Annotated in this window: 52 protein-coding genes (2 of these 52 cut by a window edge); 16 read left to right on the plus strand and 36 right to left on the minus strand. The window is 71.1% G+C overall.

Annotation, left to right across the window (positions count from 1 at the left end; translation table 11 throughout):
- Positions 1–1,103, minus strand: the 5' portion of a protein-coding gene (locus AB0B98_RS22470) for a helix-turn-helix domain-containing protein (RefSeq protein WP_357365023.1). Its footprint begins 88 nt before the window's first position; the window shows 1,103 of its 1,191 coding nt (coding positions 1–1,103); the start codon lies at positions 1,101–1,103; the stop codon falls past the left edge of the window.
- A 536-nt stretch (positions 1,104–1,639) separates the two neighbouring features.
- On the opposite strand from AB0B98_RS22470, the gene AB0B98_RS22475 reads away from it, so the two are divergent.
- The gene (locus AB0B98_RS22475; protein WP_357365025.1) at positions 1,640–3,109 is read left to right on the plus strand and encodes a protein kinase; all 1,470 of its coding nucleotides are present in this window, start codon (positions 1,640–1,642) and stop codon (positions 3,107–3,109) included.
- 284 nt (positions 3,110–3,393) lie between these two features.
- Here the strand turns inward: AB0B98_RS22475 and treZ are convergent, their stop codons facing one another.
- From treZ to glgX, 3 genes are read right to left on the minus strand one after another with little or no spacing between them, the layout of a single operon-like run.
- Positions 3,394–5,118, minus strand: coding sequence for a malto-oligosyltrehalose trehalohydrolase (gene treZ, locus AB0B98_RS22480; protein WP_357365027.1), 1,725 nt, complete (start codon positions 5,116–5,118; stop codon positions 3,394–3,396).
- Entirely contained in the window at positions 5,115–7,421 is a 2,307-nt protein-coding gene (gene treY, locus AB0B98_RS22485; protein ID WP_357365029.1) for a malto-oligosyltrehalose synthase, read from the minus strand. Before treY ends, treZ begins: the two co-directional genes overlap by 4 nt.
- Position 7,422: 1 nt before the next feature.
- Entirely contained in the window at positions 7,423–9,540 is a 2,118-nt protein-coding gene (glgX, locus tag AB0B98_RS22490; protein WP_357365031.1) for a glycogen debranching protein GlgX, read from the minus strand.
- 316 nt (positions 9,541–9,856) lie between these two features.
- Here glgX and AB0B98_RS22495 point away from each other — a divergent pair, with 316 nt between their 5' ends.
- Both AB0B98_RS22495 and AB0B98_RS22500 read left to right on the plus strand, forming a co-directional pair.
- Positions 9,857–11,296, plus strand: coding sequence for a glycosyltransferase family 4 protein (locus AB0B98_RS22495; protein ID WP_357365033.1), 1,440 nt, complete (start codon positions 9,857–9,859; stop codon positions 11,294–11,296).
- A 207-nt stretch (positions 11,297–11,503) separates the two neighbouring features.
- Complete coding sequence (locus tag AB0B98_RS22500) at positions 11,504–12,148, plus strand: maleylpyruvate isomerase N-terminal domain-containing protein (RefSeq protein WP_357365035.1); 645 nt, start codon at positions 11,504–11,506, stop codon at positions 12,146–12,148.
- Between the two features lie 288 nt (positions 12,149–12,436).
- Here the strand turns inward: AB0B98_RS22500 and AB0B98_RS22505 are convergent, their stop codons facing one another.
- The 4 genes from AB0B98_RS22505 to AB0B98_RS22520 form a co-directional block, all read right to left on the minus strand.
- Positions 12,437–13,720, minus strand: a complete 1,284-nt coding sequence (locus AB0B98_RS22505) for a citrate synthase (RefSeq protein ID WP_238672068.1) — start codon at positions 13,718–13,720, stop codon at positions 12,437–12,439.
- A gap of 232 nt (positions 13,721–13,952) precedes the next feature.
- Complete coding sequence (locus AB0B98_RS22510; RefSeq protein ID WP_357365037.1) at positions 13,953–16,007, minus strand: sulfatase-like hydrolase/transferase; 2,055 nt, start codon at positions 16,005–16,007, stop codon at positions 13,953–13,955.
- Positions 16,000–17,430, minus strand: coding sequence for a methyltransferase domain-containing protein (locus AB0B98_RS22515; protein ID WP_357365039.1), 1,431 nt, complete (start codon positions 17,428–17,430; stop codon positions 16,000–16,002). The genes AB0B98_RS22510 and AB0B98_RS22515 overlap by 8 nt, the downstream gene beginning before the upstream one ends.
- Before the next feature lie 17 nt (positions 17,431–17,447).
- Positions 17,448–17,597: a hypothetical protein gene (locus tag AB0B98_RS22520; protein ID WP_165947858.1), complete on the minus strand. Its 150-nt coding sequence runs from the start codon at positions 17,595–17,597 to the stop codon at positions 17,448–17,450.
- Between the two features lie 201 nt (positions 17,598–17,798).
- Between AB0B98_RS22520 and AB0B98_RS22525 the strand changes: the two genes are divergently transcribed.
- Positions 17,799–18,647 (plus strand): arginase family protein, encoded by an 849-nt coding sequence (locus AB0B98_RS22525; RefSeq protein ID WP_357365198.1) that lies wholly within the window; start codon positions 17,799–17,801, stop codon positions 18,645–18,647.
- A gap of 102 nt (positions 18,648–18,749) precedes the next feature.
- On the opposite strand, the gene AB0B98_RS22530 is transcribed toward AB0B98_RS22525, so the two are convergent.
- The 5 genes from AB0B98_RS22530 to AB0B98_RS22550 all read right to left on the minus strand — a co-directional run bounded on the left by AB0B98_RS22530 (position 18,750) and on the right by AB0B98_RS22550 (position 24,909).
- A complete protein-coding gene (locus AB0B98_RS22530; protein WP_357365041.1) occupies positions 18,750–20,027 on the minus strand; it encodes a glycosyltransferase in 1,278 nt (425 codons plus the stop codon).
- A complete protein-coding gene (locus tag AB0B98_RS22535; protein WP_357365043.1) occupies positions 20,024–22,291 on the minus strand; it encodes a glycosyltransferase family 39 protein in 2,268 nt (755 codons plus the stop codon). The genes AB0B98_RS22530 and AB0B98_RS22535 overlap by 4 nt, the downstream gene beginning before the upstream one ends.
- Before the next feature lie 44 nt (positions 22,292–22,335).
- Complete coding sequence (locus AB0B98_RS22540; RefSeq protein ID WP_357365045.1) at positions 22,336–23,841, minus strand: ATP-binding protein; 1,506 nt, start codon at positions 23,839–23,841, stop codon at positions 22,336–22,338.
- Entirely contained in the window at positions 23,819–24,559 is a 741-nt protein-coding gene (locus tag AB0B98_RS22545; protein WP_357365200.1) for a response regulator transcription factor, read from the minus strand. Before AB0B98_RS22545 ends, AB0B98_RS22540 begins: the two co-directional genes overlap by 23 nt.
- 119 nt (positions 24,560–24,678) lie before the next feature.
- Positions 24,679–24,909, minus strand: coding sequence for a hypothetical protein (locus tag AB0B98_RS22550; RefSeq protein WP_091408172.1), 231 nt, complete (start codon positions 24,907–24,909; stop codon positions 24,679–24,681).
- A gap of 190 nt (positions 24,910–25,099) precedes the next feature.
- Between AB0B98_RS22550 and AB0B98_RS22555 the strand changes: the two genes are divergently transcribed.
- The 3 genes from AB0B98_RS22555 to AB0B98_RS22565 all read left to right on the plus strand — a co-directional run bounded on the left by AB0B98_RS22555 (position 25,100) and on the right by AB0B98_RS22565 (position 27,823).
- Positions 25,100–26,047, plus strand: coding sequence for a serine/threonine-protein kinase (locus AB0B98_RS22555; RefSeq protein WP_357365047.1), 948 nt, complete (start codon positions 25,100–25,102; stop codon positions 26,045–26,047).
- 70 nt (positions 26,048–26,117) lie between these two features.
- Entirely contained in the window at positions 26,118–26,543 is a 426-nt protein-coding gene (locus AB0B98_RS22560; RefSeq protein WP_196922768.1) for an OsmC family protein, read from the plus strand.
- Between the two features lie 428 nt (positions 26,544–26,971).
- Complete coding sequence (locus AB0B98_RS22565) at positions 26,972–27,823, plus strand: hypothetical protein (RefSeq protein WP_357365049.1); 852 nt, start codon at positions 26,972–26,974, stop codon at positions 27,821–27,823.
- A gap of 19 nt (positions 27,824–27,842) precedes the next feature.
- On the opposite strand, the gene AB0B98_RS22570 is transcribed toward AB0B98_RS22565, so the two are convergent.
- From AB0B98_RS22570 to AB0B98_RS22590, 5 genes are all read right to left on the minus strand, one after another.
- Positions 27,843–28,364, minus strand: a complete 522-nt coding sequence (locus AB0B98_RS22570) for an ATPase (protein WP_357365051.1) — start codon at positions 28,362–28,364, stop codon at positions 27,843–27,845.
- 114 nt (positions 28,365–28,478) lie between these two features.
- On the minus strand, positions 28,479–28,925 hold the full coding sequence (locus AB0B98_RS22575) for a response regulator (RefSeq protein WP_184186482.1): 447 nt from the start codon (positions 28,923–28,925) through the stop codon (positions 28,479–28,481).
- 84 nt (positions 28,926–29,009) lie between these two features.
- On the minus strand, positions 29,010–29,357 hold the full coding sequence (locus AB0B98_RS22580) for an STAS domain-containing protein (protein WP_357271371.1): 348 nt from the start codon (positions 29,355–29,357) through the stop codon (positions 29,010–29,012).
- 116 nt (positions 29,358–29,473) lie between these two features.
- Entirely contained in the window at positions 29,474–30,511 is a 1,038-nt protein-coding gene (locus AB0B98_RS22585) for a cobalamin-dependent protein (protein ID WP_357365053.1), read from the minus strand.
- A complete protein-coding gene (locus AB0B98_RS22590; protein WP_357365055.1) occupies positions 30,508–32,265 on the minus strand; it encodes a PP2C family protein-serine/threonine phosphatase in 1,758 nt (585 codons plus the stop codon). The genes AB0B98_RS22585 and AB0B98_RS22590 overlap by 4 nt, the downstream gene beginning before the upstream one ends.
- Before the next feature lie 211 nt (positions 32,266–32,476).
- Between AB0B98_RS22590 and AB0B98_RS22595 the strand changes: the two genes are divergently transcribed.
- Positions 32,477–32,815 (plus strand): STAS domain-containing protein, encoded by a 339-nt coding sequence (locus AB0B98_RS22595; protein ID WP_357365057.1) that lies wholly within the window; start codon positions 32,477–32,479, stop codon positions 32,813–32,815.
- A 75-nt stretch (positions 32,816–32,890) separates the two neighbouring features.
- Here the strand turns inward: AB0B98_RS22595 and AB0B98_RS22600 are convergent, their stop codons facing one another.
- Positions 32,891–33,205, minus strand: a complete 315-nt coding sequence (locus tag AB0B98_RS22600; RefSeq protein WP_357365058.1) for a hypothetical protein — start codon at positions 33,203–33,205, stop codon at positions 32,891–32,893.
- Between the two features lie 200 nt (positions 33,206–33,405).
- Here AB0B98_RS22600 and AB0B98_RS22605 point away from each other — a divergent pair, with 200 nt between their 5' ends.
- The 3 genes from AB0B98_RS22605 (at position 33,406) to AB0B98_RS22615 (ending at position 36,425) form a co-directional block, all read left to right on the plus strand.
- Positions 33,406–34,383, plus strand: coding sequence for a DUF2267 domain-containing protein (locus AB0B98_RS22605; protein ID WP_357365060.1), 978 nt, complete (start codon positions 33,406–33,408; stop codon positions 34,381–34,383).
- 103 nt (positions 34,384–34,486) lie between these two features.
- Entirely contained in the window at positions 34,487–35,281 is a 795-nt protein-coding gene (locus AB0B98_RS22610) for a fused MFS/spermidine synthase (RefSeq protein WP_357365062.1), read from the plus strand.
- Between the two features lie 58 nt (positions 35,282–35,339).
- Positions 35,340–36,425, plus strand: coding sequence for an AI-2E family transporter (locus AB0B98_RS22615; protein ID WP_357365064.1), 1,086 nt, complete (start codon positions 35,340–35,342; stop codon positions 36,423–36,425).
- A 63-nt stretch (positions 36,426–36,488) separates the two neighbouring features.
- Here the strand turns inward: AB0B98_RS22615 and AB0B98_RS22620 are convergent, their stop codons facing one another.
- The 4 genes from AB0B98_RS22620 to AB0B98_RS22635 all read right to left on the minus strand — a co-directional run bounded on the left by AB0B98_RS22620 (position 36,489) and on the right by AB0B98_RS22635 (position 41,423).
- Complete coding sequence (locus tag AB0B98_RS22620) at positions 36,489–37,790, minus strand: NAD(P)/FAD-dependent oxidoreductase (RefSeq protein ID WP_238666780.1); 1,302 nt, start codon at positions 37,788–37,790, stop codon at positions 36,489–36,491.
- Positions 37,791–37,844: 54 nt separating this feature from the next.
- The gene (locus tag AB0B98_RS22625) at positions 37,845–39,998 is read right to left on the minus strand and encodes a glycogen debranching N-terminal domain-containing protein (RefSeq protein WP_357365066.1); all 2,154 of its coding nucleotides are present in this window, start codon (positions 39,996–39,998) and stop codon (positions 37,845–37,847) included.
- Between the two features lie 104 nt (positions 39,999–40,102).
- The gene (locus AB0B98_RS22630; RefSeq protein ID WP_357365068.1) at positions 40,103–40,630 is read right to left on the minus strand and encodes a GNAT family protein; all 528 of its coding nucleotides are present in this window, start codon (positions 40,628–40,630) and stop codon (positions 40,103–40,105) included.
- Between the two features lie 70 nt (positions 40,631–40,700).
- The gene (locus AB0B98_RS22635; protein ID WP_357365069.1) at positions 40,701–41,423 is read right to left on the minus strand and encodes a VOC family protein; all 723 of its coding nucleotides are present in this window, start codon (positions 41,421–41,423) and stop codon (positions 40,701–40,703) included.
- Between the two features lie 312 nt (positions 41,424–41,735).
- Between AB0B98_RS22635 and AB0B98_RS22640 the strand changes: the two genes are divergently transcribed.
- Positions 41,736–42,143, plus strand: coding sequence for a pyridoxamine 5'-phosphate oxidase family protein (locus AB0B98_RS22640; RefSeq protein ID WP_357365071.1), 408 nt, complete (start codon positions 41,736–41,738; stop codon positions 42,141–42,143).
- Between the two features lie 163 nt (positions 42,144–42,306).
- On the opposite strand, the gene AB0B98_RS22645 is transcribed toward AB0B98_RS22640, so the two are convergent.
- From AB0B98_RS22645 to AB0B98_RS22670, 6 genes are all read right to left on the minus strand, one after another.
- Complete coding sequence (locus tag AB0B98_RS22645) at positions 42,307–42,789, minus strand: hypothetical protein (RefSeq protein ID WP_357365073.1); 483 nt, start codon at positions 42,787–42,789, stop codon at positions 42,307–42,309.
- Between the two features lie 34 nt (positions 42,790–42,823).
- The gene (locus AB0B98_RS22650; RefSeq protein WP_238666790.1) at positions 42,824–43,117 is read right to left on the minus strand and encodes a DUF6510 family protein; all 294 of its coding nucleotides are present in this window, start codon (positions 43,115–43,117) and stop codon (positions 42,824–42,826) included.
- 35 nt (positions 43,118–43,152) lie between these two features.
- Positions 43,153–43,917 carry a ferredoxin reductase gene (locus AB0B98_RS22655; protein ID WP_357365202.1) on the minus strand — a complete coding sequence of 255 codons (765 nt, stop codon included), beginning with the start codon at positions 43,915–43,917 and terminating at the stop codon, positions 43,153–43,155.
- A gap of 7 nt (positions 43,918–43,924) precedes the next feature.
- The gene (locus AB0B98_RS22660; RefSeq protein WP_091408112.1) at positions 43,925–44,524 is read right to left on the minus strand and encodes a sulfite oxidase-like oxidoreductase; all 600 of its coding nucleotides are present in this window, start codon (positions 44,522–44,524) and stop codon (positions 43,925–43,927) included.
- Between the two features lie 75 nt (positions 44,525–44,599).
- Positions 44,600–45,625, minus strand: coding sequence for a TerC/Alx family metal homeostasis membrane protein (locus tag AB0B98_RS22665; protein ID WP_357271327.1), 1,026 nt, complete (start codon positions 45,623–45,625; stop codon positions 44,600–44,602).
- A gap of 217 nt (positions 45,626–45,842) precedes the next feature.
- Positions 45,843–46,253 (minus strand): DUF2267 domain-containing protein, encoded by a 411-nt coding sequence (locus AB0B98_RS22670; protein WP_354948159.1) that lies wholly within the window; start codon positions 46,251–46,253, stop codon positions 45,843–45,845.
- A gap of 154 nt (positions 46,254–46,407) precedes the next feature.
- Here AB0B98_RS22670 and AB0B98_RS22675 point away from each other — a divergent pair, with 154 nt between their 5' ends.
- A complete protein-coding gene (locus tag AB0B98_RS22675) occupies positions 46,408–46,680 on the plus strand; it encodes a DUF2795 domain-containing protein (RefSeq protein WP_030332551.1) in 273 nt (90 codons plus the stop codon).
- 42 nt (positions 46,681–46,722) lie between these two features.
- A complete protein-coding gene (locus tag AB0B98_RS22680) occupies positions 46,723–47,388 on the plus strand; it encodes a DUF1345 domain-containing protein (RefSeq protein ID WP_357271321.1) in 666 nt (221 codons plus the stop codon).
- A 261-nt stretch (positions 47,389–47,649) separates the two neighbouring features.
- On the opposite strand, the gene AB0B98_RS22685 is transcribed toward AB0B98_RS22680, so the two are convergent.
- The 5 genes from AB0B98_RS22685 to AB0B98_RS22705 form a co-directional block, all read right to left on the minus strand.
- Entirely contained in the window at positions 47,650–48,318 is a 669-nt protein-coding gene (locus AB0B98_RS22685; protein ID WP_357365075.1) for a hypothetical protein, read from the minus strand.
- Positions 48,319–48,366: 48 nt separating this feature from the next.
- Positions 48,367–49,341: a pirin family protein gene (locus AB0B98_RS22690; RefSeq protein ID WP_357365076.1), complete on the minus strand. Its 975-nt coding sequence runs from the start codon at positions 49,339–49,341 to the stop codon at positions 48,367–48,369.
- A 151-nt stretch (positions 49,342–49,492) separates the two neighbouring features.
- The gene (locus AB0B98_RS22695) at positions 49,493–50,362 is read right to left on the minus strand and encodes a hypothetical protein (protein ID WP_357365078.1); all 870 of its coding nucleotides are present in this window, start codon (positions 50,360–50,362) and stop codon (positions 49,493–49,495) included.
- A gap of 698 nt (positions 50,363–51,060) precedes the next feature.
- The gene (locus AB0B98_RS22700; RefSeq protein ID WP_357365080.1) at positions 51,061–51,645 is read right to left on the minus strand and encodes a hypothetical protein; all 585 of its coding nucleotides are present in this window, start codon (positions 51,643–51,645) and stop codon (positions 51,061–51,063) included.
- Between the two features lie 665 nt (positions 51,646–52,310).
- On the minus strand, positions 52,311–52,625 hold the full coding sequence (locus AB0B98_RS22705; RefSeq protein ID WP_357365082.1) for a MazG-like family protein: 315 nt from the start codon (positions 52,623–52,625) through the stop codon (positions 52,311–52,313).
- A gap of 189 nt (positions 52,626–52,814) precedes the next feature.
- Between AB0B98_RS22705 and AB0B98_RS22710 the strand changes: the two genes are divergently transcribed.
- Positions 52,815–54,185 carry a hypothetical protein gene (locus AB0B98_RS22710; protein ID WP_357365084.1) on the plus strand — a complete coding sequence of 457 codons (1,371 nt, stop codon included), beginning with the start codon at positions 52,815–52,817 and terminating at the stop codon, positions 54,183–54,185.
- Between the two features lie 66 nt (positions 54,186–54,251).
- Here AB0B98_RS22710 and AB0B98_RS22715 read toward each other — a convergent pair whose 3' ends face one another.
- Together AB0B98_RS22715 and AB0B98_RS22720 are read right to left on the minus strand one after the other, a co-directional pair.
- Positions 54,252–54,965 carry a hypothetical protein gene (locus AB0B98_RS22715; protein WP_357365086.1) on the minus strand — a complete coding sequence of 238 codons (714 nt, stop codon included), beginning with the start codon at positions 54,963–54,965 and terminating at the stop codon, positions 54,252–54,254.
- Positions 54,966–55,532: 567 nt separating this feature from the next.
- Positions 55,533–56,003: a VOC family protein gene (locus AB0B98_RS22720; RefSeq protein WP_357365088.1), complete on the minus strand. Its 471-nt coding sequence runs from the start codon at positions 56,001–56,003 to the stop codon at positions 55,533–55,535.
- A 58-nt stretch (positions 56,004–56,061) separates the two neighbouring features.
- Here AB0B98_RS22720 and tsaA point away from each other — a divergent pair, with 58 nt between their 5' ends.
- A protein-coding gene (gene tsaA / locus AB0B98_RS22725; protein WP_357365090.1) for a tRNA (N6-threonylcarbamoyladenosine(37)-N6)-methyltransferase TrmO crosses the window boundary here: on the plus strand, positions 56,062–56,107 show its 5' end (the start). It continues 383 nt past the right edge of the window; 46 of the gene's 429 nt are visible here — the first part of the coding sequence; the start codon lies at positions 56,062–56,064; its stop codon lies off the right edge, out of view.

The raw sequence follows: 56,107 nt of genomic DNA on the forward strand, positions 1-56,107 counted from the left end.
ACCACGGCGTCGCGGGCGAGCGGGTTGATGGCGAACGGGATCGGCGCCGCCCGCTCGGCCTGCACGAATGCAACGAGCGCTTCAGCATCCCGGCGACCGCTGTCCGCCAGGGCACGACCGAGATCGAGCCAGTAAGACTGTTGGCGGATCGACGCTGCGAGCACCTGCGGCCGGACCGTCCGAGACAGTTCGATGACCCGGCCGGATTCGCCCTGCTCGGCTGCGATGGACATCTCCCACAGCCCAACGTTTGTCGGTCCGAATCCGCAGCCGTTGAAGCCAGCGCCGTCGGCTGGATCCCCAAGCGTCGCCGCCTCGCGGGCCGCCTCGGCAAGGTGATCGCGTGCCACGTCTAGACGACCGCTCACCGTCGACGTCAACGCGGCCGAGAGATGTAGTTGTCCGAGCATCTGTCGCACACGCTCATCGGCAGCGTCGGCTTGCAGCTCGATCAGTGACCGGTCGGCTGCACGGGCCGCCACTGATGCGGATTCGATGGGCAGGCTCTGCGCATAGGCAAAGCGGGAGGCAGCAATCCACGCCGGGTCTTCGGCGTCTTCGGCGACCGCCCCAGCGAGCCGGGCGGCGTTGAGGGCCAGGTGGCGGTAGCCGAGATTCCGCAGGCAGGTGGCGGTCTGGTAGGCCACCTGGACGAGCACGGTGCCGCCTACGGCGGCGGCTTCAAGCAGCAGGCCGGGGAGCAAACGAGCCATTGCTGGATAGTTGGAGGACGTGCGGAGCCGTTCGGCACGGCCAATTTCGGCGGCCAGGCGCTCCGTTGTGTAGGTCGACGGGCGGCGCTCGCCGTCCTCGATCTCGATCAGGGCCGACCAGATCGCCGGCACGTACTCGGCGGCGCTCTCACGGGCCGGGTCGCCGGACTCTGTGCCTTGACCGAGCAGGTCGGCCACCGTGACCTGAAGTGCGGCAGCAAGAGCCACCAGAGTGGAGCGACGGTCGATGGTCTTCCGACCAGACTCGACCTGCGACACGTACGACTGGGTGACACCAGCGAGCCCCGCCAAGACGGCCTGAGTCATCCCCCCACGACGCATCCGCCAGTACCGGATCCTGGCACCGATGGTGTCTGGCTTCGTCACCATGATTTCGCGAACCCCCAGGTAGAGGACCGGGACAGCCAGTCACCGCGAACTGCTATCCCCGCACCCTGGACGGTACACCGACATAGCGTCCGAGTGATGGCGTCGAGTGCCCCGAGAGGCGTCACCCCGGTCAGTCCCACTGCAGGGCACCGGTCGGCGCCGACCACGGTTGCCTCGCGGCCTGCGCGAGCAGAACGGAGCCCGCATGCCCGTGGCACCCGGATCTGGCCGATGAGGGGCCGTCGCGCCTGCGAGCATTCGGAAGCGTCTCCGTCAGGTATATGTGCTGTGCGAGGTAGGACCGGATGCGGCATCCATTGTAACGATCTCGGGGACCTTCGGAGGCAGACGCTCGGCCCACGATGGTCCATGCTCGGCCCTCTGACTGTTGGCGCTTCTCCTCAGGGTTGCAATCTCGGAGGCTCCTCAAGTTTTTGCTAATGTTCGGCGGCGAGATGAACCCAAGCATCCACTCGGCACTCCTGAAGGCAGGATACGGCTGAGATACAAGGTTATGACTAGTAGGAGTTGCAGAGATGACGTTACCTAAACCATGGCGGCTGAATGGAAATCAGGCCGAGGGCGGACAGGCCCACGTGTATAAGGTTGTCCGTCCAGATGATCCAGCAGAATACGCGCTTAAGCGACTAAAGAACCCGGCTCGTGCGAATCGTTTTTCGCGTGAAGTCCGAGCCATGGAAGTCCTTTTTCGAGCTGGCATAGCCGTTCCGCCTGTGATGTTTAGCGACCTTAATGCAGATAAGCCATGGTTCGCCATGCCCTGGTATGAGAACGGCTCCCTCGACGGCCTGTCGTCACGAGATTCCGCACTGCCTATCGAAAGGTCGAGGGCGCTTCTTGTTGAAATAGCTGAAATTCTCGCACTAATCCATGAGAGGGGCATGGCCCACCGTGATATTAAGCCAGGAAACATCCTGATCAACAACGACGGGCGGCCCTTAGTAGCGGATTTTGGACTATGCATTGCGCTCGGCGACGAGCGTTGGACGGATCAATACGAAGCGGTGGGACCCAGGAACTACATTGCCCCAGAGAACGCAGACGGGATTAACAATGAGGTCGATCAGAGGCCGGCGGATTGCTATGCCTTCGCGAAGCTATGCTGGTCCGTTATAACCGGAAAACATGCACTTTCCCGCGAAAACCAACTATCCGCGGATAATCGCCTCTCAAATGTCATGAGGCGCTCAGATCTTGAACCGCTTGATCTGCTATTCGAGGCAATGCTAAATCCTGATCCACGCGTGCGCTTCACGGACTGGAACCGTATAGTACCTGTCCTTCGAGGCGACCCGGGAGGCGCAGCAACGGCTGCGATGGGAATTGATGCCGAGAAGGGCAGCGCATCGACTAGACGGGACAGAGCGCTTTCGATATCCCGGCAACTCGGCGCTAGCGCACGCATCCCTGAGGCTAGAGCTAACGCAGAGGCGGCCACCAGGAACGCGCTCCGCCGGGAGCGCGCTGGCGAAGAGTTGTCGACAGCATTCTGCGGTTCGTTGTCCGACTTTCTGGCCGAGATAAATCTAAACCTAAACGGGTATGCCATTTTCCGAGCCCGCCCATTCTCGAAAGATTTGGCGGACATGTTCGACATCAATGAGGCATTCGCCTATCTAGACTCTCCAGCGATGAACCGAGCCAGTCCTGGTTCAACTTATGGCGCCTTGCTGTCGATGCGTCCTGAGATCACCGACACCCCCAATGAGCTCCAATTGGCCGTCTTTGTCCTGGAGGAGACCAGCGGAAATGTGCGCCTTTACAGGGTTCCTATGAGAACTCCGGCTGGAGGCGGTAGAGGCATCTTCCATCGACACTATCAAGAAATTGCCCATATGAGTGAATCATACAACCTTGCATTGTCAGGCACACTTGAATCAATCAATCAGTTTGCGCTCGATTCGGCGCGGGCAGGGGAGGGAATGGCGCAAGACTTTCTGGAGGAGTTGACAGGCGACCGATTTGCTGAAGAAGTGCAACGGTAACCGAATGTCCAGCCCTTCTGTGAGGGCGTCATGTTCCATGCGGGCACGATCTTAATGGAATGCGGCACTCCGCAGGTGGCCGTAGGCTGAGATCCTTCGGCCGCCTAACCCTTACCCTCACCTTTGGCCATGGCGCTCTTCGGTTATATGAACGTCCCAAGTCACAGCCCTGGCCGGCGTAATCAGCCGACTGGGAATCTATTTGTGGTCGTTACGCCCACGACCGCCCGCCGTCTGCTTCTGCCGCACTCCGCGTGCATCCCCTCAGGCAACTGGCATCGATGTCAGAGCGCCACGATCGCCGCAGTCTCCGCCGGAAGCTCGATCCTGTCCCGCATCACCGTGACCCCCTCCCCCGTAGCCAGCAGCACCCGCCGCGCCACCCCAGGCAGCGACACACCCTGCCCCCTCCCGGCGAAGTTCGCCACGACGAGCGTGTCCCCCCGCCGCATCACCAGGAACTGGTCCCCGTGCTGCACTGACACCTCGTGCATCCGTGGATCGGACAGGTCCGAAGAAGACCGACGCAGGGCGATCAGCCGCTGGTAGAACGACAACATCGAGGCATGCTCGGGCTTGTCCAGCTCGGCCCAGTCCAACCGCGACCGTACGAACGTCTCCGGGTCCTGCGGGTCGGGCACGTCCCCTTCTGGCCACCCGTGCGAGGCGAACTCCCGCCGCCGCCCGGTCCGCACCGCGGAAGCCAACTCCGGCTCCGGGTGCGAGGTGAAGAACTGCCAGGGCGTGGAGGCCGCCCACTCCTCCCCCATGAACAGCATGGGAGTGAACGGCGCGGTCAGCAGCAACACAGCCCCAACCCGCAGCAACGCAGGCGACAACGAAACAGAGATCCGATCTCCGGTAGCCCGGTTCCCGATCTGATCGTGGTTCTGGAGGTAAGCGACAAGCCGATGCCCAGGCACCCGCGAATCTAGCGGCCGCCCGTGGTGACGGTTACGGAAGCTCGACCAGGTTCCCGCGTGGAAGAACCCACCCGTCAGCACGTCCGACAGCGTCTCCAGAGAGCCGAAGTCGCCGTAGTAGCCCTGCCGCTCCCCCGTCAGCAACGTGTGCAGCGCGTGGTGGGCGTCGTCGTTCCACTGGGCGTGCAGCCCGAACCCACCCGCCTCCCGAGGCGTGATCAGCCGCGGGTCGTTGAGGTCCGACTCGGCGATCAGCGACAACGGCCGCCCCAGGTGCGTCGACAGCGACTCGACGGAAACCGCCAGCTCTTCCAAGATGGGGACGGCCCGCGAGTCGTGAAGGGCGTGCACGGCGTCCAGGCGTAGTCCGTCGACGTGGTAGTCGCGCAGCCACATGAGGACGCTGTCGATGATGTAGCGGCGTACCTCGTCGGAGTGCGGGCCGTCCAGGTTGACCGAGCGGCCCCAACTGTTGCTCTGCTCGGCGAGGTAGGGCCCGAACTGCGGCGCGTAGGCCCCGGAGGGCCCGAAATGGTTGTAGACAACGTCGAGGATCACCCCCATCCCGCGCGCGTGGGCGGCGTCGACGAACCGTTTCAGGCCGTCGGGGCCGCCGTAGGGCTCGTGTGGGGCGTACCAGCAGACGCCGTCGTACCCCCAGTTGTGTTCGCCGTTGAAGGCGTTGACCGGGAGCAGTTCGATCAGGTCGACGCCCAGCGAGACCAGGTGGTCGAGGCGGTCGATGGCCGCGTCGAAGGTGCCGTCCGGGGTGAAGGTGCCGATGTGCAGCTCGTAGAGGATGCTGCCGGGCAGCTGCCGGCCCGTCCACGAGGAATCGGTCCACTGGAACGCGGAATGGTCGTAGCGGCGGCTCGGCCCGTGCACTCCCGCAGGCTGCCACGGTGACCGGGGGTCGGGCAGTGGGGTTTCGTCGTCGTTCAGCAGAAAGGAGTAGTCGAGGCCGGCGTCGGGCACCTCGACCCGCCACCACCCGTCGGCGGCGGCGCGCATCTCGTGGTCGGTGTCGCCGGCCAGGCGCAGCCGCACCCGGGTGGCGTCCGGTGCCCAGACGGAGAATTCGGTCATGAAACGGCCTCCTCGGCAGCGGTGGGAGGAGCCAGCAGAGCGACGGGGTAATCGGCCAGGAGGGTGTCCAGCGGCGTCTCTCCGCCACTGTAGACCCGGCCGGTGAACAGGTCCTTCATCTCGTGAACGGGAAGTGACAGGGCTGTGTCGCACCACCCGCCGACACGTGCCAGGCCGAGCGGGAGTCGGGTCGCCACGGCGATCACCCCGCCCCGGTCGAAGGCCACCGCGTGCCGGCTCACCGGCCCCTGCGCCGGGACCGGCCGGTAGGTGGTGAACAGCTCCGGGTGCGCCCGCCGCAGCCGCAGGGTCCGCGACACGACGAGCAGCTTCGCCGCTCCGTCGGTGTCGACCGGGGGACGCCAGCCGCCGTCGATGCGTGCCAGCAACTCTCGGCGTACGTCGAAGTCGACAGGGCGGCGGTTGTCCGGGTCGACCAGGGAGTTGTCCCACAGCTCGGTGCCCTGGTAGGTGTCCGGCACCCCGGGCATGGTGAGCTGGATGAGCTTCTGCCCGAGGGAGTTGCACCAGCCGGCCGGGGCGATGGCGGCGGCGAGTTCGGTCAGCTCGTCGTGCAGGCTCGGGTCGTCGTACATCAGGTCGACCACGTCGTGCAGCGCCTGCTCGAAGACCGGGTCGGGGTCCGCCCAACTGGTCGAGGCCCCGGCCTCCCGGGCGGCCTTCTCGACGTACGCGTGCAGCCGCTCCCGTTCGATCGGCCACGCGCCGACGGCGGTCTGCCAGAGCAGGTGGGCGAACGCCGGGTCGGGCAGCGGGGCGTACTCCATCCAGGTCTTGACCTGCTCGGCCCACCGGCCCGGCAGCTCGCTGAGCACGGCGAGCCGGGCGCGGACGTCCTCGCCGCGTTTGGTGTCGTGGGTGGAGAGGGTGGTCATGCTGGCCGGCCAGCGGACCTGTTGGGCGGCGGCGAAGCGGTGGAACTCCGCCGGTGGCACCCCGAAGCGGGTGGGGCTGTCGCCTACCTCGTTGAGCGCCACGAACCGGGTCCAGCGGTAGAACGCGGTGTCCTCCACGCCCTTGGCCATCACCGCGCCGGTGAGCTGGGGGAACCGCATGGCCAGCTCGTCGTCGGGGTTGCGCAGCCGTCGGGTGATCGCGTCCAGGGCCGCGGCCAGGTCGGGGCGGCGGCGGCCGGCCTCGGAGCGGGCGGCGGCGAGGTGCCGGGCGCCGTGCGGCGGGTAGCCCCGGTAGACGTCGAACGCGGCGGCCAGCTCGGCGAGCGCCGCGCGGGCCCGCTCGGTGGGCACCTCGGGGGCGAGGGCGGCCAGCCGGGTCAGCTCGGCGGCGAGCAGTTGGGTGGCGGCGGCCAGCTTGGTGGTGTGGGTCAGGTTCTCCCAGGAGGTACGCCGGCCGGCAAGCTGGGTGTCCAGCACCGTGAAGTCGCCCTCGGCGTCGATGTCGATGAAGAGCCCACCGGCCATGGCCAGGGCGTCGTAACCGGTGGTGCCGTCCACCGGCCAGTCCGGCAGCTCCTCGCCGTACTCAAGGATCTTCTCCACCACCAGCCAGGCGTCAGGGGCGGCGGCCCGCAGCCGGGCCAGGTAGCCGGCCGGGTCGCGCAGGCCGTCCGGGTGGTCGACGCGGATGCCATCGACCTCCCCGGCGGCGGCCCAGCGCAGGATCAGCTCGTGGGTGGCGGCGAAGACCGCCGGGTCCTCCACGCGCAGACCCGCCAGGCCCGCGATGGCGAAGAACCGGCGGTACGTCAGCTCGGCGTCGCCGCGCCGCCAGGAGACCAGCTCGTAGTGCTGCCGGTCGTGCACCTCGGCGGCGGTGCCATCGCCGGTGCCGTCGGCGATCGGGAAGCGGTGCTCGTGGTAGCGCAGCTCCCCGTCGACAAGCTTGAGGTCGTCGAGGGCTGCCTCGTCGTCGGCCAGCACCGGCAGCAGCAGCCGGCCCCGGTCCCAGTCGATGTCGAACCAGTCGGCGTACGCCGAGTCGCGCCCCCGGCGCAGCACGTCCCACCAGGCGGGGTTGGCGGCCGGGACGGCGACTCCGGCGTGGTTGGGCACGATGTCGACGACCAGACCGAGCTGCCTGTCGCGTAGCGCGCGCAGCAGCCGCTGCCGGGCGGCCTCCCCGCCCAGCTCCGGGTTGACGGCCCGGTGGTCGACCACGTCGTAGCCGTGCTGGGAGCCGGGCGTGGCGGTCAGCAGCGGGGCGGTGTAGAGGTGGGTGACGCCGAGGTCGTCCAGGTAGTCGACGATCGCCGCGGTGGCGTCCAGGTCGAAGCCGGGGCGGACCTGGATGCGGTAGGTGGAAGTGGGAGGGGTGGCCGGCATGTCAGATCGTCCTCTCCAACACGACGAGGGAGCGGTCCGGCACCCGGATGGTGCCGCCCGCGCTGATCACCGTGGCGTCGCCAGGCTCGGGTTCGGCGGTGCTGATCACCCGTTCCCACTTCTGGCCGTACTCGCTGCCGGGGATGGTGAAGTCCAGCGGCGCGTCGTGGGCGTTGAAGCAGAGCAGGAACGACGCGTCGTGGTGCTTCTGCCCGTACTGGCCTCGTTCGCGGATGCCCTCGCCGTTGACGAAGAGCGCCACCGAGCGGCCGAAGTCGTTGCCCCAGTCCTCACCGGTCATCTCCCGCCCGTCCGGGGTGTGCCAGGCCAGGTCGGGCAGCGGCTCGTCGATGCCGCGCCCGTTCACCGGCAGACCGGTGAAGAACCGGCGACGCCGGAACACCTGGTGGCGTTTGCGGAACGCGGTGAGCGTCTGCACGAACTCCAGCAGATGCTCGTCGACGTTGTCCCAGTCGACCCAGGCCAGCTCGCTGTCCTGGCAGTAGACGTTGTTGTTGCCGTGCTGGGTGCGGCCCAGCTCGTCACCGTGACCGATCATCGGCACGCCCTGCGACAGCATCAGCGTGGCCAGGAAGTTGCGCCGCTGCTTGGCCCGCAGGGCGAGGACCGCCTCGTCGTCGGTGTCGCCCTCGACCCCGCAGTTCCAGGACCGGTTGTGGCTCTCGCCGTCGCGATTTTCCTCGCCGTTGGCCTCGTTGTGCTTGTCGTTGTAGGACACCAGATCGTTGAGGGTGAACCCGTCGTGCACAGTGACGAAGTTGATGCTGTGGAACGGTCGGCGGCCGTCGTCCTGGTAGAGGTCGGCGGAACCGGAGATGCGGGACGCGAACTCGGCGAGGGTGGCCGGCTCACCGCGCCAGAAGTCCCGCACCGTGTCGCGGTACTTGCCGTTCCACTCCGTCCACAGCGGCGGGAAGTTGCCCACCTGGTAGCCGCCGGGGCCGACGTCCCACGGCTCGGCGATGAGCTTCACCCGGCTGACCACCGGGTCCTGCTGCACCACCTCGAAGAAGGTGGACAGCCGGTCCACCTCGTAGAACTCGCGGGCCAGGGTGGCCGCCAGGTCGAACCGGAAGCCGTCGACGTGCATCTCGGTCACCCAGTACCGCAGCGAATCCATGATCAGTTGCAGTGAGTGCGGGCTGCGCACGTTGAGGCTGTTGCCGGTGCCGGTGTAGTCGACGAAGTAGCGCCGGTCCTCCTCGCTGAGCCGGTAGTAGCTCGGAGCGTCCACGCCCTTGAAGCTCAGCGTCGGGCCGAGGTGGTTGCCCTCGGCGGTGTGGTTGTAGACCACGTCGAGGATGACCTCGATGCCGGCCGCGTGCAGCGCCTTCACCATGCCCCGGAACTCCTGCACCTGCTGGCCGGTCCGGCCCAGCGCGGAGTAGCCGTGGTGCGGGGCGAAGAAGCCGATGGTGTTGTAACCCCAGTAGTTGCGCAGCCCCAGGTCGACGAGGCGGTTGTCGTGGATGAACTGGTGCACCGGCATCAGCTCGATCGCCGTCACCCCGAGCCGGGTCAGATAGTCGATCATCGGCGGGGAGGCGATGGCCGCGTACGTGCCGCGCAGCTCCTCCGGGATGTCCGGGTGCCGCATGGTCAGCCCGCGCACGTGCGCCTCGTAGATCACCGAGTGGTGGTAAGGGGTGCGCGGTGGCTTGTCGTTGCCCCAGTCGAAGTACGGGTTGACCACCACGGACTTCGGCATGAACGGCGCCGAGTCGGTCTCCGACATCCGCTCCGGCTCGTTCAGGTCATAGTCGTAGACCGCCGGGTCCCACGCCACGTCACCGTCGATGGCCTTGGCGTACGGGTCGATCAGCAGCTTGTGCGGGTTGCAGCGCAACCCGTTCGCCGGATCGTACGGGCCGTACACCCGGTAGCCGTAGCGCTGGCCCGGCTCGATGCCCGGCAGGTACGCGTGCCACACGTAGGCGTCCACCTCGCGCAGCTCGACGCGGCGCTCCGCGCCGGTGTCCCACTCGTCGAAGAGGCACAGCTCGATCCGCTCGGCCACCTCGGAGAAGATGGCGAAGTTGGTGCCCATCCCGTCGTAGGTGGCGCCCAGGGGGTACCGCTCGCCCGGCCAGACCTGCATGTCGCTCCTTAGACCATGGTTATGTGCGCACCGGCCGAGATCGCCCGCGCGCACGCAGGTAGTGCCCCCGGCCCGGACGCGCCAATCCATCCTTTCAGGCGGTGGGCGGAAACCACCCGTCTGATGCGCGCTACACCACTCAGGTGTCCTCCGTCACGATGACCCTTTTCGAGGTGCGTTCTTGGTCCCGATGGACTTTCCTTGTTTGGGGGCAAGCGTCCGCGCGCGTCCCGCCAGGCCCTCGGCCACCCCTTACACCTCTCGCTCCGCCGCCACTGACGCCGGCGCGTACCACCATGCATGGACGGAGATTGATGTGACGACCCTGCGGGTCGACGAGCAGTTCGCTGCCACCAAGGACCGGGCCCACCGGCCCACAGTGATCTCCCGGCCCCCCGCGCAGGCCGGTCCCACCGCGCAGCCCGGCACGCCAGTGCCGGCGCAGCCCGGCCCCGGGACTCCCCCGCAGACCCGCCGCATCCTCATGTTGTCCTGGGAGTACCCGCCGGTGCTCGTCGGCGGTCTCGGTCGACACGTGCACGCGTTGTCGGTGGCCCTCGCCGCCGCCGGCCACGAGGTCACAGTCGTCACCCGCCACTGCGAGGGCGCACCCCTGGAGGAGTACGCCGACGGCGTACGCATCCTGCGCGCCCCCGAAGACCCGGTCACCTTCCCCCTCGCCACCAGCTCACTGCTTGCCTGGACGATGGCCTTCAACCACACCCTCACCCGCACCGCGCTGCGCGCCACCCAGGCCGGCTCCTACGACGTCATCCACGCCCACGACTGGCTCGTCGCCCACACGGCGATGACGTTGCGTGACCACCTGGACATCCCGCTGGTCAGCACGATCCACGCCACCGAGGCCGGTCGGCACCAGGGCTGGCTGCCGGAGGAGATGAACCGCACCATCCACGGCGTCGAGCAGTGGCTCAGCAGCGAATCCAACCGGGTGATCGTCTGCTCCGGGTACATGCGCGACGAGGTGAACGCGCTGTTCGGCGTACCGGCCGGACGGGTCGACGTGGTCGCCAACGGCGTGGAGCCGCACCGCTGGCGGGTGCCCGCCCGTGCCGTGGCCGCCGCCCGCGCCCGCTTCGCCGGGAACGGCCCGCTGGTCACCTTCGCCGGCCGCCTGGTGTACGAGAAGGGCGTGCAGCACCTGATCGCCGCGCTCCCCCGGCTGCGTGAGCGGCACCCCGGGCTGCGTGCCGTGATCGCCGGCGACGGCCCGTACCGCGCCGAGCTGGAAGCCGAGGTGCACCGCCGAGGTCTGGGCGGGATGGTCAGCATGCCGGGCTTCCTGGGCGGCACCGACCTGCCGGCGCTGATGGCCGCGTCCGACTGCTTCGCCGTGCCGAGCATCTACGAGCCGTTCGGCATGGTCGCCCTGGAAGGCGCGGCGGCCGGCGCTCCGCTCGCCGTCGCCGCCACCGGTGGCCTCGGCGAGATCGTCGAACCGGGCGTCACCGGAATGACCTTCCGGCCGGACGACCCGGACAGCCTCACCGACGCCGTGGACGCGCTGCTGTCGGACGCCGACCGCTCCCGCGTGATGGCCCGCCGCGCCCGCCGGATGGTCCACGACCAGTACGGCTGGGCCGCCATCGCCCAACGCACCGCCGCCAGCTACGCCGCCGCCATCCACCACGACGCCGCGTACACCGCCGAGCGCGCCGAGCAGCGGATGTCGCAGGGTCGGGCCCTCCCGGCGCTCCCCGAGGGCAACCTGCTCGCCGCCGCCGGCCTGCGCTGACCCTCGCCGTGTGCGGTTGATCGACTCGGCCTTCTTGAAGTCGGGGTGTCCCGGTGCTCGGGACCCCGCGACTTCCGGAAAGCCGAGTCGATCATGGTGTGCGGGGCGCGCCACGTAGCTCGACACCGGGTGGGCGGCTCGGTGTCGGGCCGTCGGGCCGGGACGCGCAGCCCGGCGACGGTCGGTGGGGCCTGCCAGAATGTGCGGATGTCTCGCAGTGTCGACGCCCTGGATGCCACCTTCCCGATCGCCGCCTCGATCGCACTGGACCTGATCCGACGCCCCGAGGTGATTGACCAGTGGTCAAGCCCGAGCGCCCTGCCACACCTGTCCATTGGTGGCCTGGCGTGCCACCTGGGGCGGCAGGCGGTCCGTGCGGCGGAGCTGCTGCCGATGCCGACCGACCTGCCGGTGTTGGAGTCGGCCGACAACCATTACGAGCGGGCCGCCTGGGTGTCCGAGGGGTCCCCGGACAAGGACACTGTCGCCTCCGGCCCCGACGAGGCCGACGCCGCACGCGGGCCGGCCGACCTGCACGTGCGTTCCGCCCAGGCGCTGGAGGAGGTCGGCGACCTGCTCTCCCGGGGTGCCGCCCGTGACGTCGTGCCGATCCCGTGGCAGGGCTGGGCCCTTCCGCGCAGCGAGTTCCTGCTCACCCGTCAACTGGAGATCGTGGTCCACTCCGACGACCTCGCGGTGAGCGTCGGCGTGCCCACGCCGGAGTTCCCGGCGGAGGTCTTCGACCCCGTACGCGACCTGCTGGTCCGCCTGGCCGTGCGCCGCAACGGCCAGTCCGCGTTGATCAGCGCGCTGAGTCGCAGCGAGCGAGCCCGCAACATCTCCGCCTTCTGACCGCCCGCCCCGCCGCCGACCACCCGGGCCGCCCGGTGCCTGGACCGGGGCCCGGTGCTCGGGGCCGCCCGCTGCCCAGGGTTCGGGGCCTGCCCTCGGGGTCACCCCGTCCGTGATCGACTCGGCTTCCTGAAAGTCGGGGTGTCCCGGCACGGCGGACACCGCGTCTTCAGAGAAGCCCGAGTCGATCATGGGCGGGACGGGGACGGGACAGCTCGGCGCACGGGAACGCGGCAGGCCGCCGACCCGCGAGCGGGTCGGCGGCCTGCTGGTGAAGCGAGGAGTGGGTCAGCGCTCGCCGAAGGGGACGTAGTCCCGCTCGGCGGAGCCGACGTAGACCTGCCGCGGACGGCCGATCTTGGTCTCCGGGTCGTTGATCATCTCGCGCCACTGGGCGATCCAGCCGGGAAGCCGGCCGAGCGCGAAGAGCACAGTGAACATCTTGGTCGGGAACCCCATGGCCTTGTAGATCAGGCCGGTGTAGAAGTCCACGTTCGGGTAGAGCCGACGGGAGACGAAGAAGTCGTCGGCGAGGGCGATCTCCTCCAGCTCCATGGCGATGTCCAGCAGCGGGTCGGGCTTGGCCATCCGGCCCATCACGTCCTGCGCGGCCTTCTTGACGATCGCCGCCCGCGGGTCGTAGTTCTTGTAGACCCGGTGGCCGAAGCCCATCAGCTTGACGCCGTCCTGCTTGTCCTTGACCTTACGGACGAAGGACCGGACGTCGCCGTCGCCGGCGTGGATCTGCTGGAGCATCTCCAGCACCGCCTGGTTGGCGCCACCGTGCAGCGGGCCGAACAGCGCGTTCACGCCGGCCGAGACCGAGGCGAACAGGTTGGCGTTGCTGGAGCCGACCAGGCGGACGGTCGACGTGGAGCAGTTCTGCTCGTGGTCGGCGTGCAGGACGAAGAGCATGTCCAGCACCTTCGACATCACCGGGTCGACCTCGTACGGCTCCGCCGGCACGCCGAACGTCATGCGCAGCAGGTTGTCCACGTAACCCAGCGAGTTGTCCGGGTACAGCAGCGGCTGACCGATGGACTTCTTGTACGCGTACGAGGCGATGGTGGGAACCTTCGCCATCAGCCGGACTGTGGAGATCTCCACGTGCTCGGAGTCGAACGGGTCCAGGCTGTCCTGGTAAAAGGTGGACAGGGCGCTCACCGCGGACGAGAGCACCGCCATCGGGTGGGCGTCCCGGGGGAAGCCGTCGAAGAAGCGACGCATCTCCTCGTGCAGCAGCGAGTGCCGCCGAATCCACTCGGTGAACTCGGTCAGCTGCTGCTCGGTCGGCAGCTCACCGTAGATGAGCAGGTAGGAGACCTCCAGGAAGGAGGACTTCTCGGCCAGCTGCTCGATCGGGTACCCCCGGTAACGCAGGATGCCCGCGTCGCCGTCGATGTAGGTGATCGCGGATGAGGCAGCGGCGGTGTTGACGAAACCGGGGTCGTACGTGGTCATCCCGGTTTCCTTCAGCAGCTTGCTCACCCCGATACCGGCGGGGCCCTCGACCGCAGGATGTACCGGCATCGACAGCTGCCCACCGGGGTGATCGAGCTTGACTTCCGTCATGTGGTTCCTCGCTTCGCCGGCAGATCTACGTTGAATTGCCTTCGCTTCTACCGTAATTGCGGCTCGGGGGACAACGCCCGCCGTGGTTCGGCGGTGAGGTCTGCGTCACCCGATTCCCGACCGGGCGGCCGGGAAACCCGGTATCCCGCCAACCGGGACCAGGCCGGACCGGGCCCGGAAGCGAGGCCGGACCGCCCCCGGCAACCGGGCTGGACCGACCCCGGACGCCAGGTCACGACAGGGTGAGGCGTCGCAGCGTACCGTCCGTCGCGACCTGGAAGACGTCGAGTTGGTTGGTGCCGGCGTGGAACAGCTTGTCGTCGGCGAGCAGCGCGGCGAACCGGCGTCCGCCGGGGTCGGCCGGCACCACCGGGACGACGGCCCCGATGCGGCCGTTGACGGCGACGGCCAGCAGTGTGCCGTCCGGGATCCGGTCCGGGACGTCACCCCAGACCAGCGCCGGGAGGGTGCCGGTGTCCGGGTCCGTGGCGGTGAACGCGGCCAGGTCGGCGACCCGGGCGCTGCCGGCGGCCGGGCCGGCGCGTACCTCGGTGCCGACCAGCGGGTGGGGTGTCGGCAGGGGTGGCGGGGCGGGCACGCCACCGGGGAAGGTGACAGGTTCGCCGGGGCGGTCGTAGAAGTGCTTCGTACCGTCGGTGCGGGGGGCCTGCCGGGCGGAGCGGCCGTCGACAGGCCAGGGCAACCGGACGCCGGCCTCGTCGGCCACCGTCGGCACCAGGTCGACGTGTTCCCAGTTGCGGTCGTCCACCCGGCCGGTCTGTTGCCGGGGTTCCTTGACGAACGTCGGCACCCAGGCGACCTCCCCGGCGGCGGCCTTGATGGCGTCCATGCCGCGGCCCTGCGCGCCGGGACGGAAGCTGACCCCGTGGTCGGCGGTCACCACGACGAGGGCCTGGTCGTAGAGGCCGTTGGCGCGCAGCGTCCGCAGCGTCTCGCCGATCAGCCGGTCGGTGTAGCCGAGCTGGGCGAGGTGCCGTTGCCGGGCCAGGTCGACCCAGCCGGCGCCGTCGTTGGGCAGGTCCTCGGGGGCGTCGTAGCGCGCGCCGGACGGCAGGTAGGCCCACGGTGAGTGCGGCATCAGCAGGTGCAGGAAGTGCAGGGTGGGTCGCGCCGTCGGCTTCAGCCCGGCCAGGAAGCTGGTGAACCGGGCCGGTTGGTTGTCGTCCAGGCTGTCCCAGCGGAACTTCGGGTCGGCCGGCACGGGTTCGGCGGCGTCCAGGCCGGCCTCGGCGCGGGTCTGCTCGCGATAGGAGTCTTCCGGGTCGACAGCGCTCTCCGTCGGCCCGGCGACCCGGCCGAACAGCTTGCCGGTCTCCCGGACCAGCACACCGAGCCCCTGCTCCGGGGCGACCGGCTGCTCGCAGCGGCTGGGCGGGCAGAGCCTGGTGATGCTCTCCTCGGCGCGGATGTCGTACAGGCCGCCGAAGGCGGTGAAGATGTTGTCCGGGTACTGCGAGTAGTGCGGGGCCACCGGCTTGGCCGGGTAGCGGCCGGTGAGCATCGCCGGCAGCGCGTTGGGCGTCCACCCGCTGACCCCTGTGGAGTTGCGGTACCAGGTGGATCCGCTGGCCAGCTCGGCGAAGTGCGGGTACCGCCCGGCGTCGATCCTCCCGTCCGCGCCGAGCAGGCTGACCAGCGGCAGCTCGTCGAGGATCAGCATGACCACCGGTGGGTGCACTGCCGAGCCCTGCGCGGTGCCGGCCGCGCCGCCGTCGCCACGCGGCAGGACCACCGCGGAGGTGGGTGAGGCGAGCAGGAAGAGCGCCACGAAGGCCACCGGGCCGGCGGCGGCCAGTCGCAGAACATGACCCGGCGCCCGCCACCGTCGGTGCGCGGCCCCGCCGGCGGCTCCGGCCAGCACGGCCACCAGCAGCAGCGGTACGCCCCGAAGCGGCGTGACGTGTCGGCCCACCTGCACGGCGAGGGCGGCGACCAGCAGCCCGACCAGCGCGGTGTGGGTGATGGCGCGGGCGGTCCGGCCGGCCAGTCGGCTCAGCGCGCCGAGTAGCGCCACCGCGACTGTGGGCAGCACCGTCACCAGGGCGAGCAGCAGCAGGATCTGGGCGGGGCCGGCGCGGTGGAAGAGGAAGAAGTCGGGGCTGCGGCCGAGCACGTCCAGCAGTGGCTGGGTGACCACGAGACCGACCAGCGCGACGATCTCCAGCAGCCGACCCATTTCCCCGCGCCAGCCCCGGTGCCACCGGCCCGGAGTCGGGGACCGCCGGTCGGGCGGGGCCGGCGGGTCGGCGGAGGAGGGTTCAGCCACCCATCACCGTCCGGTAGAGCGTGCGGGTGCCCGAGGGCAGTTCCAGCCGGTCGGTGATCCGCCCCCGGGCGGCGAGCAGTGTCTCGAAGGCGTCGCGTCGGTAGTCCGGGAAGAGACCGGCGGGCTTGTTGCCCAGCAGCCGGGTCGCCATCGGATCCTCCGGGTGGACGAACTCCACCACCACCGCCCCGCCCGGCGCGGTCAGCCCGGCCAGCCAGTCGATGACCTCCGGCAGCGGCACGTTGCGCCCGATCGCCAGGTGGTGCACCACGGCCAGGGCGAGCACCACGTCGGCGGACGCCCGCTCGGCGAAACCGGCTCGCTCGACGCCCCGCCAGCCGCCACCCGGCGAGGGGTCGGCCAGGTCCAGCACCAGCGGCAGGATGCGGCGCTGCCCCTCGGAGCGCAGCTGTCGGTACAACTCGTCGACGACTGTGGGGTCCTGCTCGACGGCGACCACGTAGTCGGCGTGCCCGGCTGCCAGCCGGGAGTACCGGCCGTCGTTGGCGCCGAGGTCGAGCACCAGGCGGGGGCGGGTGCCGGCGGCGACCGCGGCGGCCACGAACTGCTCCTTCGCCACCCGGTCGCGGGCCGAGTAGCCACAGGTGCGTTGGTAGTCCGACCAGTGGCTTTCGGGTGGGCGGCGGTCCAGCTTGCGGACCAGTTTCTCGATGCCGCGCACGGTGGCGAGCAGCAGTTCCCGGGAGAAGCCGGCGGCCCGCAGTTGGTCGCGGACCTCGGTGGTGCTGGCGGCGGCGTTGCGGTGCTGCATCGCCCCGTGCAGGTGCAGGTGGGTCAGCACGCCGGGGCGCAGCCGGCGGGCACCGTTGAAGAGTGGCCGTAGCTCGTCGGCCTCGATGCCGTCGACCCGGGCGCGCAGCCATGGGTGGAAGTCGACGCCCAGGTGGGCGGTGAGCATCAGCGGGTAGAGCACGGTCTGGCAGAACTGCCGGTAGCCGGCCCACGGTTCGCCGTCGCGGACCGGCTCGAAGGAGCCGATGTCGATGAAGACCGGTTGGGCGCCGCGCCACTGGAGGTTGTACGCCGAGCCGTCCTTCGTGGTGAATCCCTCGCCGAGCGCGGCGGTCAGGATCTCCAGGTGCAGCAGGGCGGCGTCGCGCAGCATGCTGAACGACCACTCGTACGGGTGGGAGACGAACGGGATGCGCTCGTGGCGCAGCACGGCGGCCCACGGCGTTCCGGTAGCGGCGGGCACCAGGGTGGGCGGGGCGTCCTCGGTGGCGCAGACCTTGCGCGCGGCGACGAGCGCCGGGAAGAACGTGCTGCCGGTCAGCGCCCGCCAGTGCTCGGCGGCCTGGGGGTCCAGCCCGCGCAGCACCTCGTCGCCGACGTGGAAGACCCGGTTGGCGGGGTCGCGGAAGGAGGCCGGCTCGGGCCGTACCTCGGTGGGTGAGATCGCCATCGTCGGGGCTGGCCCGCTCAGCGCTGGTCGGTGGGTTGCCGGCGGAACCTGTCGACCAGCCGTCGCCAGTAGAGTTTGGCGGCGACCGCGGCGCCAGCCACCCCACCAACGACCGCCTGCACGATCAGGCTGCCGGACCCCGCGTCCAGGTAGGCCAGATGTTCCACCGATCGCTCCTTGCCCTCGCCGCCTCGACACCGGCGTCCCGGGCCGTACACCATGAGGCTTTTGACCCAGAAAGCCGGACTTGTCCCTCACCGTACGCCGGTCGTCGTCGCCGTCGCGGGCACATCGGCGTACTCCCAGCCGCACCACAGAATGTGGCCGGGACCGGCCGATCCCGCCGGTACGCTGCGGACGTGCGCTGGATGATCGTGGACGCGCCGCTGGACTCCTCCGGCGCCGGGCGCGGCGAGGAGCGGGCCCCGGCCGCGCTGCGCCGGGCCGGCCTGCGCGAGGCCCTGTCCGCCGACGACGACGGGCGGATCGACGAGGCGCTGTTGCGCGACCCGACCCGGGACCCGGCCAGCGGGGTGATCGGCGCGGCGGGCCTGGTCCGGGCCGGCGGCGCGATCGCCGCGCGGATCGGCGCGCTGATCGCGGACGGCCACCGACCACTGGTGCTCGGCGGTGACTGCGCGATCCTGCCCGGCATCTGCCGGGCCCTGCCCCCGGCGACCGACCTGTGGTTCGTCGACGCCCACCCGGACTTCCTCGACGGCACGACCTCGCCGACCGGTGAGGCCGCCGACATGGACCTCTCGGTGGTCACCGGGCACGGCCCCGCCGCCGCCGTCGGCCCCGATGGCGCGCTGATCGAGCCGAACCGCGTCCACCTGCTCGGGCACCGCCCGGCCACCGACGAGAGCAGCCGGGTCGAGGCGGCCCGGATCGACCCGGCGATCCATCAGATCAACGCCGCCGAGCTGCTGAGCCGGGGCGCGGCGACGGTCGGTGCGAGCCTGGCCGCCAACGGCGACGGACCGGCCTGGCTGCACCTCGATCTGGACGTGGTGGACCCGCGCGACCTGCCCGCGGTGACCTACCCCGAGCCGGACGGCCCGCGCTGGGCGGACCTGATCGCGCTGGTCACGCCATTGGCCCGCGCCGACCGGCTGCTCGGGATGAGCGTGACCGACCTGAACACCGACGAGGACCCCGACGGGCGGCACGCCCGTCGCGTCGCCGAGGTCCTCACCGGGATCCTGAGCGACTGACCGCCCGACCCCACCCCGCCGATCTTGCACTTTCAGTGGCCGCAACACACCTTTTGCAGTTTATTGTCGGGACAGTAAGTGCAAGATCGACGGGGCGGAGGGCTAGCGGTGGTGCATGCCTAGGCGCAGCAGCACGAACCGCAGCACGGTGGCGGCCAGGTTCGCGGCTACCAGGACGGCCAGCTCCACCGGCCGGGCGGGCACGGCGTGGACCGCGTGCAGCACGGCCAGCGAACCGCTGGTCAACGCCAGACCGAGAGCGAAGGCCAGCAGCCCCTGCGCATGATGCCGGGCGGCGTGCCGGCGTCCGCTGATGCCGAACGTGAGCCGCCGGTTCGCGGCCGTGTTCGCCACCGCGGTCACCAGCAGCGCCAGCAGGTTCGCCGGCTGCGCGCCGAGCACGCCCCGGGTCGCCACGAACAGCAGCAGGTACGCAAGCGTGCTCGCCACCCCCACCGCCGCGAACCGGACCAGCTGCCGCGGCAACCCGGCCGGCACCTGCCCCGACGGCGTCTGGCCGGCCTCCGGAAGCGGCCCGGTCAGCGGCGTCTCGCCCGGCTGCGCACGCGGCCCGCTAAGCGGCGCCCGGCCGAGCTGTGCGCGCAGGTCGGCCAGGGGCAGCGCGCCGGTCAGCAGCGCCCGGCCCAGCCGGCCCATCCCACGCAGGTCGGCCAGGGCGGTGGCGACGATGTCGACGCGGCTGTCCGGGTCGTCGACCCAGTCCACCGGCACCTCGTGGATGCGCAGCCCGGCCCGCTGGGCCAGCACCAGCAGTTCGGTGTCGAAGAACCAGCCAGTGTCCCGCACCAACGGCAGCAGCTGCGCGGCCACATCGGCGCGGATCGCCTTGAACCCGCACTGCGCGTCGGAGAACCGCGCCGCCAACGCGCCGCGCAGCAGCAGGTTGTAGGCCCGCGAGATCACCTCCCGCTTGGCGCCGCGCACCACCCGGGAGGTACGCGCCAGCCGGGTGCCGATCGCCAGGTCGGAGTGGCCGGAGATGAGCGGCGCGACCAGCGGCAACAGCGCGGCCAGGTCGGTGGAGAGGTCCACGTCCATGTACGCCAGCACTGGCGCGGACGACGCCGACCAGGCGGCGGAGAGCGCCCTCCCCCGTCCCTTGGCGTCCAGGTGCAGCACCTCGACGCCGGGCAGCTCACCGGCCAGGCCGTCGGCCACCTTCAGGGTGTCGTCGACGCTGGCGTTGTCGACGATGGTGATCTGGAACGGGTACGGGAAGTGCGCGCTCAGGTGGGCGTGCAGCCGCCGTACGCACGGGCCGAGGTCGGCTTCCTCGTTGTAGACCGGGATCACCACGTCCAGCACGGCGGCGGTGGGTCGGGCCTGGACGGCGGCCCGTGGTTCACCCAGCTCGGTCACGGCGCCTCCGTACCGGCGCTGAGGTCGTAGACGGTGACCCCGTCGACGGTCTGCGCCGTGAACGCCTCCGCGACCCAGGTGACGATCTCCTGGGACGCCGAGCTACCGCCGTTGGCCCGGAAGCCACCGCCACCGACGAAGTAGTGGATCTTCTTGTCGGCCACGTACCGCTGGAACTGCGCGAGGGTCGGTGACGGGTCGCTGCCGTTGAACCCGCCGATCGGCATCACCGGTTCGCCGGTGGCGAGCTGATAGCCGGACGCGTTGTTCGAGCCGACGGTCGCCGCCACCCAGGTGTAGTCTGCGCTGTCGCGCTCCAACAGCTCGCGCAGCGTGGCGCCGGGCTCGCGGGCGTCGAGCAGCCCGCCTATGCCTCCACCGGCCGAGCGCCCCTGGCCGCCGGTGGCGCCGGGAACTTGGCCGCCGCCCGGGAAACCGGGCACGCCGTTGCGGCGGCCGCCGGGGAAGCCTGGCCCCTGACCGCCGTTCTGGCCGCCGCCGTTCTGGCCGCCGCCCGGGAACTGGCCACCGCCGGGAAGTTGACCGCCGGTCGGCAGTTCCATGTCGCGGGGCGGTCGCCCGCCAGGGAAACCGCCCCGGCCGAAGCCGCCCGGCGCGAACGGGCCGGCGCTCGGGATCGACCCGGTGTGCGGGGTACCGGCGGTCTGCACCGCGTACGCCACCGGGCCGGCCAGGGCCGCCGCCGCGCCAAGGCCCAGCACCACCGGCACCAACCGGCGGGGCAGCCGGGTGACCAGCAGCAGCAGCGCCGCACCGACCAGACCGGCGACGAGCACGGTGGTCCGCAGCCACGGGTACCAGTCGGGGCTGCGCCCGAGCAGCACCCACGCCCACCAGACGGTGACCGCGAGCGTGCCGGCGAGCGTCGCCGTGGCGGCGAGTGGACGCCACCGCTCCCAGCGTGTGCCGGCACCTTCAGCGGACGCGGGCAGCGGGTCGTCGGCTGGTGTCCCGGCGGCCGGAGCGGCAGCGGGCACGGCCGCTGACGTTCCGGGTTGGACACGTCCAGGCGCGGACAGCAGTCGGCGTTGCCGCCAGAGCAGCGTCACGCCGATGCCGACGAGCGCGCCGATCGCCGGTGCGAGTGCCACCGTGTAGTAGGCGTGGAAGATCCCGGACATGAAGCTGAAGATCAGGCCGGTGACCAGCAGCCAGCCGCCCCAGAGCAGCAACCCGGCCCGGGTGCGGTCGGTGCGCGCCACTTTTCCGGCCAGCAGCAGGCCGACCACCAGCAGGATCAGCGCGGCCGGCAGCAGCCAGGAGACCTGACCACCGATCTCACCGCCGAACATCCGCAGCACGCCGCTCTGCCCAGAGAACGGGCCACCACCGCCACCCGGCCGCGCGCCACCGCCGCCGACGCTGCCGACCTCCTCTCCGGTGATCCGGCCGAGACCGTTGTAGCCGAGGGTCAGCTCCAGGATGCTGTTGCCCTGCGAACCGCCGATGTACGGGCGGGCGCTGGCCGGCACCAGCTCGACCAGCGCCACCCACCAGCCGGCAGAGACCACCACCGCCAACCCGGCCAGCAGCAGTTGCCGGACCCGCCGCCCCAGCCCGGCCGGCGCGGCCAGCAGGTAGACGCCGGCGAAGACCGGCACCACCAGGAACGCCTGCAACATCTTGGTGAGGAAGCCGAACCCGACCAGCACACCGACCAGCACGATCCACCGGGTGCTGGCCGTCTCCAGCGCGCGCACGGTGGCGTACGCCCCGGCGACCAACAGCAGGACCAGGAGCGCGTCGGGGTTGTTGAACCGGAACATCAGCGTCGCCACCGGGGTGACCGCGAGGACCGCGCCGGCGATCAGACCGGCGGCCGACCCGTACCAGCGCTTCACTGTCGCGTAAAGCACGCCGACCGAGGCGACCCCGCAGAGCGCCTGTGGCACGAGCATCGCCCAGCTGTTCAGCCCGAAGACGCGGACGGACAGGGCCATCAGCCACAGCGACGCGGGTGTCTTGTCGACGGTAATGGAGTTGGCGGCGTCCGACGAGCCGTAGAGGAACGCCTTCCAGCTAACCGACCCGGCCTGCGCGGCCGCCGCGTAAAACGAGTTCGCCCAGCCCGAGGCGCCCAGGCCCCACAGGTAGAGCAGGCCGGTGGCGAGCAGCAGGATCGCCAGCGCGGGCCGGGCCCAGGCCGGCGACCGGTGCGTCGGCGGCGAGTGCTCGTCGGGGCGGGTGGCCGTCGGCGGCTCGGGTGCGGCGGATGCCGTCGGCAGGGTCTCTGTTCTGTCCATGCGGCCAGCCTCGACGGCCGGGCTGGCGCGACGCCGTGCGCCGACTATGCGTCAGCTGTGGGATTCGGCAGCCGGACGGTGAACATCGTCCGACCCGGGCGGCTCTGCACCCCGACCGTGCCGTGGTGGGCCTCCACCACCGCCGCGACGATCGCGAGGCCGAGGCCTGTGCTGCCGTGCGCACGGGATCGGGAGCTGTCGCCCCGGGCGAACCGCTCGAACATCTCCGGTTGCAGCTCCACCGGCACCCCGGGCCCGTCGTCGGCGACGCTGAGCACGGCGTCGGCGTCGTCGACGGCAAGCGTGGTGGTGACAGTGCTGCCGGGCGGGGTGTGCACCAGGGCGTTGGTGAGCAGGTTCGCCACCACCTGGTGCAGCCGGGCGGCGTCGCCCGGCACCCGGATCGCCACCTCGGGTAGGTCGAGCTGCCAACGGTGTTCGGGGCCGGCGACGTGCGCGTCGCTGACCGCGTCCACCACCAGGGCGGTCAGGTCCACCGGTTCGACAGCGAGCGGACGACCGGTGTCGAGGCGCGCCAGCAGCAACAGGTCGTCGACGAGGCTCGTCATCCGGGTGCTCTCCGACTCCACCCGGCGCAGCGCGTGCGCCACGTCGGCGGGAACCTCGTCACGGCCACGCCGGGCCACCTCGGCGTAACCGCGGATCGCCGCGAGAGGCGTCCGCAACTCGTGGCTGGCGTCGGCGACGAACTGGCGTACCCGCGTCTCGCTGGCCTGCCGGGCGGAGAGCGCGTCGGCGACGTGGCCCAGCATCCGGTTCAGCGCCGCGCCGACCTGACCGACCTCGGTGCGCAAGTCGGTGTCGGCGGCCGGGACCCGGACGGCGAGCGCCACCTCTCCCCGATCCAGGGGCAGCTCCGTGACGCGGCTGGCGGTGGCGGCCACCCGGTTGAGCGGTCGCAGTGTCGCCCGCACGATCAGCGCGCCCGCCACACCGGCGAGCAGCAGCCCGACCGCTGCCACCCCGGCCTGCGCGGCGACCAGCGCCCACACGGTCTCCTGGACACCGGAGAGCGGGACCGCGACGACGCGTACCCGGCCGTCCCAGTACCGGCGGGCCACGGCCCGATAGTCACCGCGATCGCCGAGGTCGACGGTGCGCGGTCTGGCGTCGACCGGCAGGTCCGCCAGCACGGCGACCTCCCCCACCGGGACGGACCGCTCGTCGGGGAACGGATCGGCGCTGGAGACGCTTCTGGTCAGGGTCCGGGCGCTGGTCACGCGGCCGTCGGTGATCTCGGCGACCACCGCGCCGGACGGCAGCCCGGGTGGGATACCCGGTCCGTTGCCGGGGAAGGCCGGCCGTCCCGGGCGGTCACCCCGCATGGCCGTCGCGGGGGCCAACTGGGCGTCGAGCCGATCGATCAGGAAGTGCCGCAGCGCCACAGTGGTCAGGCCACCGATGGCGACGCTGACCAACGCCAGCAGCGCGAGCAGGGCGAACACCAGTCGGGTACGCAGGGAACGCCCGGCCAGCCACCCGCGGACGGCGCGCAGCGGGCGGCGCCTACTCGGCGGGTTTGAGGACATAACCCGCGCCGCGCAACGTGTGAATCATCGGCGCCCGCCCGGCGTCGATCTTCTTGCGCAGGTACGAGATGTACAGCTCCACCACATTGGCCTGACCGCCGAAGTCGTAGTTCCACACCCGGTCGAGGATCTGCGCCTTGCTGAGCACCCGGCGCGGGTTGCGCATCAGGTAACGCAGCAGCTCGAACTCGGTAGCGGTGAGGGTGACGAGCTGGCCGGCCCGGCGAACCTCGTGGCTGTCCTCGTCGAGGCTGAGATCACCGACTGTCAGCACCGCCTCCTCCCGGGTGGCGATCGCCAGCCCGGAACGGCGCAGCAGCGCGCGCAGCCGGGCGATCACCTCCTCCAGGCTGAACGGTTTGGTGACGTAGTCGTCACCGCCGACTGTCAACCCGGCGATGCGTTCCTCGACCGCGTCGCGGGCGGTCAGGAAGAGCACCGGCACGGTGGGGGCGTGCTCGCGCAGCCGGCGCAGCACCTGGAAACCGTCCAGGTCGGGCAGCATCACGTCGAGCACCACGGCGTCCGGCTGGAACTGCCGAGCGGTGCTCAACGCCGCCGTGCCGTTGCCAGCGGTGCGGACCTGCCAGCCCTCGTAGCGCAGGGCCATCGACAGCAGGTCGGTGAGCGTGGGTTCGTCGTCGACCACCAGCACCCGGACGGGCTCACCGTCGGGGCGACGCAGCTCGATCCGGCTCGGCGCGGCATGCCCGTTCATGACCATGGGCCCCATGGTGGCCTTCACGCCTGTGCCGCGCCCCTGCGGAAGCTGTGCGCGAGCTGTGCGGCCGGGCCGACGCGACGCCGGCGACACCACCGGTCAGCCCCGCCTCGTGGTCACTCGGACACCCCGTACGCGTCGGTGCGCACGAACCGCATGCTCCAGCCGCCGGCCTCGTCGGGCCGGTCGCGTTCGTAGAGGTGGTCGGGGCCGGGCTGCACCGGACCCGTGCCGTCCGGGTGCCGCATGATCCAACGCTGGGGTGGGGCGCCGTCCGACCCGGCCGGCAGCAGCCGGACCAGGCCGTCCGCAGGCCCACCGACGAAACGTACGGTGACCTCGCTCATCGCGGCGTCCCCTCGGGTGACGGTGCCGGCACAATCGGTGACACCGGCTCTGGCTCGCAAGCTACCGCACCCACCGCTCGGGCGCAGCGAGGTGCGCGGGGCCGAACCGGCCTCGGTTTGCCCAGCTCGGAGTGCGGGTACCGCGATCTGAGCACCCGGCCGTCGGCGGGGCGAGGACGAGGAGTGGTCGATGCGGACGCTGGACGGGCGGTACCGGCTCGAACAGCGCATCGGTGTGGGTGGGATGTCCGAGGTGTGGCGGGCCTACGACCAGGTGCTGGACCGGCCGGTCGCGGTGAAGCTCATCTCGCCCGGCCGCGACGACCGGGACGGCCCGGTGGATCGCATCCGCGCGGAGGCCCGGTCGGCGGCCCGCCTGGAACACCCCAACGTGGCCAGCGTGCACGACTTCGGCACGTCCTCGACGTGGCCCGGCCGATCGGTGCCCTACATCGTGATGGAGCTGGCCGAGGGTGAGACGCTCGCCGTGCACCTGCGCGCCGGTCCGCTGGACTGGCAGATCGCGGTGCGGGTCTGCGCGGAGGTCGCCGCCGCGCTGGCCGCCGCGCACGCCGAGGGCATCGTGCACCGGGACGTCAAACCGGCCAACATCATGCTCACCCCGGCCGGCGTGAAGGTGCTCGACTTCGGCATCGCCATCGCCGCCGGCGCGCCGGACCCGATGCCGACCGGCATGGTGCTGGGCACCCCGGCGTACCTGGCGCCCGAACAGCTGGACGAGGCGCCGGCCACCCCCGCCGCCGACATGTACGCCCTCGGCGTGCTGCTCTACTACAGCCTCACCGCCCGCCTGCCCTACCGCGCGGCGACCGGCAGCGAACTGCTGCTCGTCCGCCGCCGTCAGCCACCGGAGCCGCTGCCCGACATCGCCGGGCTCCCGCCGGAGGTCGCCGAGCTGTGTCACTCCTGCCTCGCCGACGAACCCGAGCGGCGTCCGACCAGCCTGGTCGCCGCGCTGCTGCTCGCCGAGGCGGTGGACGCCCGGGTGTACGTGCCCATGACAATCCCGACGACCCGCCGGCCGGCCCCGACGTCGCCGTGGACCGAACGGGCCGCCGCGGAAGCCACCGAAGCGGTGGCACTGCTGGACGAACCGAACCTGCCCGCCAGGCGCTGACCGGACGACAGGCGGCGTTTCGTCAGGCGGCGAAGGGGTAGCCGGCCTGGTGAGCGACGGGAGAAACGCGATGCCGGATCAGAGTTCCTGGCTGCGTGAGGCCACAGCGACCGCCGAAGGCGGTCACGTACGCACCGACGATGGCGGGCTCTCCACCGCGCTGGCCTCACCGCTGGCGCCGCACTGCACCGGGCTGACCCCGGAACAGTTGCTGGCCGCGGCCTTCGCCTCCTGCCTGCATCACGCGGCAGTGGAGGTGGCCGGGGAGATCACCGACGAGGCGCACACCGTGCAGGTCCGCGCGGAGGCGAAGCTGGGCCGGGACAACGACGGTCGATACCGGGCCGACGTCCACGCGGAGATCTCCTCAGCCGGGCTCAGCCGAGATCAACTGGCCGACCTGGTCGAGTACGCCGACCGGCTCTGGCCGTTCTCCAGCAGCGACACCAGCCGACACCGGCTGACCGTCACCCCAGCCGAGAACGGCCGCCACTGACCCGCCGACCGCCCCGACCCGAGGGTCCGCGGGTCGGGAAGCGCACCGTTCCGCATGATCGTGCTTGATCCTGGTTGTAGTTGCCTCGTTCCTGCCTGAAGGCCCTACTTCTTGGATCCAGCACGATCTTGCAGTGGACGGACAGCGCCGCCTCCACCGGAAGGTCGGCCGAGGAGCCGTCGCACTTTTGGTGGGCCTGGCATCGGCTGTTCGGTGGACTCGGGAGCGCGGCTGGATGTCGGGCGGAGAGACCAACGACACGAGCCCTTTCCACCGGCAAGTCGGGAATAACCGTCTGGAGCCATCCGCGAGGTTGATCAGCTTCGCTCATGTTTTGCCCGCTAAAGTCGGCATGATCAGGGCAAATTGTGGCGCATGCCACCGTACGGGCTGATGGCATCGGGCATTCAGGTCTTTAGCCTCGGCAGGTGCATCCCGACGACCCCTCCGACCAGAAGCTGACCGACGCGCGCCCGACCACCCCCTCGGACGACGCCGCATCAACCGAACGGACGATCGGCCGTCACCGCGCTGCCGAACCGTCGCGGCGTGCCCTGCTGGGCTCGACCCCGGTGCGGGTGGCGCTGGCCACCGGTGTCACCTGCTGCCTCAGCCTCGTCGCTGTCGCCACCGCGCGCGGAAACCACGACGCCCCCCGCACTGTCGAGCCGCTCGCCGAGGCGGTGGCCGACCGCGCCGCCATCGCCGACGAACGCGCCTCCCGGTCGTTGGACCGCGACGCCGCCCCGGCCCGGATCCTGCCGCCCAGCCCGACGGCGAAGCCAACGCCCACCCCCACCGCCGTCCGCAAGGCGCCCAAGAAGCCGGTCAAGCCCCGCCGCCCCCGGCCGGTCGCCGGCCTCGACCAGGCACAGATGGACAACGCGAAGATCATCGTGGACGTCGGCCTGGAGATGAAGATGCCGCGCCGGGCCCTGGTGGTGGCACTGGCCACCGCCATGCAGGAGAGCAACCTCTACAACCTGGCCAGCGACGTCCTGCCGGAGTCGGCGGAGTACCCGAACCAGGGCAGCGGCTCCGACCACGACTCGGTCGGGCTGTTCCAGCAGCGGCCCAGCAGCGGCTGGGGCACTGTCGCCCAGCTGATGCGCCCGTCGTACGCCGCAGGGGCCTTCTACAGCGCGCTCAACGAGATCCCCGGCTGGCAGGACATGAGCGTCACGGCAGCCGCCCAGGCCGTGCAGATCTCCGCCTACCCGGACGCGTACGCCCAGCACGAGGACCGGGCGAGCACCGTCGCGGCGGCGCTCACCGCCTGAGCGCCCGCGCCCGCCCGTCTCAGCGGCGGCCGGACGGCGGCTCCGCGCCCGCGTCCGGGCCGCCGACTCCGACCCGGCTACCCGGCACCCCGGCGGCAGCGGTGGGGGTGTCGGCCGGCACCTGGTCGACGGTCACCTGGCTGAGGATTTCGTCCACCCGCACCTCACGCCGTCGACGGGCGTCCAGCGCCGCCTCGAAGTCGCGTCGGGCCTGCACGGCCTCCGCATACGCCCGCTCCCGCACCTGCCGTGCCTCCTCGCGGGCCTCGTCCAGTTCGGCGCGGGCCTGGGCCAGGATCTCGGTGGCCTCGCGCGGCGACGCGTCACCGACGTGCCGGGTGGCGGCCGTGTCGCCCAGGTCGAGTCGTTGCAGGAGGCCGCTGAGCCAGGCTGCCTCCTGGCGGATCTCGTCCCACTCCCGGGCCGCCCCGGCCGCACCCTCGGCCCGCGCCGCGAGCCGGGACAACCGGATCCCCAACTCGTCCAGGCAGTAATCCACCTGCCGCTGGTCGTAGCCGTTCTCAACGACGGAGAACCTCATACTGTCGCCCCCCAGGCAGCTGCTGTTACTTCCCCACCTGGATCCTCGGCCGCGACCGCTCGCGCCGAAGGGGTTCGGGAAAAATGTTCAGCATGCGCGCAGGCGGCGCGGGCGTCAGACGCGCTTGGGCAGCACCACTACCCGACCGAAGAACTCGTCGATGCGGCGAACCACGTCGTTGAAGTCGTCCAGGTCGATCGGCTTGGTGACGTACGCGTTGGCCTGCAACGTGTAGCTGCCGACGATGTCGGTGTCGGCGTTGGAGGTGGTCAGCACGACGATCGGGATGGTGCGCAGATCCTCGTCCTGCTTGACCGCCCCGAGCACCTGCCGACCGTCCATCCGCGGCATGTTCAGATCCAGCAGGATCACGTCCGGTCGGCGGGCCTGCTCGTGCCGGCCCTCGGCGCGGAGAAACTCCATCGCCTCCTCGCCGTCGCTCACCACGTCGATGATCTTGTCGACGTCGGAGTCCGCCAGTGCCTCCTCGATCATCAGCACGTCACCCGGGTCGTCGTCGACCACCAGGATGCGTACCGGCTGCGGGCTGTCTGCGCCCATCACTACCTGCCTCGGAGTCGGCGGGGACGGGACCCTGACGGTCACCGCGTTGGCGGGGAAATGCTGGCGGGAAAATCTAGCCCATCAGGAAGCACTGCGGGACACGGGGTCCACCGACTCCGGTTCGTAACGCAACACGTCGGCTAGGCCGGTCACCCGTAGCACCCGTTCGACCCGCCCATGGGCACCGGTGAGCCGCAGCCACCCCCCGTCGGCCGCCGCCTGATTGTCGCCGCGGACGAACACGGCCATTCCGGTGGAGTCGCAGAACGTGAGGTCGGTCAGGTCGAGCAGCACCCGGCTCTCACCCGCCGCGGTGAGCCGGTCGATCGCGGCGGTCAGCTCGGGGGCGGTGCTCAAGTCCAACTCGCCCACGAGCCGTAGGCAGGCGCCATCACCGTCGCGCTCGACGTAGTTGACGCTGAACGTCACCGTTCTCCCCCTCGCTCCACCCTCGGGTGGGACGTTTGCAGTCCGGCAAGTATACGCAGAGCTGACTCGTCCGCCCCCGAGCGCGGTGATCGATCCGACCGCCACCGGCGGGTCGGTCAGCGGGCCTCGCCGGGCAGCGCCGCGCATCCCAGCGCCAGCGCCCGCACCGCCCGGGGGAAGTCCCGCAACGCGGCGGCGTAGTGCTCCAACGGCAGGGCGACCGCCCCCGCGGGCACCCCACGACTGTCCAGGATCCCCGACAGCCACTGCACGAACTCGGTGAACAGCGAGGGGTCGTCGACGTAGACCGCCGCGGCCAGAAAATCCACTATGTGGCCCAGGTCGCTCACTGTCGCGTCCAGCTGAGCGGCGGTGTACGCCCGCGCCGCTGGCACCCGCTCGCGCAGCTGCGCCAACGCGCTGTCAATCAGCTCGCCGCGACGGCGCACCAGGCTGGCGTACTCGTCGTCGGCCAGGTGGGCCAGCCGCGCCGGCGGCGCCCCGCGCAACGCCCGCTCGTCGGCGATCAGCTCGGCCGCCGAGGGCGCGTCCGGCGCCCAGGCCACGCCGAGCCGGCGCGCCCACCGGCCGTCCGTGCCGAACCCACGCCCGCCGACCACCACCGGCACGTCCGAGCGGCGGCAGGCCTCGATCATCCGGTGTGCGTACGGCAGGCGCATCGGCAGCGCGCACGCCAGCGCCACCGCGTGCGCGTCGTAGCGGTGCAGGTACGACACGAGGTGCGCCGCGGGCACGCTGGCGCCCAGGAAGGTCACCTGCCACCCGCGTAACCGCAGCACCTCGGCCACCAGCCGGGGCGGCAGCGCGTGCCACTCGCCATCCATGCAGGCGACCACCACCCGGCCGCCGGTCGGCCGCGGTTTGACGTGCGCGGAAACCGCCGCCACCACCTGCTCGCTGATGTGGGTGGCCGCGTGCTCCTGGGCGACGCTCCACTCGTTGCGCGCCCACCGCTCGCCCACCTCGGCCTGGGCGGGCGCGACCAGGTCGAGCAGCACCCGCTCGGCCGGGACGCCCGCGTCGAGAAGGCCGATCGCCAGGTCGGTCGCGGCGTACTCGTCGGCGTCGGCGAGGTGGTCCAGATACCCGGAGTACGCGTCGCCGAGGTCGGTGGTGGCCGTGGCGGCGGTCACGCGTCACTCCCCTCCGTCTGGTCGACGCCGGCGGGCACCGAGTGCAGGTGGCGTGCTCCGCGCCCGCTCAGGCCGGCCGCCCGCAGCGCCAGCACGGCGATGTCGTCGTGGTCGCCCTGTGCCAGCCAGTCGCAGGTGAGCTGCTCGACCCGTTCGGCCAGGGCCGGCGCGGGCATCCGGTGGCAGCCGGTCAGCGCGGTGATCAGTCGTTCGCCGCCGAACAGCTCGTCGCCGCGCCGGCCGCCCCGGGCCTCGGTCACGCCGTCGCTGTAGAGCAGGCAGGTCTCGCCCGGCGCCAGCCGCACTGTCACCTCCCCGACGCGGGGGTCGGGCACCACCCCGATCAGCATGCCGCGCAACGGCACCGTCTCCACCTCGCCGGAGGCGCGCAGCACCAGTGGTGGCAGGTGCCCGCCGCCGGCCATGGTGAGGGTGAGGCCACCGTCGCGCTCCGGGCGGGCCACGCCGAGCACGATCGTGGCGAAGCGACCCTGGCCGTGCGCCTGGGTCGTCTCCAGCAACGCGTCGTTGAGCAGTCGCAGCAACCGGGCCGGGTGCGACTCCAACCGGTGCAGCGCCTGGAGGCACTGGCGCAGTTGGCCGGTGAAGACGGCGGCTTCGACGCCCTTGCCCGACACGTCGCCGAGGAAGAACACCGAACCACCGTCGGTGAGTCGGTGCGAACCGTAGAAGTCGCCGCCGATGCGCACCCCCGCCTGCGCGGGCCGGTACGCGGTGCCCCACTGCACACCGGTGGCCTCGACCGGCTCGACCGGCAGCAGGCTGGCCTGGAGAGTGTCGGCCACCTCGGCCTGGTCGCGGTAGAGCAGCGCGGTGGTCAACGCCGCGCCGGCGCGGGCCGCGAACGCGCGGACCAGCTCCACGTCGTCCTCGTCGTACCAGCGGCTGGCGCGACGGGCCACCAGCAGCACACCGACCGGCGCGTCGCGGCCCGGCAGCGGAACGACCCGGGCGGCGCTCTCGGCACCGGACAGCCCCGGCAGCCAACCGGCGTCGACCGCCTGCTCGACCAGCCAGTCCACCGCGTGCGGTTCGGCGCCGGTCAACCCGTCGGCGATGGCGGTCGGCAACTCGCCGCCGGTCAGTACGCCGCTGTCCACCGTCGGCACCTCGTCGTCGGTGCGTGAAGCCCGCCACCAGCGGGCACGCCCGGCCCGTGGGGCGAGCACCAGCACCGCCACCTCGGCCAGTGTGGGCACGGCGAGTCGGACGACAGCAGCGGCCGCCCGGTCGGGGTGCAGCGGGTTTCCCAACTTGTCGCCGACCACGGCCAGGAACGCCGAGCGGGCCCGCTCGGCGAGCAGCGCGTCGGCGCGGCTGACGCTGTCGGTGACGTCCTCGACGTACCAGCAGCAGCGGTCACCTGAGAGCGGCACCTGCCGCGCGGTGAGCCGGCGCCCGCGATGGGTGAAGCCACCGGGGACGCCCTCACTCAGCCCTGGCACGCCGGCCGCGCTGAGCAGCACGCCGGGCGTCACCTCGGGCAGCAACCGCTCGGCCACCGGGCTGACGTGCCGCACGACGCCATCGGCGTCGCAGACCACCAGGCCCTCGCGGAAGTGCTCGACGACCTCTAACCAGTCGGGCGTGGCCTGACCCCGGTCGGGGGCCAGCGGCGGCAGTGCCGCGGTGGGGCGGCGAACGTCGGCGGACCACGCCGAGGGTCGTGTCGTGCTCGGCGTGGAGAGCCGTCCGTCGCCCGGGTCCCAGTCCCTGACGTCGGAAGCAGTCACCAGCTGAGCCTCACTCCTTCTCGTTCACCGAACCCGTGCCGGAACCGGCGTCCACTGTCAAAACTCTTCGGCCAGCCTACGCCCGAACGCGGAAAGCGGCATCTCACGGCGGGTGGCGGGCACCGCCACGGCGGGGACGCGGGATGCGGGACAGGAGGGCGCGTCGCCGCCCCCGCTTTGCGTTTTGTCGCTCGACAAGGAAAATGGTGGGATGCCCGACCAGCTGTTGACCATCGAGACGACCCGGCTCGCCGCCGGGAATGTCCGACTCCGGCTGACCGGCGAGCTCGACTACGACAGCGCGCCCGAGCTGATCGACGCGGCGGCCGAGCTGCCCGGCGACGGTGACGCCCCGGTGCTGGTCGACCTGACCGGGGTGACCCTCTGCGACTCCAGCGGGCTCAGCGCGTTGCTGGTGGTGCACCGCGCCGCCGGGGCGATCCGACTGATCGGGGTCAGCCCTCAGCTTCAGCGGATGCTGGACCGCACTGGTCTGAGTGAGTTGCTGGCCGAGGCGTACGCCGACGACGACGTGCGGGCCATCGGCTGACCCGTAGGCCACCCCCCGGAAGCGGACGGGGTGGCCCCCGACCCTGGGACCTGGGGTCGGGGGCCGGAGGAATGTCTAGGGTGCCGTCATCGGCTGGAGCCGGGGTCCGTCCTCACGTAGCTCGCTGATCGGGGTCGCGTCGACGTCCTCGGGCTCCCCCGAATCGGGCGTCTGGTACAGGTAGCGGACGAACTGCCCACCCGCCTCGTTGTCGTCCGCGCCGGGCCATTGACCGATGCAGTCCATCCCGATCACCTCGCGGCCCGTCCCGTCGGACTCCTCCAACAGCGCCCACAGGCTCACCGGGTAACACCTGGTGACCTCGGGCGTGAGCTGCCAGCGGGCGTACCAGCCGGGTCGGGCGGGGACGATCTCGACAACTTCCTTCATGACGACCTTCCTTCCGCGTACCTCGGAAGAACTCCGGTCCTGACCCGATCGTGCGGGCCGGGCGGGTGAGCACCCCTCACCCCCGCCGGATGAAGCGTGGCGCGGGCCGGTCCGACCCGGCCGGGCGGCGTCCGTTTCCTTCTCCGGGACGGCGGGAAGGCGGTGGACGCAGCCACGATCCCAGCGGAAGGGATGCCACAATGCGCAAGCAGATGGAGGGCGACAACCAGAGGCGCCGGGCACTGGCCCGGCAGGCCCGGGAGCAGAATCGCCAGCCCAGCGAGATCGGCGCCAGTCTGAGCGCGTCCAAGCAGCTCACGAGCCTCGATGCGGGTAAGCGGGCCGGCCCACCGGCGGCCGGACCGCACAAGTCGGACACCACCCGCGGCGGGCCGGCACCGCCGCCGGTCGGTAGCGCCGACAACCCGCGACCCCAACCGTCCCCGCCGAGCGGCGCGGCCGGTGTGAACAGCATGGGCTACCACGACCTCGTCGACGAGGTCCGGCGTCGCGCCGGGGTCGACTTCAAGACCGCCAAGGTGGGCACCGAGGCGACGGTGCTGGTCCTCGCGTTCGCCCTGGAGACCGCCGAGCGGCAGCGGCTGCTCGCCGCGGTGCCGGCGTCGCTGCACGACGTGCTGCCGGTCGACGGTATCGAGCGGCACCGGGACCTGCCCGGCTTCCTGGCCGAGGTGGGCCGGATCAGCGGCAACACCCCGGAGCAGGCCCGTTACCAGGCCGAGGCGACGATCGCCGCGCTCGCCGAGCAGGACGGCGACCTGGTCGAGTCGTTGCACGTACCCGACGGGTTGCGCGACCTGCTGAATCCGCCGGAGGCCGGCGGCGGCCTGGTGGGCGCCTCCACCACCACACCCACCCTGGACGCCGACGAGATCAGCGCGGTGCTGGACGACCTGCCCTACTGGGCAGGGGACAGCCAGGGCCTCTACCGGGTGGTCGCGCTGCCGCCCGACAATCTGGACCGGGTGCTCGCCCGGCTCGACCGGCTGCGTCAGGACAACGGCCGCGGCCCGAGCATCGGGCGTCCGGGGGACACCGCCGCCGTGTTGACAGTGCGGACCAACCAGGCCAACGGGGTCACCGCGCTCGACGTGGACCTCGCCCGCCAGATCGACGACGCGATCGACGAGGTGGGTGCCGGGATGGCCGGCGGCTGACCGGCCACCACGACACCGTCGGGCCGGCGGAACGGGGGCGACCCCGCTCCGCCGGCCCGTCCGCCGTGCCGGGTGCCCGGTGGGCTCGGCTAGCGTGCCGGATATGAACCGCGCCGCCGACCGGTTGGAGCTGGTCGCCGACCCGGTCCGCCGGACCGGGCGGACACTGCTGTCGGCCGGGGTCGAGCAGTCGTACGTGGACGTCGAGGATCCCCGGCACCTGCACTTCGAGTACGTCCGGCGGATCGCCTCGGCGGTGGAGGTGGCGGCCCCGGCCGGCACCCCGCTGAACGTCCTGCACCTGGGCGGCGGCGCGTTGACACTGCCCCGCTGGGTGGCCGCCACGCGGCCCGGTTCCCCGCAACGGGTCGTGGAGCGGGACGCGGCGGTGGTCGAGCTGGTGACCCGGGAGTTGCCGCCGCTGCCGCCGGAGGTGCGGGTGGAGGTCGCGGACGCCCGGGACGCCCTGACCGGCACCCCGGACGGCCGGTACGACCTGGTGATCGCCGACATCTACCGCGCGGCCCGGATGCCTCGACACGTCCGCACCGTCGAGTTCGCCGCAGAGGTGGCCCGCGTCCTGCGCCCCGACGGGTCGTACCTGGTGAACGTCACCGACCTGCCGCCGCTGGTCGGCACCCGGGTGCAGGTGGCCACCCTGCGGGCGGTCTTCGCCGACGTGTGCGTGGTCGGCGACCGGCGGATGTTGCGCGGTCGCCGGTACGGCAACCTGGTGCTGGCCGCGACCTCCCGCCCCGGCGGGCTGCCGGTGGCCCGGCTGGCGGTGGCCGCCCTGCGTGACCCGGTGCCCGGCGGGCTGCTGCACGCCGCCGCGCTCGACACCTTCGTCGCCGGTGCCCGCCCGGTCAGCGACGCGGACGACACCTCCCGCCACTGATCGCCGTTGTGCCCGCAATGCCGGGTTTCCGACGGCTCGGGCGGGGAAGGCCCGCCGGATGAGCAACGTCGACGATCGGGTGACCGGCCGCCGAACCCTGATCGTGATCGGTCTGGTGCTGGCGACCGCGCTCGCGCTGGGGTTCGTGTACGCGACCCGGCGGGTGCTGGTCTGGGCCGTGGTCGCCGCGTTCTTCGCCGTCGCGCTCAAACCCCTCGTCGACCGACTGCAACGCCGTCTCGTCCGGCGTCGGGCGCTGGCCACCCTGCTGGTGTTCCTCGCCGCGTTCGTGCTGCTGGCGATCCTGGCCGCCCTCATCCTGGTGCCGTTGTTCGGGGAGTTGAGCCGCTTCGCCGACCGGGCGCCCGAGCTGCTGCGGGAGGCCCGCACCGGGCGAGGCCCGGTGGGGCAGCTACTGGAGCGCACCGGGGCACGCCGCTATGTCAGCGAGCACTCCGAGCAGCTGCGCGACCTCGGCAGCCGGCTGCGCCAACCCGCTGTCGGTGTGCTGCGCGGCGTCATCGAGTCGATCGCCGGGCTGGTCACTGTCATCGTGCTCGCGTACCTCATGGTGTTGGAGGCGCCGCGGATCACCAGGGGCGTACTCGCGGCGGGCGGGGACGGTCAGGGCGAGCGGCTGCGCCGGGTGGGCCGGGAGGTGTCGCGTACCGTCACCGGCTACCTCACCGGGAACCTGCTGATCAGCGTGATCTGCGGGGCGTTGACCTTCGTGGTGCTGACCGTCACCGGGGTGCCCTTCGCGGCGGTGATCGCCCTGCTGGTGGCGGTGGCCGACCTGATACCACTGGTCGGGGCGACCCTCGGCGCGGTGATCGCGGCCGGCGCCGGCTTCCTGCACTCCCCCACCGCCGGGGTGGTGGTGCTGGTCTTCTTCGTGGTCTACCAACAGGTGGAGAACCACCTGCTCCAGCCGCTCATCCTGTCCCGCGCGGTCCGGCTCAACCCGTTGACGGTGCTGATCAGTGTGCTGCTCGCGGCGGAGCTGGCCGGTCTGCTCGGCGCGCTGCTGGCCATCCCCGCCGCCGGCATCGTGCAGACCCTGCTGCGCGAGTACGGCCCGCGCCGGCTACGACCCGCTCCGCCGGCCGGTCCGGCCGCGCGGTCGGCCGGCAGCGCCGACTGACCGTCGCGGGCGCCGCCGGTGCCGCCACCGGCCTGCTCCGCGACGACCTGGCCGAGGGCCCGCTCAGCGGGACCGGGTCGCGACCTCGGGCGTGGTGCTCTCCAACGGCACCGCGTTCGCCGGCACCAGCCCCAACTGGACAGCGGACCGGGTCAACGCGGCGTCCAACGCCCAGTCGGCGCTGACCCGTGTGCGGTTTCCCGGCATCGCCATCAGGTGGTACGCCCGGGTGACCGCCTTGGCCGGCAACCCGGCCAGGTTGACCTGCAACGGGTTCGCCGCCGCGTCCTTGCCACCCAGGTCGACGACCCAGCCCAGGTCGTGGTGCTTGTAGGGCTTGCGCCGGCCGAAACCGTACGACGCGGCGATGTTGTACGCCGCGCGCTTGCCCTGCCGCTGCGCGTGCTGGGCGGTCATCCCGCACACCTTGCCCGGATTGACCAGGTCGGGCACCGCTGCGGCGTCGCCGCACGCGAACACCTCCGGGTAGCCGGGAACGTTGAGGAACTCGTCGGTGACCAGTCGACCCCGGTCGGTCCGCAGGCCCAGCTCGTTGACGAACGGGTCGGGACGCACCCCCACACACCACACCAGGGTGCAGGTCGGCACGTACTCACCGTCGGTGAGCTTCACCCCGTCGCAGGTCGCCTCGGCCACCGAGGTGCCCATCCGCACGTCCACCCCACGCCGGTTGAGCACCTTGTGCGATGTGTCCGACATCCGCTTGTCCAGCTCCGGCAGCACCCGGGACGCCACGTCGAGCAGCATCCAGCGGGGCCGGACGGTGAGCCGGGGCCGCTGGGCGTGCAGCGCGTCGGTGAACAACTGCCCGTGAGCCGCGACCTCGGTGCCGGTGTAGCCCGCCCCGACCACCACGAACGTGGAGCGGGCCTGCTGCTCGGCCGGGTCCTCGGCCTGCTCGGCCAGCTCAAGCTGCCGGACGATGTGATCGTGCAGGTAGACGGCCTCGGGCAGGCCGCGGAAGCCGTGCGCGTACTCGGTCACCCCGGGGATGGGCAGCAGCTTGTTGACGCTGCCCACGGCGAGCACCAGTCGGTCGTACGCCAGCCTGTTCTTCTCCCCCTCGGCCTGGGTGAAGCCGACCCAGCGGTTCTGCAGGTCGACGTGGTCCGCCTCGCCGACCACCACCCGTACGCCCTTGAGCGTCCCGGTCAGCGGCACGGCGATCCGCTTGGGCTCGACCACCCCGGCCGCCACCTCGGGCAGCAACGGCAGGTACAGGAAGTAGTCGGTGGAGTTCAGTACCACGATCTCGGCCCGGTCCCGGGCGATCCGGCTCAACGTCTTCGCCGCGTGGTAACCGGCGAACCCGGCCCCCACGATCACCACACGAGGTTTCGTCATTGCGGGCCGTTTCCCGTCGGAGGCCGCGACAAACGTCCGACGCGGCACCCACGCTCAGCTCGGCTGGAGCCGGACGTGGCCGCTGCGGCCCACCGCCTCCACCTCCCACTGCTGGCCGAATGCCCGCAGCCGCCCGGCGGTGATCCGGCCCAGCTCCTGCGGGACGTCGGGATCGAGAACCAGCCGGCCGTTGACCGGGTTGATGCCGAGCATGGCGCGGATCAGGGCCAGCGGCGTGCCGGCCGCCCACGCCTGCGGGCTGCACGCTGTCGGGTACGGCACGGCGAAGAGCAGCCGCTCCCGGTCGAACCCGCTGAGCGCCTCCGGCAGCCGGTAGCCGAACTGGTCGGCCGCCTCGATCATCGCCAAACTGATCCGGTTCGACTCGGCCCGGTAGCCGTATCGGGCCAGGCCGAGCGCGGCGATCGAGTTGTCGTGCGGCCAGACCGTGCCCAGGTGGTAGCCGAGGGCGTTGTAGGGCCGTTCCTCCCGGGACAGGGTGCGGATGCCCCAACCGGAGAACATGTCCGGCGACATGAGTTGTCGCACCACAGCGTCGGCCCGCTCCGGCGGCACGATTCCGCTCCACAGCAGGTGACCCATGTTGGAGGTCTTGGAATCGACGCGGTTCTTGTCGCCGTCCAGGGCGACAGCGTAGTAGCCGCCCCGCTCCTCGATCCAGAAGTCCTGGTTGAACCGCTCGTGCAGGGTGTTGGCCTCGTCGCGCAGCCGGCGCGCCACCGTCGGGTCGTCCCACGGCCCGTCGAACAACTCGGCGAGCCGCAGCTTGGCGTCGTAGGTGTAGCCCTGCAGATCGCAGGTCGCCAGCGGGAGCACGGGGATCCGGCCGTCGGCGAAACAGACCCCGTCCGGGGAGTCGCGCCAGCACTGGTTGCCCAGCCCCTCGGGCGAGCGGGTGGCGTACTCGACGTAGCCGTCGCCGTCCCGGTCGCCGTACTCATCGATCCAGCACAGCGCCGCAAACGCGTTGTCCCGCAGGTGCCGGACGGTCTGGTCGTCGCCGGTCCAGCGCCAGTACTCGGAGAGCAGGATCAGCCAGAGTTGCGTGGCGTCGGCGCTGCCGTAGTACGGCCCGAACGGTTTCTCGCCGCTGCGGGTCAACTCGCCGCTGCGGACCTCGTGCAGGATCTTGCCGGGCTCCTCGTCGGTGAAGTCGTCGCACGTCTCACCCTGAAGGCGGGCCAGGGCGAGCAGCGTGCCTTTTGCCAGGGTGGGCCCGGCGACCAGGGTCTGATACGCGGTGATCAGGGTGTCCCGGCCGAAGACGGCGAGGAACCAGGGCAGTCCGGCACCGGGTAGCAGGATCCGTTGGCCCTTGATCTCCAGGTCGAGCCGCAACGCCGCCAGGTCGTTGCGGGACTGCCGCACGGTCCGCTCCAACGCCGCGTTGTCGCTGCGCAGCACCGCCCGGTCCTCAAGCCACCGGCGCAGCGGGTCGTCTGCCCGGCCGTGGACGACGTCGGCGATGTCGCCCCGGACCGCCTCGACCACCCCCATCCCGGGCGGCAGCGGCACGTGCAGGTCGACCTGCCACTCCTCGCCCTGGCCCAGCTCCAGCTCCCAGACCAGGTCGTCGCCCTCGACGCGGTCGGCTGGCTTCGCGCAGCACACCCGGGTCTGCGCGGAGAAGTCACCACGCCGATAGGAGAAACACAGCTCAGACCCGTCGGCGGCATGGTCACGGCTGATTTCGGCGGAGCGGTCCCGGACCGTCGACTTGACCTCGAACAGGTCGGCGAAGTCGACGGCGACGGCCAGCCGCAGCTCCACCCGGACCGGCTCCGGCTGGAAGGAGATCAGTTCCACGCGTTCGTGAAACCCGTCGCCGACGTAGCGCAGCCGCCGCAGGGCCAGCGCGTTCGGTGGCAGCCCGGGCAACTCCGGGTTGGTGAGCACGTACTGCGCGGAGTAGTGGTCGATCGTCTCGGAGCGCAGCATCAACAGCTCACTGCCGTTCACGGTCAGGCTCCAGCCGCTGATCAGGCGGGTGTCCAGGTGGACGAGCCCTCCGATGCTGCCCGTCGGCACATCCCCGCACGCGTTGGAGTACAGGAAGGTGGGCCCGCTGAGCACCGCGAGGGAGTCGGGGCCCAACTCGGGCGGGATGGCCCGCTGGTCGGCGCTGTCCGCGTCCGCGACGGACAGGCCGGGGAACGGGTTGGCAGGGGTCGCGCGAACGGCAGCCATGACACCCACCGTAGGAAGCGGGGAACTGAGCGTCATCACCCGCTCCGGGTGAAAGTGCGGCCTCCGCTCCCGCGGTCACGCCCTGCCGTCGGCCGGGCCGCCGGTCAGGCGGGGGTTGGTGCGGTGATCGCCCAGCGTTCGTGGTCGCGCCAGGCGCCGTCGATGAACAGGTAGTCCGGCGAGAAGCCCTCCAACCGGAAACCGAGCTTGCGGGCCACCCGCCGCGACGGCTCGTTGCCCGGTTGGATGTTCGCCTCCAGCCGGTGCAAACCGACCGAGGTGAACGCGTGGTCGATCACCAGGGCGACGCCCGCCGAGGCGTGCCCGGTCCCGCTGTACGGCAGGAACGCCGCGTACCCCAGGAAGCCACCACGCAGCGCGCCGAGCACGATCCCGCTGATGTTCACGTAGCCGGCGATCTCGCCGCTGGCCCGATCGCAGATCAGGTAGCCGGCACTGTCGCGGCGACGGATCCGGCGCAGATACAGCTCGTACTCCTGCGGGCTGGCCGGCGCGGCCAACCACGGGTGGTGCAGGTCCCGACTGCGCTGCGCGGCGGCGACGAACTCGTCCGAGTCGGTGGGTCGGGGCCGCCGGATCGCGGCGGGACCACCGGTACGCAGGTATCTCACGGCGGATCACTCTGACCGACGGGTGCCGCCGTTGTCCAACCGGGCGCCGGGTGGGTGGACGTCGGCCGGCTCAGCGGGACGTCAGCAGGCTGAACTCCTGACCATCGGGATCGGCCAGTGCCAGTCGGCCCGCCCGGTCCTGGTGGGTGTCGATTCGGGTCGCCCCGAGCGAGAGCAGACGGTCCGCCTCGGCCTGGGGGTCGACGTCGACAGGCGGGGTGAGGTCGAACCGCACCCGGTCCCGTCCGCCGTTCGGCATGTACGGCGGACCGCCCCAGGAGATCTTCGTGCCGCCGTTCGGTGACTGGATCGCGGTCTCCTCGTCCTGGTCCCAGACCAGCGGCCACCCGAGGGCCTGGCTCCAGAAGTAGCCGACCGCCTGCGATCCGTCGCAGGCCAGCGCGCCGACGAAGCCGCAGCCGGCGAGGAAGTTGTTGCCCGGCGCGATGACGTCGAACTCGTTGCCCTCGGGGTCGGCGAGCACCACGTGATCGATCTCCGGGCCCTGCCCGATGTCGGCGTGGCGCGCACCGAGTTCCAGTGCCCTGGCCACCGTCTGCCGCTGGTCGGCCAGCGAACTGCTGGTCAGGTCGAAGTGCATCCGGTTCTGGACGACCTTCGGCTGCTGGTTCGGGACGAAGCGGAGGTGGTACTCGTTGTCGTCGTTGGGCAGGAGCAGGACGCCGTCGTGTGGATCGTCGACGATCTCCCGCCCCAGGAGCCCGGACCAGAACTGCGCGAGCCGCAGCGGCTCGCTCGCATCGAAGGTGATCGCGAACAGGTGTGAAGTCATCGCTGCGCTCGTCTCCCATCGGACCGGACGCCGTGCCAGCCGTCGGAGCGGGAGCCTAGGGGTGTGCCAGGTCGAGCGCACCCGAGTTTCCGGTCGAGCGGTGAGGTACGCCGCGGCGGTGCAGGTCGTTCGGCCGGATGTGGGTCATCCCCGGTAGGGCGGGGCGACACCCCAGCCCCAGCGAGGGACCGGCGCCTGCCGGATCGGGTCCGCGTCCGGTTGAGAATTGCCCGCACGGGCCGCTCGGGCCGGTACCGCGCAACAGGCGGAAGGTCGTCGTCGGGACGTGCGGCGTCGTGATCCACTGGTCCGGTGAGCCACACCCTCTCGAACCCGCCAGCCGACGTCGAGGTACGACTGACCGACGAGTCGAACGTCTGGCTGTGCACGGTGCGGCGCGACGGATCCCCGCACCTGACACCGGTCTGGTTCGTCTACCTCTCCGCGACGTTCTGGGTTGGTTGTGAGAGCCGCAGCGTCAAGGCCCGCAACGTCGTGGCCGACCCACGGGTGTCAGTGGCACTGGAGAGCGGCAACGCGCCAGTGGTGGCCGAAGGCGCCGCCCGCGTGCACCGGGCCGGGTTCCCCAGCACCGTCGTCGAGGCGTTCGCGAGCAAGTACGACGGCTGGGACGTCGGCAGGCTGGTCAACCCGGACAGCGAGCGGGTGCTGTTGGAGATCCCGGTGCGGCGGTGGCTGCTCGCGGGCACCGCGCAGTGAGTAGTCGATGCGAGAATCAACAGGTGGAAACGAGCTGAGGGCGGCCCTGGCGGGCCGAGATGGTCGGCGGGCTCAACTTCGCCAAGCAGAAGCCGAGCGCCATCGACGACTGGATACGCCGGGAGGCGACCCGCGACCGCCTGCACCGCGCGTGGGAACGTGACTACGGATCGCCCTGGGCCGACGACCTCGCCCGGGCCCACGATCTCCTCCGAGTCTGAACCGGCCTGCCGCTTCGACTGCGAGAGCCGATGAACCACGGTGCGAGCCACGGGCTGAGCGCGACGAGACCGACGGCGAGGCCGGTGATGACGGCCTGCCCGATCCGGCCCGGGGTGACGCCGGCCGCCGGGTCCAGCACGTAGTTGGCGTACCCGTTCGCGGCCGCGTCCGTCACCAGCACCGCGCAGCCCAGCACGAGCCCCTGCACCCGGCGAGCGGCCAACAGCAACGCCGCCAACGGATCCCACACGGTCAGGGACGTGAAGTAGAACGTCAGCCACCCGGGCAGGGCGAGCTGCGGCCCGAACTGAGGCAGGAGCAACTGCACCACGTGCACCGCGGTGCCGTAGGCGAAGACCAGCACGGCGACGGCCACCACGCACCGGACCGCGAGCGGCACACCACCCCATCGACCGGCGCTCATCAGGCCATCGTGCCTCAGCCGGGCGAGCGTTCCGTCAGAGTGGGCCGGGGAACGTCTGCTCCATCGGCATCGGCACCTGGAGGAACGTGGTGCCGCGCATGTCCAGCCAGGCCCGGTCCGGCCCGCGCACCAGGCGCACCATCACCTCCTCGCAGGTGGGGCAGCGGGCGACGAGGCCCGGTGCGTGCGAGTAGACGTGCAGGCTGGCCATCGACCCGGTCGTCCCGCAGTTCTCGCAGCGGCCCATCGCGCTGCTCAGGTCGACGGTGAACAGCTCACGCATCGGGCCGTCGAGCATGTTGCCGTCCAGGTACGACATCTCGGTCATCGAATCTCCTCGAACACTGCGTGAGTGAGCGGTGGTCAGCCGGTGGGGCCGAAACGTTCGGTCTTGACCCGACGCGACGGGTGACCGAGCCCCACCAGCAGGTCGGCAACGGTCTCCACGAACGCGGTAGGGCCACAGACGTAGGTGAGGGGCTCCAGGTCCGGTGGCCACCCGTGCGTGTTGACGTCGGCCAGCCCGATCCGGTGCGGCTCACCGCGCCAACCCTCGGGCGCCTCACGGGTGTAGACGTACGCGACGTCCAGCCCGAAGTCGTCGCGGACCCGGCGGCGCAGCTCGTCGGCGTAGATCACGTCGCCGGGGGTGCGCACCGAGTAGATCAGCCGGAACGGCGCCTTGCTGCCCACCGCCCGCCGCGCCCGGATCATCGCCATCAGCGGCACGACGCCGGCACCGCCGGCGACCAGTTGCACCGGCGCGGTCTCCTCGGGCCGCCAGATGAACCAGCCACCGAGCGGTCCGCGGACCTCCACCGGGTCGCCGGCGCCAAAGACATCAATGAGGTACGGGGACACCTCGCCGTCGTGCACCCGCTGCACTGTCACCTCGATGCGCGGGCCTCCGGGCCCGTCCACGGCCGGCCCGGCGATCGAGTACGACCGGGCCGCCTGGTAGCCGTCCGGGGCGGTGAGCCGCAGGTCGACGTGCTGCCCGGCCAGGTGCCCCGGCCAGTCCGGCACCTCCAGCACCAGGGTCTGCGCGGTCGGAGTCTCCACCCGCCGCTCCACCAGCCGGCCGACCTGCCACCGGTTGGGCGTACGGCGCTGGGTGCTCGTCGCCACGGCGCGCTCAGTCACCCTGGTACCGCTGTTCGCGCCACGGGTCGCCGTAGTCGTGGTACCCGGCGGTCTCCCAGAACCCTGGCTCGTCCATCGTCTTGAGCCGGAGGCCGCGCACCCACTTGGCGGACTTCCAGAAGTACAGGTGCGGCACCAGCAGCCGCGCCGGACCGCCGTGCTCAGCGGGCAGCGGTGCGCCGTCGAAGGTGTGCACCACCCAGGCCTGGCCGCCGCGCAGGTCGTCGAGCGGCAGGTTGGTGGTGTACCCGCCGTAGGAGTGCGCCAGCGCGAAGTGCGCCCCGGTGTCGACGTCGGCGAGCAGAGTGTCCAGTGAGACGCCCTGCCAGTTGGTGCCGAGCTTGGACCAGCGGGTGACGCAGTGGATGTCCACCATCGGCGTCTCCTGCGGCAGGGCCATCAGCTCCTGCCACGACCACCGGTGCTCGCTGCCGTTCTCGGCGGAGATGACGAACTCCCAGGTGTCCAGTGACACCCGGGGCGTCGGGCCGGCCGAGAGCACCGGAAAGTCCTCGGTCAGATACTGGCCGGGGGGCAGGGCCGGCTCCTGCGTTCGGGGCCGACCCTGAAAGCCCGGTGACACGATTCCCATTGCACAGTCGTACCACCCGCGTCGGTGGAGGCGGGAGCTTTCCCGGGTACCCCGTCGTCAGCCGGCGCGGCGCGGTCAGTGCCGCTCCGCGACGACAGTGCGGTCCTCGGGCAGGTTGCCGCCCCGGGTGGCGCGCAGACTGGTCATCGTGACCACCACCAGCACACCGATGATCACGCCGAGCGAGGCCAGTGTGGGGATCTGCGGCACGCTGTCCCAGATGCCGTGCGCCCAGTGCAGACCCAGCTTGAGGCCGATGAACGCCAGGATGATGGCCAGGCCGTAGCTGAGGTGCACCAGCCGGCTCAGCGCCGCGTGCAGGACGAAGTAGAGCGCCCGCAGGCCGAGCAGGGCGAACGCGTTGGTGGCGAACACCAGGTACGGGTCCTCGGTGATGCCGTAGACGGCCGGCACCGAGTCGACAGCGAAGACGATGTCGGTGGCCAGCACCGCCACCACCACAAGGGCGAACGGTGTGAGTGCGCGCTTCGCGCCCTGCCGGATGGTCATCTTGGTGCCGTGGTAGTCGTCGACCACCGGCATGACCTTGCGCAGCAGCTTCACCGACCGCATCTTGTTGATGTCGACTTCCTGCTGATGCCCGGACATGGCATCGCGCAGCAGCTTCACCGCGGTGGCGATGAGGATGATCGCGAAGAGCAGGAAGGCGAAGTCGAGGGTCTGCAACGCCGCTGCGCCGAGGGCGATGAAGACGGCCCGCAGCACCAGCGCGCCGGCGATGCCGTAGAGCAGCACCCGCTGGGCGAGCACCGCCGGCACCGCGAACGCCGCCAACAGCAACATGAAGACGAAGAGGTTGTCGACCGAGAGCGACTTTTCCACCAGGTAGCCGGTGAGGTACTCGACGCCCTGCTGGGAGCCGAATCGGGACCAGATCCAGCCACCGAACGCCAGCGGCAGCGCTATGTAGAACGCCGACCAGCCGATGGCCTCCCGCATGGACACCTCGTGCGGACGACGGGTGACCAGGAAGTCCAGCACCAACAGCAGGAGGACCCCGATGATGGTGACCGCCCACAGCGTGGGCGTGCCCACCGACGACAGGTCACTGGCGGCGGACAGATACGACACTTGGCTCATGTGGGGTCTCCTCGAACACCGTCATGTTCGAGGTCTCCTTCACCCACCACCTGGTGGGCAACCACCCGAGGCGCGCCGGGCGCGCCGTACTGACCGGAATGGTTCGTGGGAAGTACTCCCCTCGCACGACAAGGTTAGGCCAGGCGGAATCGCCACGCCAAGCGGGACATCGATGGTTGCCCTGGTAAACCGCTGTGTGCCCCGTACGAGCGCTGTGTCAACCACGGCGCAACGTCGCGCCCGGGGCCATCGCCTGCTCGACCAGGCCCCGATAGTCACGTGGCAGTTGGGTCGCCACGTCATCGAACTCACCGCCGGTGATCGCCTCGCGCAGAGTGGTGAAGACCGCTCGACTGGCGTCCTCGGCGGCGGGCTCCGGCACACCGGCGCGCAACGCGACCCGGGCGACGAACTCCGCGGCGCCGAACCGGTCCGCCTGCTCGGTGCTCGGGCTCGGCTTCAGCACGAGTTGCAGCGGCTGGGGCAACTGGGCGGCCAGGTCCAGCACCTCACCGCCGGTCAACCGCTCGGCAAACGTCTCCAACACGGCCCGGGTCAGCTCGACCGCCCGCTCGGACGACGTGGCGGTGCGCTGGGAAACCTGGTCGATGAAGGTGTCGTAGTTCATCGCGTACTCCCTTGGCTCGCGTCGGCGTCAGCGGGTACCCGCGGCGGCCGAGGAGAAACGGTGCCGGTTTCCTGCGCCGGGCGGGCGTGACCGGCCGGCGGGCGGGTAACCGCCGCCGGTCGTCACCACATCGATGCCCGAGGGAGCCCACGCCATGGCGAGCTACGCCGACGTCCTGCAGTACCTGTCGAGCCTGGACTACCCGGCCGAGAAGGACGACGTGGTCCGCGAGGCCGAACGGGAGGGTGCCCCGCCGGACGTGCTGAAGGCGCTGCGCGCCCTCCCGCCGGTCGACTACGCCAACGGGACCGAGGTGGCCCGCTCGGCTGGGATCGAGGCGGCACCCGAGGTCGGCCCCGCCCAGCGGGCCGAACAGGCCCGGGACAAGAAGCACAACCGGGTCTCGCAGCACCTGCGCGGCATCTGACCCAGCTGTGACGCCCACCGCCCTGGCCCGGGAGCGTCCCGAATGACCCAGACCGGCCCCGACCGGCCAGCGGACGTCCGTTTCCCGGCTGCGAAGCAGCTCGCCGTCGTGGCGGTGGTCGGCGTCATCGCCGGCTGCGTCTTCGCGCTGCTGCTGCCCCTGCCGCTCGCCGCGCTGGCCGGCTGGGACGTTGGCGCGCTGAGCTGGCTCGTGCTGGTCTGGCACAAAATCTGGCCGATGGACGCCGAGCGGACCGCCCAACTCGCCGTCCACGAGGACCCCAACCGGGCGATCCGGGACGCCCTGCTGCTCGTCGCCTGCCTGGCCAGCCTGCTGGCCGTCGGGTTGGTCGTGGCCAGCGCGCAGAGCGCGCCCCCCGGGACGGCCCGGGAGCTGCACAGCAGCCTGGGCGTGCTCAGCGTGGTGCTCTCCTGGTTCGTGGTGCACACAGTGTTCGCCGCCAGGTACGCCCGGATCTACTACACCGGCCCGGACGGCGGAGTGAACTTCAACCAGCCCGAACCGCCGCGCTACTCCGACTTCGCGTACGTCGCGTTCACCATCGGGACGACGTTCCAGGTCTCCGACACCAACCTGACCAGCAACGAGATGCGTCGAACGGTGCTGCGCCACTCGATGGTGTCGTACCTGTTCGGCGCGTTCATCATCGCCGTGACGGTGAACCTCCTGGCGGGTCTGGCGCGCTGACGACACCGGCTGCCCGGTCCCCCGGAGCACGACACGGGGCGGGGCCGATCGAAGGGCCGGGACAGGCGGGCGCCCCTGGTCACGAACCGCGACCCAGGGCGCCACGCAAGCCTGCCCAGGCGGTGAACCGCATCCGAACCGGTCGCGGTCACCAGGCGGTGGAGGGCCGCTCGAACCGAGCGGCCAGCACTGCCGGGTCCAACCATACGGCAGAACATCCTCCGTTTGGTCAGAATGTGGGGAAGTGTGGGCCAGGGCACGTCACGGCCGATCGGTCACCTCCGCGTACCGATGCTCCAGGTCGACCCGGGCCAACGCCCCCACCAGCCAGGCCAACTGCTCGGACTCGCCAGTGGCAAGGCCAGCCAGGTCGTCCGCCGACCTGCCCAGCCCGAGCCGCCGGGCGGCGGCCAGCGCCCGCCGATCGGCGACCGGCGCCACCTCCCGCCACAACGCCTGCGCCTCACGGAGAAACAGGACGACGACCTGATCGTCCACGCCCGGAAGCTCGGCCAGCAGCGCCCGCTCCCGGACCGGGTCGTGGCGCGCCACCGCCCGCAGCCGGCGCAGATCACCCCGGTACCGCTCGACCACCGTCCGAGCCAGGTCACCCAGCACCGCGGCCAACGCGTCCACGTCACCGCGCTGGCCGCTGGCGCGCAGCACCCGGACCCGGTCCTCGTACAGCGAACGCGCCAGCCGGGCCGCGCTGTCCCACCCCTCGTCGCGCACCGCCCGCGCCCCGTCCAACGCCCGCCGGAAGTCACCACGACGGGCCAGCAACACCGACAGGTACAGCACCTGGAACAGGCTCGCCGGGTTGTTGGTCACCCGGAACCCGTACTGCTCGGCGAAGCCCCGCCCGCTACCGGCGAGCCGGCGCGCCAGACGTTTACGGTCCTCCACCGGGGTGATCAAACTGGTCGCCATGCCGGCGACTACCCGCGCCGCCAACTGCCACACACCGGGCCGGTGTCGTCAGTCGTGCAGGCCGCCGGTGCGGTCGCGGGCCTTGAGGCGGGTCGTGGGCAGGGCCGGCGCCGGCAGCGGCGGCGCCGAATCGTCGGCGACCACACCGAAGCGCCCGTCGCCGGCCATCCAGTCCTCCCGGGCCGCGGCGATCTCCTCGTGGGACCGGCCGACGAAGTTCCACCACATCACCAACGGCTCCTCGAACGGCGCACCGCCCAGCAGCAGCAACCGGGCCCCGGCCCCGCCACGCACTGTCAACTCCCGGCGGCCCGAGCCCAGATAAAGCAGCGCCCCCGGCTCGAACCCCACCCCGGCCGCCTCCGCGGACCCGGACATCGCCAGCACGGCGTACTCGAAATCCGGCCGCAACACCATCGTCGCCGGCGCCTCACCGCGCAGCTCCAGTTGGACCCCCACCAGCGGGGTGTGCACCACCGCCGGTGACCGCTCCCCAGCGAACTCGCCCACCAGCACTGTGACGTCCAGGTCGCCGTCCCGCCAGCGCGGCAGATCCGCGTGATGGGCGAAGTCGGCCGCTCCGGCCCGCGCCGGATCCGGCAGCGCCACCCAGAGCTGCACACCGTGCATCACCGGCGGATGGGTCGCCGGTGAGCGCTCCGAGTGGGCGATACCGTTCCCCGAGGTCATCACGTTCAGCTGGCCGGGCACGATCGGCTGCACGTTGCCGAGGCTGTCCCGGTGCAGAATCTCCCCGTCCAGCAGCCACGTCACCGTCTGCAGCCCGGTGTGCGGGTGCGGCGGCACCTCCATACCGGGCCGCTGCGCCACATCGTCCGGGCCGAAATGATCCACGAAACACCACGCGCCGACCATCCGGCGGGCGCGCTGCGGAAGCAGCCGCCGCACCGTGGTGTACCGACCCAACGGCACGTCGTGGCCGGGCAACAACACACTGCCGGGATCGACGTCGGCCACGCCAGGCGGTCGGGTCTGCGCCAGCATTGATTCAGTACGCTCCACCGCCCGACTGTACGCGCAAGCCCACTCACGACCACGACGCTTCTGGCCAGGGCGGGCGTGGTTCACCAGCCAGTGGTTGTCCGGCGTGGGCTGGTCCGGCGTGGGCTGGTCCGGCGTGGGCTGGTCCGGCGTGCGCTGACCCGGCGTGGGTTCACCGGCTGCTGGAGGAGACCAGGACACTGTTGGCACCGGCGACCAGGTCCAGGTACAGGCGTTCCGCCGACCGGTCCCAATCCGGCGTACCCAGCACCGAGCCCGCGGCCACCCCATCCCAACGGTCGCCGCGTACCACCACTGAGCCGGCACCGACTCCCGCCCGAACCCGTACCGCAGTCTCCCCCGGGACCCGGACGTCGAGCTGGCTGGTCCCACCGGTGAGTCGTACGGTCAGGGTGCCGGCGGATCGGACTGCGCGCGGGCCGGTGGGGTTGCCGGGGCCAGCGGCGGTGATCGGTGGCAGAAGAATCTCGGTACGGCTGGAACCCCCGGCGAGTTCCACGCCCAGCAGCCGGGCCCGGGTCAGATCCAACACCTGACTGCTCACCCCGCCAACGAGGTGGAGACGCCAGGCCACCCGCTCGTTGAGCAACACCCGCACGGCCCGTGGCCCGCGCGTCCCGGACTCCACGAGGTCGAGCCGCACAGTCTCCCCCCGCACCGCCGGACGGCCCGCCACACCCGAGCCGGCCGGGGTACTGATCCGGTACAGGTCATGGCCCAACTCGGCCACCCGCAGCTCGAACGAGGACAGCCCATCCGCGAGCACGAAGGTAGCCTTCTGCCGACCCGCCAACGGCGCTGTCAACAGGTGCTCGGCAGCGGCACCCGCACCACCGCGGCGACCCTCAGCCGCGTCCGGTTCAGCGACGCCCCCCGGACGGCGGCCGTCCCCGGCGCGAGTGCCGTCGGGGCGAGTGCCGTCGGGCTGGCTGGAGTAGGTCATGCCGAGGTGGTCGGGATCGGCAACGATCACGGTCACCGCCGCCGCGCCCAGGAGCAGCACGACCGCGGCAGCAGCCACCAACAGACGAGCACCGGTAGACAACCGTCGCGGTGCCGTCTCAGCGGACGGTTCCGTCTCAGCGGACTGTGCTGGCTCAGACTCCGGTTCGCGATCCACGCCGTACCCCACTGCGGCCATGCCTGTGTCCCTCCGCCGGTCCCCGCTCAGGGGTACGTATAGACCAGCCGATCGGATCACTCGGCGCCGATCACGTCACTCCGCTACGTCGCCAACGTAGATCTTGGACAGTTTCCGTTCCGAGCGAACGGAAACTGTCCAAGATCTACGGACAACCGCAACCAGACGACGCGGTTCACCTCCCCCAAGACCCGTGCAGGGCCGCATCCCCAGCCCGACGACCAACAACCAACGGCCCCGCAGCCAACCGCCAGCAGCCGGCAGCGGCCCAGCAAGCAGCGCCCCAGCAAGCAGCGGCCCAACAAGCAGCGCCCAGCAGCCGGCGGCCCCGCAACCGGCGGAGCCCCAGCCGGCGGAGCCCCAGCCGGCGGAGCCCCAGCCGGCGGCGGCCAGCAACCGGCGGCGGCCTGCAGCCGATGGCTGGTGGCCGGGCGATGAGCGGCTAGCCGCCAGTGATCAGTCAGCGATTCCGCGACTGGTGAACGGCGACCGGCCAGAGCAGAAAGGCCGCTGGCCGGCACCCGGGGTTGCGGGTGCCGGCCAACGGTCGGTGTCGTGCGGTGGTGCTGTGGTGCGGGTCAGCTGTTCCAGTACTGGCCAACCAGGTCGGCGGCCTGCTGCTCCCACTGGGCGTAGGCATCCGGGTACGCCGACACCTGCACCGTCTGCGCGGCGTCGGTCAGCGGCATGTCCTGCCACCCGTCGACCTGCTTCAAACCCTTGAGGAACGCCGTCGTCGAGTACTCAGGGTCAGTGATCTGCTCCGGGGTGCCCCAACCACTGGACGGGCGCTGCTGGAACAGGCCCAGCGAGTCGTGGTCGTTCATGTCGCCGAGGTGGCCCAGGTTCTCCAGCTTCGACTCCTGCAGGCTCGTCGCGATCGAGATCACCGCGGCCCGCTCTGGCAGGCCGGCCTTCTTCGTCGCGGCGATGATCGCCTTCACGTTGGCGGTCTGCTCATCGTTCAGGGTGATGTGCGACTGGTCGCCCTGGGTGCCGTGCGGGATCAGCTTGCTGGTGTCGGGCTTGTCGGCCTGCACCGCAACGGCGACGGGCTTGGCGTCGACCGGGTTGGCCACGTGGGCGATCGGTCCGGCGAAGACACCACCGGCGAAGGCGAGACCAGCAACGGACAGCACGCTCTTACGCATGATCGTGTTCATGAGGGGTAGCTCCTTCGGGGGTAGAACACCCCGACCACCAAGGGGGACGGCGGCGGGGTGTGAGCACCTCGTCCGGCGCTGCACATACAAGGGGGAAAAGTCTTTGGGGGGTGACGCCCTTCAGGGCGTCGGGTCGGCGACCTGCGAGCGGGGGGCTCGTGGCGCCGGGTCCCTGTGTAACGACCGGGGGGCCGGGGTCATTCCGGGATTGGCCCACCGTCGGCACCCTCATCAAGGCGGTGCCAGGTGGTCGATCGTGGGGACTGTAACGACCGGGTGGAGGCTGGCATTCCAGCCTGCGCGACCTGCCCTCAGGGTCGGGCGGCGGGTCGGTGGTACTGCGATCGTCAGGGTATGTAACGACCCCGGCCCCGCCATGATTCCGGCCCACGAGTGCGCCCGACCACACCCCACAACACCCAGCAGACGACAAACCGCCCAGGCGGCACCGGGTGGCGGGGCGTCGGATCATGCCTCAGCGGCGTGATCCACTCGGATTCACGGAAGTCGGGCATCCGAGACTCTGGGACAGCCCGACGTCAGGAAACCCGAGTCGATCACGAATGAAGCGGCCGGCGCATGACACCCGTTGCCGGCAAAGTTCGCAGACGGGCCCCGGCAGGCGACCGCCGGGAGGGGCGGCGTTGACCGGACGCCAGGAGCGGTTACTGGCCCGTCAGGCGGGAGCGCACCTTTGCGGCGCAGGCGTCCAGAACCGTCTGCGCGTCCAGCCCGAGGCTTTCGATGGCCACCAGCGCGGTGAAGGCGACGTCGGCCAACTCCGCCGCGACGTCCTCGCGGGTGTGGGTGACACCCTTGCGTGGATTCTGCCCGAGCAGACCGATCCAGGCGGCCGAGGCCTCCCCCGCTTCCTCGGTGAGCTTGAGGATGCGGCAGGTCAGTTCCGTCTGCCCGGTGCCGTTCGCCGTGTCCAGCCAGCCGCGTGACGCTCGGGCCGCCTCCCAGATCGTCTCGTCCACGACGACCAGTCAACCCGATCGGCCCACCGGCCCGAACGACCGGGTAGGGCCGGACCGCCGTGTTGACCGGCGGATCAGCGAACCCATTGACACTGGTCGACGGCGGTTCTAGGTTCAGGACGCTACCGGCCGGTAGGCAAACGTCCCGCTGGTCGCCCCCGGGCGACAACCGTCCGATGGGGAGCACCGATGCTGTCCACACCCGTCCGTACCCTCCGCCGCCTGCTCGCCGCGGCTGCGACGCTGACCCTCGCGGTCGGGCTGGCCGGTGCCGCGCCAGCCGGCGCCACCGGTCGCGACCCGAGGGGCGGCGAGCCGCTGCCGGGCTACACCATCGAGAATCCGCCGTTGGCGCCGCTGGTCGTGGGCGGCAAGCCGACGACGGTACGCCAGGGCGTGCACCGCCACGCCGGGTACATGATCGAGGTCCCCGCCCGGTGGAACGGCGACCTGGTGTTGTGGGCGCACGGTTACCGCGGCCAGGGCACTGTGCTCTCGCCGGAACCGCCGGCCTTCGGGCTGCGCCAGCGCCTGCTGGAGCAGGGGTACGCGTGGGCGTCGTCCTCGTACGACCGCAACGGCTTCGACATCCGCTCCGGGGTGCTGGGGACGAAGGATCTCGCCGACCACTTCGGGCGGACGGTCCGCCGACCGCAGCACACCTACGTCGCCGGGGTGTCGATGGGTGGGTACGTCATCGGTCGTTCGCTGGAGCAGTACCCCGGCTTCTACGACGGCGCATTGCCGATGTGTGGTGTGCTCGGCGATCAGACGCTGCTCGACTTCTACCTGGACTACAACCTGGTCGCGCAGGCGCTCGCCGGGGTGCCGGCGTATCCCACGCCGGCTGACTATCTGACGAACGCAGTGCCCCGCATCCAGGTGGCGCTCGGCCTGGCCGGGCTGACCCCCACCGGCCCGGACACCACCACGGACCGGGGCAAACAGCTGCGGGCGATCACCGTGAACCGTTCCGGCGGGCCACGGCCGGGCGCCGACGCGGCGTTCGCGGTGTGGAAGGACTTCCTCTTCTCGATCAGCGTGCCCACCGGGAGCGGCAACTCCCCCGCCCAGCGGCCCGGCCAGTTGTCCACCAACCTGCTCACCCGCTACACACCGAACAGCCCGGTGAACGTCAACGCGACAGTGCAGCGGGTCGCCCCGGAGAACCTGCGGCAGCGGCTCCTGCCGACGCTGACCGAGGTGCCGCGCATCGCCGGCCGCCCGACCGCGCCGGTGCTCAGCCTGCACGGTCTCGGCGATCTGTTCGTGCCGTTCAGCATGGAGCAGGCGTACGCCAGTGACGTGGCGCGCAACGGTCGCAGCAGGCTGCTGGTTCAGCGGGCGATCCGGGCCACGCAGCACTGCGAGTTCAGCCCGGCGGAGGCCGGCGCCGCGTGGGACGACCTGGTGTCCTGGGTACGCACCGGCAAGCGCCCGGCCGGCGACACCGTGACCGACCCGGCGGTGGTGTCCCGACCCGACTACGGCTGCCGGTTCAGCGACCGGGACGCGTACGCGGCCGGGGTCGGCACCCGCCGCCTCTACCCGGCCTGCTGAGGTACGCGAACACGAAGAACCGGCCGGCTCCCGTCGAAGGGAACCGGCCGGCCTCGTGTGCGGGTGTCACCACATCTGCTGGACGATGTCCGCAGCCTGCTCCTCCCACTGCGCGTACGCGTACGGGAAGGCGGAGACCTGGACGGTCTGCGCGGCGGCGGTCAGCGGCAGGTCCTGCCAGCCGCCGACGTTCTTGAGCGCGGTGAAGAACGCCGTGGCGGCGTACTCCGGGTCGGTGATCTGGTCGGGCGTGCCCCAACCGGACGACGGACGCTGCTGGAACAGGCCCTGCGAGTCGTGGTCGTTGTACGCGCCGAGGTGGCCGAGGTTGTACAGCTTCGACTCCTGCAGCGAGGTGGCGATGCCGATCACCGCGCCCCGGTCACCGACGCCGGTCTTCTTGGCGGCGTCGACGATGGCGCGGGCGTTGGCCAACTGCGTGTCGTCGAGCGGTACGCGCGACTGCGCGCCCTCGATGCCGTGCGGGATCAGCTGGGCTCGGCTCGGCTTGCCGGCCGGCGGCTTGCCGGTGGCGGAACCGGTGGTCAGGCCCGACTCGACGGGCTGCTCATCCTGGCGTACCGAGGTGGCGGCCTTGCCGGTGGCGAGGTCGATGGCGGCGACGGCGCCCTGGTGCGGTCCGGAGGTGACCGGGGCGGCGGCTGCGGTCGGCGCGAGGGCCAGACCGCCGAGGGCGGCCACACCCGCCACGCTCAGCGCGGTCTTGCGGTACGAGTCCTTAGCGATGGCGGGGAGCCATCGAGTGAAGTAGACCTTCACGATGGTTGCCCTTTCGATCGTGCGGAGCGCTCCGGGGTGAACACTCCTCGGGAGATGACCGCGGAAAAGCGTTTGGGCTCCGGCGGTACGGGGGACACAACCGGGTTCAGGTGTCGGGCATTCCGGAAACGTCCGAGGCTCGGGCCGGTGCGGCCCCGGTCACGGGACGACCCCGGACACGACGGCTCTTGGCGCACCGAACGGCGAGGGCTGTGACGGAGGGTGCTTTCGGAGTCGGGGGGCAGTCTCCGAACAACAGCCTTTGCTCTGCTTACCTATACGCGCCAGTGACATTCCGTGACGATGGGGAGGGACCTCCGTGGCTGGCCGAAAGCGCCCATCCGCAGCTCAGGGGACATGGTGCGTATAGGTAAGCAGAGCAAAGGGAACGCGCAGGGTGGGTGGGGGTAGGGACCGAGCGGTTTGCCGCTACCGTCAGTGGCCGTTCCCGGATGATCGGGGCGGAGGCGGTGCGACGCGCGGCCACGGCCAGCAATCGCCCGTGGGCGTCCGCCACTGCGGCTCGTCTGCGCCGTGATGAGAGGACCGTCCGGAGGCTTGCCCGACTCAGTCGTCGCCGTCGCGTCCGGACTTCGCGGCCCGCGTCCCGACACCCTCGTCGGGGGTAAGGAGTTCCTGGAAGACGGTGATGTGCAGGCCGGCGGGGGCGTCCAGGCGGGAGTTGAGCGACTGCCACGGTGTGCGGGTGGGCGGGGCGACCTCGCTGGCCCCGGCGGCGACCAACCGGGCGGTGGTCGCCTCGGCGTCGTCCACCTCGAAGGCCACCCGGATTCTGGGCGCGACCTGCCGACCCACCTCGACCTCGTCGATCATGCGTTTCTGCGCCGGGTTGGCGATCTCCAGCGTGGCGCGGCCGGCGTCCAGGATCACCACCCGGGCATCGCCGTCGCCACTGAACGCCGCCTCCTCGGGCAGGCCGAGCGCGTCGCGGAAGAACGCGACGGCAGCGTCGTGGTCGGCGGCCTCCACCACGAGCCGCAACTGGCGGACAACGGGGGCGGGCGAGTCGGCGGCCATGTTCAAGATCCTAGCGCCGCGGCAGGGTTATGGTGGGACCGTCCAGAGGGGAGCGGCTGTGGTCGAGGCGGCGAGCGATGACACGTACCTGCTGCACCCGGTCG

Origin of the sequence: Micromonospora sp. NPDC048947, assembly GCF_040649495.1 — a bacterium.
Classification (GTDB): domain Bacteria; phylum Actinomycetota; class Actinomycetes; order Mycobacteriales; family Micromonosporaceae; genus Micromonospora; species Micromonospora alfalfae.

Bases quoted from the DNA above. Each gene is read 5' to 3' on its own strand.
- AB0B98_RS22670 (WP_354948159.1), bottom strand. From the start codon at position 46,253: ATGAACTACGACACCTTCATCGACCAGGTTTCCCAGCGCACCGCCACG.
- AB0B98_RS22535 (WP_357365043.1), bottom strand. From the start codon at position 22,291: ATGGACAGAACAGAGACCCTGCCGACGGCATCCGCCGCACCCGAGCCG.
- AB0B98_RS22575 (WP_184186482.1), bottom strand. From the start codon at position 28,925: ATGGGCGCAGACAGCCCGCAGCCGGTACGCATCCTGGTGGTCGACGAC.
- AB0B98_RS22505 (WP_238672068.1), bottom strand. From the start codon at position 13,720: ATGACGGAAGTCAAGCTCGATCACCCCGGTGGGCAGCTGTCGATGCCG.
- glgX (WP_357365031.1), bottom strand. From the start codon at position 9,540: ATGCAGGTCTGGCCGGGCGAGCGGTACCCCCTGGGCGCCACCTACGAC.
- AB0B98_RS22675 (WP_030332551.1), top strand. From the start codon at position 46,408: ATGGCGAGCTACGCCGACGTCCTGCAGTACCTGTCGAGCCTGGACTAC.
- AB0B98_RS22560 (WP_196922768.1), top strand. From the start codon at position 26,118: ATGCCGGATCAGAGTTCCTGGCTGCGTGAGGCCACAGCGACCGCCGAA.
- AB0B98_RS22475 (WP_357365025.1), top strand. From the start codon at position 1,640: ATGACGTTACCTAAACCATGGCGGCTGAATGGAAATCAGGCCGAGGGC.
- AB0B98_RS22515 (WP_357365039.1), bottom strand. From the start codon at position 17,430: ATGGCGATCTCACCCACCGAGGTACGGCCCGAGCCGGCCTCCTTCCGC.
- AB0B98_RS22700 (WP_357365080.1), bottom strand. From the start codon at position 51,645: ATGAACACGATCATGCGTAAGAGCGTGCTGTCCGTTGCTGGTCTCGCC.
- AB0B98_RS22605 (WP_357365060.1), top strand. From the start codon at position 33,406: ATGCGCAAGCAGATGGAGGGCGACAACCAGAGGCGCCGGGCACTGGCC.
- AB0B98_RS22610 (WP_357365062.1), top strand. From the start codon at position 34,487: ATGAACCGCGCCGCCGACCGGTTGGAGCTGGTCGCCGACCCGGTCCGC.
- AB0B98_RS22625 (WP_357365066.1), bottom strand. From the start codon at position 39,998: ATGGCTGCCGTTCGCGCGACCCCTGCCAACCCGTTCCCCGGCCTGTCC.
- AB0B98_RS22635 (WP_357365069.1), bottom strand. From the start codon at position 41,423: ATGACTTCACACCTGTTCGCGATCACCTTCGATGCGAGCGAGCCGCTG.
- AB0B98_RS22720 (WP_357365088.1), bottom strand. From the start codon at position 56,003: ATGGCCGCCGACTCGCCCGCCCCCGTTGTCCGCCAGTTGCGGCTCGTG.
- AB0B98_RS22620 (WP_238666780.1), bottom strand. From the start codon at position 37,790: ATGACGAAACCTCGTGTGGTGATCGTGGGGGCCGGGTTCGCCGGTTAC.
- AB0B98_RS22600 (WP_357365058.1), bottom strand. From the start codon at position 33,205: ATGAAGGAAGTTGTCGAGATCGTCCCCGCCCGACCCGGCTGGTACGCC.
- AB0B98_RS22660 (WP_091408112.1), bottom strand. From the start codon at position 44,524: ATGGGAATCGTGTCACCGGGCTTTCAGGGTCGGCCCCGAACGCAGGAG.
- AB0B98_RS22645 (WP_357365073.1), bottom strand. From the start codon at position 42,789: ATGAGCGCCGGTCGATGGGGTGGTGTGCCGCTCGCGGTCCGGTGCGTG.
- AB0B98_RS22540 (WP_357365045.1), bottom strand. From the start codon at position 23,841: ATGTCCTCAAACCCGCCGAGTAGGCGCCGCCCGCTGCGCGCCGTCCGC.
- AB0B98_RS22545 (WP_357365200.1), bottom strand. From the start codon at position 24,559: ATGAACGGGCATGCCGCGCCGAGCCGGATCGAGCTGCGTCGCCCCGAC.
- AB0B98_RS22680 (WP_357271321.1), top strand. From the start codon at position 46,723: ATGACCCAGACCGGCCCCGACCGGCCAGCGGACGTCCGTTTCCCGGCT.
- AB0B98_RS22570 (WP_357365051.1), bottom strand. From the start codon at position 28,364: ATGAGGTTCTCCGTCGTTGAGAACGGCTACGACCAGCGGCAGGTGGAT.
- AB0B98_RS22595 (WP_357365057.1), top strand. From the start codon at position 32,477: ATGCCCGACCAGCTGTTGACCATCGAGACGACCCGGCTCGCCGCCGGG.
- treZ (WP_357365027.1), bottom strand. From the start codon at position 5,118: ATGACCGAATTCTCCGTCTGGGCACCGGACGCCACCCGGGTGCGGCTG.
- AB0B98_RS22500 (WP_357365035.1), top strand. From the start codon at position 11,504: ATGTCTCGCAGTGTCGACGCCCTGGATGCCACCTTCCCGATCGCCGCC.
- AB0B98_RS22525 (WP_357365198.1), top strand. From the start codon at position 17,799: ATGATCGTGGACGCGCCGCTGGACTCCTCCGGCGCCGGGCGCGGCGAG.
- AB0B98_RS22665 (WP_357271327.1), bottom strand. From the start codon at position 45,625: ATGAGCCAAGTGTCGTATCTGTCCGCCGCCAGTGACCTGTCGTCGGTG.
- AB0B98_RS22710 (WP_357365084.1), top strand. From the start codon at position 52,815: ATGCTGTCCACACCCGTCCGTACCCTCCGCCGCCTGCTCGCCGCGGCT.
- AB0B98_RS22550 (WP_091408172.1), bottom strand. From the start codon at position 24,909: ATGAGCGAGGTCACCGTACGTTTCGTCGGTGGGCCTGCGGACGGCCTG.
- AB0B98_RS22685 (WP_357365075.1), bottom strand. From the start codon at position 48,318: ATGGCGACCAGTTTGATCACCCCGGTGGAGGACCGTAAACGTCTGGCG.
- AB0B98_RS22555 (WP_357365047.1), top strand. From the start codon at position 25,100: ATGCGGACGCTGGACGGGCGGTACCGGCTCGAACAGCGCATCGGTGTG.
- AB0B98_RS22650 (WP_238666790.1), bottom strand. From the start codon at position 43,117: ATGACCGAGATGTCGTACCTGGACGGCAACATGCTCGACGGCCCGATG.
- treY (WP_357365029.1), bottom strand. From the start codon at position 7,421: ATGCCGGCCACCCCTCCCACTTCCACCTACCGCATCCAGGTCCGCCCC.
- AB0B98_RS22615 (WP_357365064.1), top strand. From the start codon at position 35,340: ATGAGCAACGTCGACGATCGGGTGACCGGCCGCCGAACCCTGATCGTG.